The organism is Arthrobacter sp. P1_D12 (assembly GCF_056406175.1).
In genome coordinates, this window is record NZ_JBFUAR010000008.1 from 55,515 (window position 1) to 109,218 (window position 53,704).

The following is a 53,704-nucleotide window of genomic DNA, read 5'->3' on the forward strand; positions in this document are numbered from 1 at the left end:
GCGGCAACCGCGGAGGCCCCGGACCGCTCCGCGCCCCCTGCCGACCTCGCCGACGCTGCCGCCAGCGTCGCCGGCAGCCTCCAGCAGGTGGCAGAGCAGCGGCAGGTGCGCCTGGAATTCCATGCCGCTGCCCGGCCGCTGGCCCGGATCGAGAAGAGTGCGCTGCGGCGTGCCGTGCTGGCCCTGGCGGACAACGCGCTGGCCCACACGCCTCCGGGCGGCCGCGTGTCCATCACGACCTCAATCGAGCAGAAGCGCGCCGTGATCACGGTGGCGGACTCCGGGACCGGAATCACCGGCGTCGATCAGGCCCGGATCTTTGACCGGTTCGTGCGGACCGCCGGCACCGGCACCTCACAGGGACAGCGGAGCTTTGGCATCGGCCTGGCCCTGGTCCGGGAGATTGCCGTCGCGGCCGGGGGCACCGTCGAGGTGGCCGCGACGGGCGGCGAAGGAACCGTCATGAAGTTGACGCTTCCGCTCATGGGCAGCGGGAATCCCTGAGGACCCTGCGCCGGGGAAAGCTATGCCATCGGGATCCCGGACCCCCGAATGCGGAGACAGGAAAGACCGGCGGTCGAGTTGCCCCCAAGGGAACTCGACCGCCGGTCTTTCCGGACTGTCTGGCCCCGGGTCGGGGCCGTGCGGCTTAGGCGCGGACGAACGTCACGCCGCCGGTCGCGGTGAGCCAGGACAGCGGGTGGACCATGGTCTGGTTCTTGCCGTTCATGCCGCCACTGACCACCTGGCCGTTGCCGGCGTAGATGCCGACGTGGCCGGACTGGACCACCATGTCACCGGGCTGCGGCGTCGCTACAACGGTTCCAAGGCCAAGGAACGCGCGGGGACCGATGTCGCCAACGGGCTTACCCGCGGCGCCAAGGGCCTTTTCCACCATGGCAGTGCAGTCCTGGGTGATGCCCACCTGGCTGTAGGCGGCCGAGAGCATGATGGCGTTGCGTCCGCCCGCGGGCGCCGCGGCCGGCGCTGCTGCCGGAGCTGCTGCCGGAGCGGCCTGCACCTGGATGACGGGCTTGGCCGGAGCCTTGGGCGCCGCCGCCGGGGCTGCAGCGGGAGCCGGAGCCGGCGCGACGGGCCGTTCGATGACCGGCGCGGCAACAGAATCCACTGCGGGGCGCTCGAAGCTGATCTTGACGCTTGAATCGGCACTGACGGGGGCACTGACCTGTCCGGTGACGTCGACGTTCGACGCCGGAGCAGAGTCACGCTGCACCGGGGCGGTGGCGGCGTTGGCGGCCATTCCGCTGGTCAGGACCAGGCCGGATGCGGCGGCGAGGACGGCGGCATGGCGCGCAAAAGTATTGACTGAAGTCATGAAAAATGAAGCCTCTCCCAATGCCTGCGAGGTGAGCTGTCGGATTCGGATGGGAGGCACCCGGCCGCACTCCCGGGCCCGTCGTTTGCGGGCACTGTGCGGCTTCACCCCAAGACCTGCATATCAGCAGGTCAAAAGTGGTTTCCCCGTCTCTGCCGGACGTTGATGCGAGTTACCCCCGGGCCGCGGCAGAGTTAGGCAATCGGCTGGGGAGCGCCCGTATCGGAGACAACAGGCACTCATCAACCGTAGCGCGAACCGCACCCGAAAGTCACATTCAGGTAACGGAGCCATGATGCCGGGCCGCAATTTGCCCATAGGGCGGCGCCGTTTCCGAACATAGGATGATGCCATCAGCACCACCGGAAGCGGAGGCCCGAAAATGAACAGCCAGTGTGTCGCCATCTGCCAGTTGAGCACTCAGCCCCAAGAGGATTTCGACGTCAACACCGAGCTGCTGATCCTCGACGGCGGGGACGTCCACGTGAGCACCTGGGACGCGGAACCGCGTGACGGGGGTTTCGACGAGCACATCCTCAATGACCGGGTGGACGCGCTCGGGTACATGGTTGTCAACGACTGGGCCTTCCTGGACGGCAAGGCCTACGCGGTGGTGGAACGGCGGTCAGGCCCGGCGCCGGCCGGCCGCCGAGAACCATGACCTTCCTGTCCCTGGCGCTGATCGCCGTCATCGCCCTGGCCGGCCCCCTGCTGGCCCTGCCGGCGCGCTGGCACTTGCCTGTCATGCTGGGTGAGCTGCTGGCCGGCATCGCGATCGGGCGCTCAGGCCTGGCCCTGGTGGACCCCGCGGACCCGACGTTCACCCTGCTGGCCAATATCGGGTTTGCGCTGATGATGTTCGTGGCAGGCACCCACGTTCCCGTGCGGGATCCGCACATCCGTGGCGCCCTCGGCAAAGGCTCCCGCCGGGCGATGGTGGCCGCAGCGGCAGCGGTGGTGGTCGGAACCGGCATCGGTCTGCTGTTCGGGACTGGACATGCTCCCCTCTACGTCGTGCTGCTGGCGTCCTCGTCGGCCGCCCTGGTGCTTCCAATCGTCGATTCCCTGCGCCTCGGCGGGCCAGATGTCGTCGCTATGACAGCGCAGGTGGCAATTGCCGACACGGCCTGCATTGTGGCGTTGCCGCTCCTGGTGGATCCGCCCCACGCAGTCCAGGCGGCGCTGGGTGTCCTCGTGGTGACCGGGTGCGCGGTAGTGCTCTTTGTCGGCTTGCGCTGGCTGGAGCGCCAGGGAATCCGTCGGCGCGTGCACCGGCTCTCGGAAAGCCGCAAGTTTGCCCTGGAGCTACGGATCCAGCTGGCCGTGCTCTTCACCCTGGCCGGTGTCGCGACGTGGAGCAATGTGTCTGTGATGATGGCAGGCTTTTCTTTCGGCCTGGTGATGGCTGCGGTCGGCGAACCGCGGCGGCTGGCCCGGCAACTGTTCGCGCTCAGCGACGGCTTCCTGGGTCCGCTCTTCTTCGTGTGGCTGGGTGCATCGCTGACGCTAAAGGACCTGGCCGGGCACCCGGACATGATGGCCCTCGGCCTGTTGCTGGGGGCCGGGGCCCTGCTGGCGCACGCCGACCTGGCTTTCCTGGGACTCCCGCTGTCGCTGGGGGTGTTGTCGGCGGCCCAGCTTGGCGTACCGGTGGCTGCGGCGAGCATCGGCACGCAGCTTCAGGTCCTGCTCCCAGGCGAGGCCGCGGCCCTGCTGGTGGGAGCGCTTGTCACCATAGCCGCGAGCGCCGTCGCCGGGTCACGGGCGGCGAGGACTTTCGCGGTCCCGGCAAATGCCGGCGGCAAGTCCGGAAATTCCGGCAGCGCCGTCGGGCAGGGCGATCCGGGGGGTCCGACGGCCTGACAGTCCGAATGTCTACATGCCTGGACCAAAGCCGGGCCGGCGGCGAAGGTTCGGAGGGTTATTATCCAACGGATGTGAATTGCAGCTCCGGCCTCCGCTTTGCCATCTCTGCCAGGACCCGGGAGACGGCATCCCGGACCGCTGTGCCGTCGGCGTCGAACGTCCCGCCCGGCTCGCCGAGCACCGCGTTGGCGTGCCGGACGAACCTGTCCCAGTCCCCCGCGCCCGCGCGCAGCGCCAGCAACGGCGAGAGAAGCGCGGCCCGGCGCAGCCAGGCATCGGGCTCGCGCACCCACCGGTCCAGCACGCTGTCGGCCCGCACCCTGGCCAGAACATCGAGTCCGTCCACCAGAGGTCCGACGACGTCGACGGCGAGCGGATCCACAAGGTCCCGCACCCGCGCCTGCCGGATGAAGCCCTCCAGCCGGGTGAGGTCGGAGTTGGTCAGCAGCTTCACGTTGGCCTGGAGCAGGACCACGGCGGCCAGCCGGCGCTCGAAAACCGGCGCAGGCCCCCGGCCGGAGCCTCCGGGCCCGGAGCCCCACAGTTCGGAACTCAGCAAAGTGACCTCATCGCGGGACAACCCGGGATAGCGGCGGCCGGCATCCCGGACCGTGCCGCGCACGGCGCCCACGGACGTGCCGTAGAACCGGAGGCCGCTGCCCGCCGGCTCCGTTTCCAGCCGCGCCTGAAGCTGCTCAGCGCGGCGCCAGGAAGCTTCGCGCTGCAGCGAGAGGTCGATGAATTCGCCGGCATCACTCACCCGTCCATTCTTTCCCCTCGCGGCTCGCGGCGGAAACGCGGTGCCAAGCCGTCCTGGGCGGTGGGCCCGGACCATCTGCCTAGACTGAACTGGCAAGCCTCCGATCGAAAGCGGTTTACACAACCATGCACACCAAGCTGACACTCGCCATCGCACTTTCCGTCATGACGCTGGGGGTGGCAGGGTGCGCTGCCCCTGCGCCATCTACCGCACCGTCGCCTGAGTCACCTGCGGCATCCGCGGCGCCGGCTCCTGATTTCGCTTTAGACATCACGGGGGCGCCCGGCCGGATCGCCCAGGCCGGCCTCACGGTGCTGACGGCGGAGGGCAACGTGGACCACTATCACGCACATCTGGACGTGCTGAAGGACGGCAAGCCCATCGCGGTGGCGGCCAATATCGGCATCACCGCCGGAGCTGACCACAAGGCCAACGGCATCTCAGCACTGCACACCCACGACACCACGGGCGTGGTCCACATCGAGTCCCCCACCGCCGGTCAGGCCTTCACCCTCGGGCAGCTCCTGACGGAGTGGGGCGTCCTCGGTGGCAACGGCGCCCCCGGCACCGGTGGGGGTTCGCTGGATGGCTGGACCGTTTACGTAAACGGCCGGAAGTTCGACGCCGGGATCCGGGACCTCCCGTTCAAGGCGCACGACGAGATCGTCCTGTCCTACGGCAGCGCGCCGACGACGATCCAGGCCTCCTACGATTTTCCGCCCGGAGAGTGAGGTGGCCGGAGAGTGAGGGGACCGGAGGCGACGGCGGGCGGCATCCCCGTACCTGCACAACTGTGCAGCAGTCTCCCCACGCAACCCCCACTGGCACCACTGCCGTCGAAAAATGCATGCACAAACGTGCATGTCGCAGCGATCCGCGGAGCACCTTCCCTAGCGTGAATTGAGAGACGTGAGTCGGATCACAGCGGGGGCTGATCCCCTACCTCACTTCCATTCCCACAGACCGTCACAGATGACGCGTCCAACCGAAGAGGTAATCCGTGCCATACCCGAAAACGCCCGCAGCACTCGCAACCCTGGCAGCTGCGACCTTCGCGCTGCTTGGCGCATCCCTGATGGGTGTGCCGGCGGCCCAGGCCGACACCATTGACGTTTCGCCGCCCGGCGCGAATGACTGGTCCTGCAAGCCCTCGGCAGCCCACCCCTACCCGGTGGTCCTGGTGCCGGGAACCTTCGAAAACATGGCGAAGAACTGGGCGACGATGTCGCCGGCGCTAAAGAGCCAGGGCTACTGCGTTTTCGCGCTGAACTACGGTGCGACCAACGGCGTCGACGCCACGGGCCCGGTGGCAGAGTCAGCCCGTCAACTCGCCCCGTTTGTCGAGAAGGTACTGGCCTCGACGGGTGCCAGGAAAGTTGATCTCGTGGGCCACAGCCAGGGCGGCATGATGCCGCGCTACTACCTCGGATTCATTGGAGGCGCGGACAAGGTGAACCACCTTGTGGGCATCGCCCCGTCCAACCACGGAACCCGCGGGCTCATCACGCCGACACCGGACGCCGTTCCGCCGGCCACCTCAGTGGGAGGGTCGAATTGCCAGGCCTGCGCCGACCAGCAGGCAGGTTCTCCGTTCCTCACCGAGCTCAACTCCATTGGCGACACGGTTCCTGGTCCGGCCTACACGGTGATCTCCACGACGCACGACGAGGTGGTGACGCCCTACCCCAGCCAGTTCCTCGCCGGGCCGGCCCAGCAGGTCACCAATATCACCATCCAGGACAAGTGCCCGGCAGACGTGATTGACCATGACCAGGCGCCCAACGACCCCGTCACCCAGCGTCTCGTGTCCGACGCTCTTGGTCAGCCGGCCGGCCGCCCGGGCAACCCGGCATATCAGCCCAGCTGCGCGTAGCGCGGCACCCCGGGCGGAGGCGGCGTGCGGAACGTCACGCATCCGGGAGGTTTGCGGGCTGAGGTAACGGTCCGGTAACGTTGGCCGCTGGCCGCGAGGCCCGGCCCGAATGCAGGGCCCCGGACCGCCCCTTTGCAGGGCCCCGTTGCGCCGTTCGGCGTCTGCTCGCCCATGCCTTGCGGCAGGGGCCGGATGAAACTTCCCGCATTATCCGCAGCCCTGGCAGCGTCGGTTGTGCGTGCCAGCCACGAAAGCCCGGAGGGGTCCGTTGTTCAAGAAAACACCGCTGTTCAATAAATCAACGTTCAAAGATGCACGGCCGAAGGCACGCTCCACGGCACCACAGCTGAACAAAGTAGCGATTGCGCTGAGCCTGGGCGCACTGTCCCTGACCGGCTGCAGCGCCGGTCCCACGACGGGCGCCGCAGCCGTTTCACCGGCCACCGGGGCCGCGCATTCTGCTGCGGACTCCACGTCCTCGGCGGCAACCCGGGCCGCGCATCCTGCCGCGAAGGCCCCGGCCCCGGTGGCCGCAGCGCCGAAGCCGACGGTCCCCTCGGCCCCCAAGCCGGCCACCGGTACCGCCGGTGCACCTGCGGCTCCCGGAGCCGATGCGGCACCTGCACGGGCCGCCGCGCCTGTTGCTCCGGCAGCCGGCGCCCAAGCGGCAGCCGCTCCGGCGCCGACGGCGGTAACGGCGCCCGTCGCTGCCCAGGCCGCCGTCGCCGCGACCGGCGACGGTTCCCAGGCCGCCATTGCACGGGGCTGGGGTGCGGTTGTCGCGGGTGACGAGTTCTCCAAGGCCGGCGCCCCCGACTCCACCAAGTGGAGCGTCTTCAAGGGAGCCGGACATGCCGGCAAGGGTGTCAGAAGCCCGCAGGCCTGGTCGGTTGCCAATGGCGTGGCCACGGTCAGCGGCGACTCGGCCGGCACCACGGGCGGCATGTCGGCCAAATTTGCCCAGCAGAAATACGGCAAGTGGGAGACGCGCATGCGGACCAACGCCCGGGACCCGGAGTACCACCCCGTGCTGATCCTGTGGCCCAACAACAACACCTCCCCCAACTGCGCCGAGATCGACTACGCCGAGGGCAGCACCAACACCGCACAGATCAAGTTCTTCCTGCACTATGCCTGTGGCGGCCCGAACTTCCAGACCACGGTGGCCAAGACGATCGACACCACCCAGTGGCACAACTACGCAGTGGAGTGGACCCCGGCCGGCATCACCGGTTACATCGATGGCGCGAAGACCTTCTCCGACACGAACCCCGCGCACCTGCCCTCCGTGGGCATGCACCAGACACTGCAGCTGGACTGGTTCCCCGACGGGTCGGCCACCAAGCCTTCACAGATGCAGGTCGACTGGGTCCGCGTCTACAAGTAGGACCGGCAAATCGCCAGGCAGCCCCGCGCCGTACTGCGGCGCGGGGCTGCCTTGGTGTTGGCCGAGGACTCGCCGCTACTGGCGGCAGGACTCAAACCCCTCGAAGTTCCGGGCGGATACCGCTGAGACCAGCATTGAACCGGCCGCCGTCACGGCGTCGATCACCGGAACCCCGAGCCGGCGGCGGAGCACGTCCGCCATGCCGATGCTGCTCAGGCCCGTGCTGGCCTGGACGATCATGTCGGCGCCGGCGTCAACCAGCATGTGGGCCGCGGCGAGGGCGTCGAAAATCCCGGCAGGCATGAGGAAGGCGTCGGGTGTTTCGGTCCTTCCCTGCCCGTCAATGAGCAGCATGCGTTCGCCCAGTGCATCCGAGATCGGGCCCGGTACGTGTGCGCCGAGTCCCAAAACTCCAATCCGGCCGCCGAAGGTCAGAGCCGCGGCCGCGGCCGCGGAGCCCGCTCCGATGACCGGAATATCCACGGCTGCCCGGGTGGCGGCGAGCCCGGGGTCGGAGGCGCAGCTGATAATCAGGGCGTCAGCATCCCCCGCCATGTCCCTCGCCAGGCGGACAACCTTGGGTGCCGCAGATGCGAGCGACGCTTGGTCGTAGACGCCGGACGGCTGGTCCGGAATACAGCGGGAAGTGACGGTAAACCCGAATGCTTCCTGGAGGAGTTTCCCGTGGGCGTGGAGCAGGCGTCGGTCCGACGTCGTCATCACCCGGATCAGTCCAACACGCATGGCGTACTACCTTTCGAACGGATTCGTTGGTGCGAGGCTACCCGGCGAGTATTTCCGCGTCTTTTCGGGCAGATGACCAACACAAGCGCTGCAGCGGATACGCCCCGTGGCGCCGGCGGCCGTTAGCATTCCGCGGGCGGCGGCACGGTGTCTTGTGCATGAAACTTGGCGAAAACTTCGCTTCCGTGTGGGGTTGGCGGCCCGGCGTCGTTGTAGGTTTGTCACGGTGGCCCGTCTTAGGACCCGGGTACAGTACCCGGGATTGGGGGAAGGCGGCAGGCCGGTTCCGGACTCAGCCGGAACGATGACCAAAGGAACAGCCATGTCGGTGGAGCCGTCGTCCACTCCAGGACGCCTCGAAGAACAGGATCCCGAGAACCTGGTATCCGGTGCGGAACATGCCGCATCTGCCGCCGGAGTCCGACATCAGGCCGCCAGAATCATTGACGCCGTCCTCGACGACAGTGCCCCGGAACAAGCCCGCGCACGGGAACTGCTGCGCCAGCAGCTGGCTGCCCATCCCGGACATCCGGAACGGGCCCTGCTGGAGCACCTTGCGGCGTTGAAGGCTTTGGACGGGCACCGCGAAGGGGCGTCGGAGGCTGGCGGCCCGTTGCTGCCGGAATTTGCCTCGGGCGAGTAGGCGCAACGCTTACTTGTAAACGCGGATCCAGTCGACCTGCATCTGGCTGGGTTTGGTGGGCGTCCCGTTGGGAAACCAGTCCAGTTGCACCGTTTGGTGCATGCCCACGGTGGGCTGATGCGCCGGGTTCGTGTCCACGAACCACAAGGACCCATCGAGGTATCCGGTAATTCCGGTGGGGGTCCACTCGACTGCATAGTTGTGCCATTGTGTGGTGTCGACCGTCTTGGCCGCGGTGGTCTGGAAGTTCGGGCCACCGCAGGCGTAGTGCAGGAAGAACTTGATTTGGGCGGTATTGGCGCTCCCCTCGGCGTAGTCAATCTCGGCGCACGTGGACGAGATGTTGTTGTTCGGCCACAGGATCAGGACAGGGTGATATTGCAGATCCCGCTGGCCAATTTTCATCCTGGCCTCCCAGCGGCCGTACCGCTGTTGGGAAAACCTGGCGGACATGCCGCCGGTGGTGCCCGCGGCGTCGCCGCTGAGGGTCACGACGCCGCCGCCTACTGCAATCGCGTTCGGACTCCGGATCCCCTTGCCCGCGTGCCCCGGTCCTTTGAAGACCCTCCATTTCGCGGGGTCAGGCGACCCCGCGTAGTTGAATTCGTCCCCCGCCACCACTGGGCCCCATCCGCGGACGACGGCGGCCTGCGTCCCGTCGGAGACGGCGGCTTGCGTCCCGGCCGTCACGGCGGCCGCACGGTCTATCGCCGGCGCCCGTTCCCGGGACACTGGTGCGGCACCACACCCGGCAAGGGCCAAGGCGCCTGCAGCGCTCAACGCCGCGGTCCTGCGGTTTGCGAACATCGCGTCTCCATCCGGTCGGGACATGTCCGGGGCAGGCTTCAGACAAACTTGCCTTCACACATACTTGCCAAACCAGGCGAGCGTGTCGTTCCATGCGGCCGTGGCCTGCTCCTGGTTGTAGCGCGGCCCGGTGTCATTGTGGAAGGCGTGGTCCACGCCGGGATAGATCTTGAGTTCGTTCCGGACATCAGTTTTGGCCAAGGCATCCCGGAGCGCCGGCATGGCGCCGGTGATCCGCTGGTCCAGTTCGGCGTAGACGCCGAAGACGGCCGCTTTGATGGCCGGGACCTTGTCCAGGTCAGGCGCGGGTCCGTAGAACGCCGAGGCCGCCAACAGGCCCGGGATCGCCGTCGCCGACTGCCACGTTATGCCGCCACCGAAGCAGAAGCCGTTCATGGCGATCCGCCCGTGATCAACGAAGTCCTGGGCGTTCAAGTAGTTAAAGCCGGCCGTGAAGTCGGAAACGTGACGCTGCGCCCCGGCCTGGGTCAGTGCTCCCGGGACAGCATCCGCGTCAATGCCCGCGGTACCGCCTTCCCTGCTCAGCAGGTCCAGGGCCAGAGCCGCGTATCCGGCTTTGGCGAAGCGGCGCGCCACATCCTGGATATGCGGTGTCAGCCCGCGGTTCTCGTGGCAGACCAGCACGGCCGGCCCGGCGGCCCCGTGGTCGGGCCGTGCGAGATAGCCACTGATGTCGGTGCCGCCCGAGGCGAATTGCACGGTCGCCGTCGTGAGTCCGGCCGCGCCCTCCGGGACCGACAACGGGCTCTTGGCCCCCGGCACCGCGCCCGCGGACGCTGTGCCGGACCTTGGCGCGGACGTCGTCGGCGTCGGCATCGGGTCGGTACTGCGGGGAACCTCCTCGGGCGTGCAGCCCACCAGGAGCATCGCTGCCGAGGCCGCCGCCATGCTGCCGGTGATGAACGCCACCCGGCGCGTGAACGTGTGCTGGCTCATGGCGCCGGAGCGGTAGTCGTCGAAGAATTCCTCAATCAGGTACTTCTCAAACTTGCCAAGCTGGGTCATGGCGGGCCTCCTCAGTGTGCCGATCATCCTCCTCCGAAGTCAGATGTCCGGCAAGGGTCTTGCAATGAAGGCCCCCACGCGGCCGGTGGCACCGCGGCAACATACCAATCGACGACGTCGTCCTGGCGCTGCACTGACGGGCTGTGCCGTCGGAGTTCAACGCTCTTCCGCTCACACTGTGCGTTCGATGCGATACTGCATTGCCGGTGTGCCCGTGGTCCATGAGCAGGCGGGGTCGAATGCGAAGTGGGAGCCGTTCCATCGTCCACCGGCACGTTGGCCGACAGCATGGCGCCGGCAATCGGGCCGCCGCCCTATCATCAATCTTCGCCGCCGCCGTCGCGCGCCTCCGGACCATCAGGTCCCAGCCAAGCGAGTCCAGGCGCCAATAGGGTTTGGGGCTACGGAACGACGCCGGGCGCCGCTATCCTGTAACCTGCCTGGTGGTCGAGTTCCAGGTCAGGCGGCCGCGCTGAAAGTCCGATGCCCGGCCGACGGAAACCGAGTACTCGTCTCTGGTCGGGTAACCCAGCCGGCCTCTCTCCCAGCCTAGCGACCCCCATCTGGCCCGGATCGCGCCGGTGACCCAGTGCGCCCCCGTCTTCGGCGACCAGTAGATCGAGTGCCCAACCGTACCCGAGAAGTGGTTGTACCGACCCACACCGTCCGGCGAGCCCATCTCGTCGGTGGTCGGATAGCCCAGCGGTCCTTGCTCCCAGCCCAGGGCCGCCCACTTGGCCCGAATAGCACCGGCGATCCAGTGCGCCCCCGTCTTCGGCGACCAGTAGATCGAGTGCCCAACCGCACCCGAGAAGTGGTTGTACCGACCCACTCCATACGGCGCCGCCTTCTCGTCGGTGGTCGGATAGCCCAGCGGCCCTGCCTCCCAGCCCAGGGCCGCCCACTTGGCCCGGATAGCACCGGCGATCCAATGCGCCCCCGTCTTTGGCGACCAGTAGATCGAGTGCCCTACCGCACCCGAGAAGTGGTTGTACCGACCCACTCCGTCCGGCGTCGTCTTCTCGTCGGTGGTCGGATAGCCCAGCGGTCCTGCCTCCCAGCCCAGCGACGCCCACTTGGTCCGGATGGCGCCCTGCACGGAGTGCGCCCCGCTCGTAGGCGTCCAGTAAATCGAGGACCCGCCCGAGCCGGAGAAATGGTTGTACCGCCCCACGCCGTCCGGCGTCGTCTTCTCGTCTGTAGTCGGGAAGCCGAGGCCACCGGCGGCACCGCCCACCGCCTTGTATCGCTTGAATATTTCACCGATGACAGAATGGGCCCCGGTCGCCGGTGACCAGCAGATCACGCCCCTGACATAATCCTGGCACTTACCTCCCGCCACGGCGTACTCCAGAGTGAGCGACCGGCCCAGGTCCGACCGGGGGTCGCCCGCGCCAATCGTCCAGGCATAAGAGGCAATCGGGTCGTCGGTGCCTTTGCCAGTCAGCATCACCTTCAGCGCGCCCTGGCCGTCGTCCGTGGTTATCAGATAGTAGGTTTCCGCTGTCCCGGCCTGTCCGACGGCTGTCGGCGTGAAGGTCACGGACTGGTAGGCGGAGTCACCAGCAGGGATCTTCAACCCCTCGGCGATGGGTGTGGTGGTTGCGAAGACTCCCTGCGGAGCTTTCGCCTTCGTGATGGTCATCGGGACGTTGCCGGTGTTCGTGATCTGGAATGCCCGGACGGCTGAGGTCCCGACGGGAACGTCACCAAAGTCCAAGCTGCCCGGCATTTGCAGGTGCGCCGCGCCTGAGACGGCGGTCGCGGCCACTGTGACGGTCACCTGGCCACGGTCGCTGACGACGGCGAGCGAATCGTTTACCGGACCGGCCGAGGTAGGACTGAACGTCATGGACACCGCAACCGATGCGAGGGGCTGGATCGTCTGTCCCACGACCGGCAACGTGGCGGGGTCGACACTGAGCTGCGCGTTGGCTGGCAAGGTCACTCCGGTGATCTTGGCGACGGTCGTACCGGTGTTGATGATATTAACCGTCCCCCGGCTAACCGTTTTTGTTGGGACGTCAGTGAACTGCACCACGGCCGGGATCGCGCCCAGGCCGTCCTTCGTACCGACACCGCGGACGCCAAGAAGGTCGGTCTCGCCGTCGGCCGTTTTGACCGTCAGCGTGCCGTCTGCCTGGCCCGGAGCCGTCGGCGAGAAAGTCACGGGTACCGTCATACTTCCGCCTTGTGCCAGCGTGCGGGGCAACGTCAGCATGGCTCCGAGATCGAATGGGGCATCGGCCGTAATGGAGCTGATGGTGACCGCCCGCGATGCCGTGATCGTCACGCTGCGGGTCACGGTGGAACCCACCTGGACGTTACCGAGGTCGGTGTTCGTTGCCCCTACCGCTGATGTTGTCGGGGCGCCGAAGCCGATGACGTGTCCGTCCCGGGTGCCGACGTACACGCGACCCCTGTCTGTGGCCACCGAGGAGAACTTGGCCCCTATACCCAGTGGGGCGTTGAACACCTCCTTGAGGTTCCCGGTGTTGTCCGGGATTGCGCGGTAGGCGCGCAGCTCCGCACCAGCCCCCGTACCTCCGCTGACGTAGACCACCCAAACCAAGGCCGAGGACCCGTCCGTCCCGGAGGACGTCACCACCGGCGAGCCGGAGCTGAACCCGAGCGTGCCTGCGGAGGTCCCGGCGGCCGCGAGACTGACCCCTCCCGTAGCGCCCTTCACGAGCTTGAACGCCCGAAGGTACCCGTTGCTCTCGACGACGTAGACGTAGCCACCGGCGCTGGTCCCGAGGAACGCGGGCTTTCCCCACACTCCGCTGTACGGACCGGCCATGTCCAGGACGGCGTCGGTTCCGCCCGGTCCCTGCGCCATGCCGCCCAGGTTGTCCCGGTCCAACAGGTACATGCGGCCGTCTTTGCCGATTTGGGCCATTAGGTGCGGGTGCGCGGCGGTGCCATAGCCGTCCGGGATCGCGAGGGGGGCGCCGGAGCCCAGATCTGCGTCGTTTCGGTTCAGTTTCGCGTTGTCGGCCGGGCTGAAGAAATCGGTGGCTGTCAGGTCGCCGTTGGTGCCGACGCGGAGCCGGACCACAGATTCTGCCAGGGTGGTGGGGGGATTCGCGCCCGGGCCGGGATTGGGGGAAATGCCATTCCCCGTGGTGAGCAGGATCTGACCGGAACCGTCGGACACCAGTCCCCCACCGGACTGCCAGATCCCGCCCTCGGCAATGGCGTTGCCTGATTCGGTCGCCCACATCGTCGTCTGCCGGCCGGCCGTCGACACGCCGACAACATAGCCGACGAAGGGGGTGTAGTCGCAGTGGCTGGCAAATCCCGCATAGACTACCCCGTCCATGAGCAGCAGCCCGGGGCGCTGCATCGCGGTCATGGCGTTAAACGGGCGGGTGGGGTCGTTCGTCGGCGCGCCATCGATAACGACGGGGAAGCCCGGCTTCTCAGCCCCCGTGGCCACATCGAGCGAATGCATGTACCAGTGCGGGAGCTGCGCAGTCGCGCCGTCGTCGGTCTTCGCGAGCAGGAAGACGCTCTTCGTCGCCGGGTCGTAGACCGGAGTGGACGTGATTCCGATGTTGGGAGTGAGGTCACCGCACCCCACCGTCGACGCCTGCCACGCCGGCCCGAGTTTGCGCGTCCACGTTGCCGCGCCCGTGGCGCTGTCCAGCCCGTAGACGGCGTTGTTTTCCGTCGCGGCAATCACGGTGGTGCCGACTACGAGCGGCTGGGCGTAGACCTGCCCGTCCACGGTTGCGGAGAACAGTTTGCCGAAATTCGATGATGCCACCGCCGACGGCGAAAGCCCGGGCTCGTCGCGGTCCCACCCGGTCCGCAGGGAATCATGGGCGATGGTCCCCACGTCCGCGACGGCTGCCCCGCCGACAGACAGCCCGGCGAGGGCGAGCGTCGCCGACAGCACGGACGCGCAGGCGCCCAGAAGCCTCGGGCGCCTGTGCGTCCGGGTCGAAGTTGCGGACATCGCGGCCGTCCGCTGCCGGAGGTGCGGCGGCCCACCCGAACGTCCACCGCGCAGACGCCCGTGAAAATAGCCGGACGAAACGCGAGGTTCTGTCTGATCGCGCATGGCTTGAGACCCGTTCTGACCCTACATTGTCTTTATTAACCCAGTGCTTTCGAGCCTAGAAGCGAGGGGTCGGGAGCACGCGAGTGGAGGCTACTCGACTTTTCGGGGGCGATTCCCGTGATCCTCCGGGCGCTACTTGCCTTGCACTTGGMCGGACACGATTGCCTACTTGCCAGAGGCGGAGCCGCCGCAGCGCTCCCGCCCGGGCCGCGGACTGCCCCGGCGTCGCGTTAGGCTCCTCCCATGTCGCCCGATCGAATCCTGGCCGAACTGGCCCACTCCCTGGACCACCTCGGCACGCTCGCCCGGCAGCCGCGGGACACGCTTGCCAGCGCCATTCCGGCGTGCCCCGCCTGGACGCTCGAGCAGCTCTTCGGGCATCTCGGCTCAATCGAGAGGTGGGCAGCCGGGGTGGTCCGGACGGGCACCTTTGTCCAGGAACCTGCACCGCCGGCCGAGGGCGCCGCGGCCTGGTTTCTGGCGGGCACCGCACCCTTCCTCGAGACGATGACGGGCCTTGATCCCGAACGCGAATGCTGGAACTTTGGCCCGCCGCCGCGCACCGCCCGGTTCTGGCTTCGGCGACAGGCCCACGAACATGCCATCCACCTGGTCGACGCCTGCCAGGCGCTTGGCCTGGAGATCCCCGCGCTGGCGGACAACTTCATGCTCGACGGTGTCGACGAGGTCCTGGCGATGTTCACGCCGCGGCAGCTGCGACTGGACCGGATGCCGCCCCCGGACAAAGCTGTGACCTTCCGGGTGCCAGGCGCCGCCAGCTGGACACTGGGACCTGGTGCCGCCGTGGCATTGATTTCCGCCCCGTTGCCAGTGATGTATCTGGGTCTTTGGGGTCGATCCAACCTGGCAGAGAACGCCGTCATTGAAGGTGACGGCACCGCGGCCCTGCGTGTGCTTCGGGGTCCGCTCACACCATGAGTTCCGGCATCGGGATTAGGATACGAACACGTCCCGCGAAGCCGTGGACGCTCCACGAGCCGCCCGATTGCTTTCGTGACCGCATGTTCGAAAGGAACCCAAACGCATGTCAGAGCACGCCACACCCGGCACCGCAGATCTCTCCACGCCCCGGGCCAGATGGGGAATTCTCGGCACCGGGTTCATCGCTGGACTGCAAACGCCGGACCTGATCGACAATGGCTCGGTGGTCCAGGCCGTTGGCTCCAGGACCATGGCATCCGCGACCGAGTTCGCGGCCCGGTTTCAGATCCCCACGTCCCATGGAAGCTACGCGGACCTCGTGGCCGCCCCGGACGTCGACGTTGTCTACGTTTCTACGCCGCACCCGTTCCACCACGAGAATGCGCTATTGGCCCTGGACGCCGGTAAACACGTGCTGATCGAAAAGCCCTTCGCCATGAACGCCTGGCAGGCCCGGGAGATCGTGGAGCTCGCCGAGACGAAGGGGCTGATCGCCCTTGAGGCCATGTGGACCCGCTACCTTCCGCACATGGTCCGCATCCGTGAGCTGATTCGGTCCGGCGCACTGGGCGAGGTCCGCACGGTGATCGCGGACCACAACCAGAATCTGCCCAAGGATCCGGCGCACCGCCTCAACGACCCGGCGCTGGGCGGCGGAGCGCTCCTGGACCTGGGCATCTACCCCGTCTCCTTCGCCTTCGACGTCTTCGGGGCGCCGACCGGGATCCGGGCAGCGGCCAGCATGACTGAAACCGGAGTTGACCGGCAGACCGCGATGATCTTCGAATACGGTGGCGGGCAGCAGGCCGTGCTGCACTGCGCGCTGGACACGGCGGGACCAAACCAGGCCTCGATCATCGGAACCGAAGGCCGGATCGAGATCCCGTCAGTCTGGTACACGCCGTCGGCCTTCACCAGGTACGACGCCGACGGAAACGTCGTCGAGCGATTCGATGAACCTGTCACCGGCCGCGGCATGCAATACCAGGCGCAGGAAATGGAGCGGCTCATTGCGGCCGGCTCCATTGCCAACGACATCCTGCCGCCCCGGCAGAGCGTTCAGGTCATGGAGGCCATGGACGAAGTTCGGCGCCAGATCGGCCTCGCCTACGCCAGCGACGACAAGGACCACGGGCACGCCTAGTACCGGTGCTGCGGCAGCCCCAGTTCCAAGAGAAGCACCGCCGCCGCTCACCCTCGCCCGATCAGCCCGGCCACGCGATCGAGTTCTTCATCCAGATTGTAGAAATGTACCGCCAGCCGGATCCTGCCCTCCCTGACCGATGCCACCACGTTGGCCTGATGGAACCGCGCCAGGACCGCCTCGGTGTCTGCCACCGGCACGGAGAAGATCGTGGAGCGGTGCTGCTCGGCTAACGGCCGGAACGCGGAGCCCTGCGCCGCCAGGGCCTCCTGAAGACGCAGGGCGAGCCGGGCGTTGCGATCGAGCAAGGCCCCGATGCCGAACCTGCGGAAGATGCCGAGCGCCGCCTGCTCGGCCAGGGCGGGAAACCAGGCCAAGGAGGCGTCGAGCTTCGATGCCGTGGGTGAGAGGTCCATAGCCGGTCCGTAGAAGCTCTCGGCCGGGTTGCGCGCGGCCTTCCAGCCGGGACCGACGGGCTGGATCCGGTCAAGGAGCCCGCTCCGGACATAGAGGTAACCCATGCCCCTGGAGCCGAGCAGGAACTTGTGGCTCGCGGCGGCCAGGAAATCCACGCCGTCGCGCACCACATCCAGGGGCACCGCGCCTGCGGCCTGGCAGGCGTCGACGAAGAACCAGGCGCCGGAGCGGGCCGCGACCCGGCTGAGTGCGGCCAGGTCCGCCCGGTAGCCGTTGGCCGAATGGACGGCACTTACGGCGATGAGACGGGTGCCGCCGTCGGCCGCCTGGCCAAATTCCTCGGCCGTCACGCCGTCACCGCCCGGTGCCAGGGCCCGGACCTCGTATCCGCGGTTCCGGAGCAGGAGCCAGGGGTAATAGTTCGAGGAGAATTCATTCCCGGCAACCACGACGTTCTCGCCGCGCCTCGCCGGCGGCAGGTTGGCGGCCACCATCCCGGCGGCGGAGCTCACGGCCGGGACGATCGCGATCTCCCCCGCCGTCGCCCCGACGATCTCCGCGAACATGGTGCGTGCCTCCTCCCCTGCCCGCTCGGCATCCATCCAGTCGAACCTGCCGGCGGACCAGCGCTCGACGGCCAGCTCGTAGGCTTCGCGGGCGGGTGCACAGCCGACGTTCATCGAGGCGGTGTTGAGATAGATCGTGTCCTGTAGTCCGGGGAAGAGTCCGCGAATATCGGCCGCCCGCATGGAAGGGACCGCCTAGCCGTGCCCGCGCGCGGAATCCAGGCCCTTTGCGTAGGCCGCCTGCCCCACGTGCTGGAGGCAGTCGGCAATCGTGCTGACCAGCCGCACCCCGAGGGTGACGGGCGGGTCCCAGCGGGTATCGACGATCCGGTCGAAGTCGTCGTCGCCGAGGTTCTCCAGGAAATTCACGGTCTGCCGGTGGACGGCTTCGTAGTATTCGAGCAACAGTTCCGGCGGTGCCTGCACCGCGTCCACCTGGCCGCTCGTATGGCCGTAGCCGGTGTCCCGTTTGGAGAGCGGCAGGCCGAAGCGGGCGGCAAACCCCTCCGAGGTCCACACCTGGTCCAGGCCCGCGGCGGAGGCGACTTGCGCGTCCTCGACCCTGCTGAGGTGCCAAATGAGCCAGGCCATTGAATTCCCGTTGCCTCCGGGCCGTCGGAGCAGCGTGGCATCATCGACCCCGGCCAGGGCCGCGGCCACCGTCTCACGGATCCGGCCGAAGGCATCCAGCAGCAGTTCATTGGATTTCATCGAGTCCCCTCCCTGTGCATGATCGGAGTGTTGTGCATGATCGGAGTACTGTGCACGATCGGTGATCCCCATGCTTGCATGGAGGCCGCACCGGCGGATAGGGCCGGGCGTCGCCGTGTCAACGGCGCACTTGGAGACGATGCCGGGGAGCAACACGGCCACGCGCAGTTCCGCAGTCCGCCAGGTCTTGGCAGCGGCGGCCCCCGCGCCTACCCTTACGGATTATGAGCAACTTGTTGCCTGTTGCGCAGCCGGTTCGGGCGACGTCCAGTCGCTGGGAACGCCGGGACAAGTTCCATCTGGCAGGCATCACCGGCTTCGTCCTCCTGCTCAACGTGGTCGGCTGGAGTGTGCTGACCCTGGCCGTGGCTCCGCAGAACTTCGCGCTGGGCCGCTCCGGCGTGTACGGGGTGGGGCTGGGCGTTACCGCCTTTCTGCTGGGGGTGCGGCACGCGTTCGACGCCGACCACATCGCCGTCATCGACAACACCACCCGCAAGCTGGTCGGCGAGGGAAAGGCCGCGTTGGGGGTGGGCTTCTGGTTCTCGCTGGGCCACTCCACCGTGGTGTTCGGCGCGGCGCTGCTTCTGGCCCTCGGCGCGAGGGCCATGGCCGGCACCGTGCAGGACGGGGACTCGGCGCTGGTGCAGACGCTGGGACTGGTGGGAAGCGTCGTGGCTGGAACGTTCCTGATCCTGATCGGTCTGATGAACCTCGTCTCGGTGGTCGGCATCGCCCGGGTGTTCCGTGGGATGCGGAACGGGGAACTGGACGAGGCTGAGCTTGAGCACCAGCTCAACAACCGGGGCTTCCTGGCAAGGCTCCTCGGCGGAACCATCCGGCGGATCACCAAGCCATGGCACATCTATCCCGTCGGCCTGCTGATGGGCCTGGGATTCGACACCGCCTCCCAGGTGGCCCTGCTCGTACTCGCCGCCGGTTCCGCGGCCTTCTCCCTGCCCTGGTACGCCATCCTGGTCCTGCCGGTGCTGTTCGCCGCCGGAATGGGCATTTTCGACTCCGCCGACGGCGTGTTCATGTCCCGGGCTTATGGGTGGGCGTTCCTGAAGCCGGTCCGCAAGGTCTTCTACAACCTCACAGTCACGGTGCTCTCGGTGATTGTGGCCCTGGTGGTCGGTGTCACCGTGCTGCTTGGACTCTTGGCGGACAAGTTGGGACTCGAATCGGGGCCGGTGGCCGCCATCGGTTCGCTGGACCTCGAAAACGTCGGGTACATCATCGTCGGCCTCTTCGTCGTCATCTGGCTGATCGCGCTCGCCGTCTGGAAATTTGGCCGGATCGAGCAGCGCTGGAGCCAGGCCGGCCCATGACTCCGGTTGGTTTCCCGGACCATCCGGTTCGGGTGAGGCGCAGGCCCGAGCAGCGGTCCTATGGTCGGGGCATGGGACTATTACGGCGCCGGCCCGACGAACCCATGGGTGAGCGGTTTCAAATGCGTGAGAAACTGCTGTCGGTCGGGGACGACTTCTGGATCGAAGACAGCGAGGGCAGACGCGCCTACAAGGTCAATGGCAAGGCGTTGCGGATGCGGGACACTTTCGTGTTGGAGGACGCCTCCGGCAACGAGGTGGCGCGCATCCAGGAACGCAAGCTCTCGATCCGGGACAAGGTCGCCGTCGAGCGGGGCAGCGACACCGCCGCGACGGTCCACAAGGCCCTGGTAGGGCTCCGGGACCGCTTCTCGATCGACGTAAAAGGCGGACCCGACATGAAGGCGCACGGCAACATCGTCGACCACGAGTACGAGATCGAGCGCGACGGCCATACGGTCGCCACGATCTCCAAGAAGTGGTTCCGCGTGCGCGAGTCCTACGGCGTCGAAATCGCGGGCGGCGAGGACGTCCCGCTCCTCCTGGCGATCACCGTCGCCATCGACTCCTTGACCTAGCCTGTCCAGGCACCATGTCGCCCAGGAAAAGCACCGGATCCCTAGTAGCCGCGACCCTGTGGAGGCTGTTCGGCTTCCTGACGGCGAGCGCGGTTTGCGGCGTCCTGGCCGCCAGCCTTCTGGTCCCCACGGTGGCCGCGACCGGCGTCGCCGTCAGCGACTCGATCAAATTGTTCAACAGCCTCCCCTCGGAACTGACAGTTGATCCGCCGTCGGAATCGACCAGGGTGCTCACCGCCGACGGGAAACCGATCGCCACCTTCTATGCTGAAAACCGCGTGAAGGTCCGGCTCGACCAGATGTCCCCGTACATCAAGGACGCGATCGTCGCGATCGAGGACCGCCGCTTTTACGAACATGCCGGCATTGACCCCCAGGGGATTCTCCGGGCGCTGGTGTCCAACCTGACCAACGGCGGCAGGCAGGGCGCCTCCACCCTGACCCAGCAGTACGTCACCAACGTGCTCAACGAATCCCTAGTGTCGGCGGACAAGGGCGACCAGATTGTCCTCAACGGGCAAAAGAGCATGGCCGACAAGATCCGCGAGATGAGGCTCGCCGTCGAACTGGAGAAGAAATACACCAAGGACCAGATCCTGGAGGGGTACCTGAACATCGTGTTTTTCGCCCGGGACGCCTACGGCATCGAAGCTGCGTCCCGCTACTTCTTCAACACCACTGCCAAGGACCTCACGCTGCCCCAGGCTGCCCTGCTGGCCGGCCTGGTGAACAGCCCCAGCTTCTATAATCCTGACGTTCATCCGGAGAACGCCGTCCAGCGGCGCAACCAGGTTCTCGCCAAGATGATCAGCTATGGCGCCATCACCCAAGCGCAGCATGATGCGGCTGTAGCCGCCCCGGTGGATCTCAAGATCACCCCCGGGAGGCAGGGGTGCGCCGGCGCGGAAATGGCACCGTACTTCTGCGACTACGTTTCCCACCTCATTCTCAACAATCCGGCCTACGGTGCGGATATTGGCGAACGCGAGCGGAAGCTGTTCCGCGGCGGCCTGACCATCACCACCACCCTGGACAGCCGGCTCCAATTGGCCGCGCAGGCGCAGGTCGATGCCACGGCCGGGGCCAACCCGGACAAATGGGGCGCCGCGATGGTCTCCATCGCACCCGGCACCGGCAAGATCCTGGCGATGGCGCAAAACACCGTGTTTCTCCCGGCACCTGGCAAATTCGACACGCAACTGAACTTCAACGTCGATGCCAAGGACGCCAACGGCAACGATCTCAACGGCGCCGGCGGGTTCCAGCCCGGTTCCACCATGAAACCGTTCACGTTTGCCGAATGGCTCAACGAGGGCAAATCCCTGGCCGCCATGGTGGACGCCTCCCGGCGCTCCTATCCCCTCGGGTTTCCATGGAGGTCCAGTTGCGGCAGGGTGCTCGGCGCCTACAGCACCAGCCAGAAACAGCTCGGCGCCGCGGACGACCTCCAGAACAACGATCCCGGTTACTACCGCCGCATGCGCGTGGACTACGGGCTGTACAACTCCATCAACACCGCAACCTTCGCCGAGGCCACCCAGCTCGACTTCTGCGGCATCCAGAAAATGGTGGACGCCGCAGGGATCCACAGCGGCGTGGACAACGCCCGGGTGAACATGCACCAGCTGGGCAACCTGCTGGGCGCCATCGGCGTGGCGCCGCTCCATCTGGCCAACGCGTTTGCCACCTTCGCCAACGACGGAAACTACTGCGCACCGATTGCCATTTCGGCAGTGAACGACGCGGCGGGACAGAAACTGCCGGCCGAGACCAGCGCCTGTCACAGGGCGATCAAGCCCGAGGTCGCCCGCGGCGTGAACGCCGTGCTGCAGGACGTGCTGAAACGCGGGTCCGGCGTTTACATCAAGCCCAAGGTCCAGGAGCGGTTCCCGGTCGCGGCCAAGACGGGCACGTCCAATACCAATGGCGCCACCTGGGTGGTGGGCTACACAAGCGGCCTCGCGACGGCTTCCTTCTTCGGCGACGCCCTGGAGGGCCAGAAGAGGCCCGGGCAGAACATCACCGTCAACGGGAAGTTCTACAAGGCCATTGACGGCTACATGCTCGCCGGCCCGCAGTGGGCGAACTACATGCGACAGGTCGCCCGTTACTACCCCACCGCCCCCTTCCCGGCGCCGCCGGAGTCCATGACCCGGTCGCCCTACCCGAACCGCACGCCCCGTACGACCCGCACGCCGTGCTTCCCCGGTGTTTATGGTGCGTTGTGCCGCTGACACTGGCCCGAAATGCTCCGGATCCAATGCCGCACTCTATGCCAACGGGGCCCGGAGCCTCTATCCTCTTGCCATGGGAGACGGGGCCAAGTTCCGGCGAGGGGAATCGCGCCACCGCGCGGGTGGCTCATGAATCCCGATAGCGCCCAGCCCCACGACAACTACGACGCGTTCCTGTCGAGGCTGGACGCCGCCACCAGCAGCCTGAGCACCCGGGCCGCGTCGCTGGACAAAGCAATGGCAGCCGTTTCCCTCCTCTTGGGACCATCTGAGTCCGCCGTCCGGAAATGGGAACGACGGCGCCATTACGTCGATGAACAGCTCGCCGTTCACTCCGGGTCCCCGCAGTCCTACACAGCGCTGTGCGAGCTCCACGTCGTGGCAGGAAAGATGGAATCAATGCTCCGCGGCCGTGTCCAGCGTGTCACCGAGAAGCTGGCGGTCATGCAAGGGCGCCGTGAGGCCATCGACAAGTCGCTGCTGGAGCTTGAGCTGAGCAGAATTAAGCTGACGTCGTCCCGGATGCTGTCACAGGACCGCGAAAAGTTGAGCAGCATCTTTTCCGAAATCGCCGGCTCCACCGCGGCCACAGGAGCCATTCCCGATATGGGGTTGCTGGGCGATCTCAAGGAAGCACGCGAGGCAATCATCCTGGCCGAAGCGCTCATGGAAGTGAAGGGGTACTAATCATGGAAATTTCACGGCGCGATCAGCCCCGGAAGGACATCGTCGCCCTCGTTCGCTGGTCAAAGAAGCCGGGCGAAAACCCCGTCTTCAAGTTCATCATGTCGAGTATTTTGGGGCTGATCCTGTGCCTGTTCCTGATGATCTTCCTGCCCTTCCTCAGAAGTTTCGGTGCCCTGGTTTTGTTCACCCTCTTCTTCGCCGCGCTTCTGACGGTGCGCACCGTCATGGCCCAGCAGCGCTTTATGCGGGGGTTGACCAAGAGGGTCAATGACGCCCTCGCGGAGGTCACAAGCAGCCCGGGTGACCAATTGTCGGTCAGGCAATTCCGGCACATGACCAAGACCGGCGAGCAGCTTCCGCTCCTTGTCAGCGGCGTACCCGGGCTGAACCTGCATGTTGCCCGGGCGTCAACGCTGGAGAAACATGCCCCCGAGAAATGGGTTGCGGTCTTCACGGTTGTGCCTCCGGAGAACGGAACCGCCAGCTTCGACCGCCTGGTGGCGGCAGCAGTCAACGCGGGCCCCGGTACCACCAGCGCGAAAGCGTCCTAGCGGCGGGAGCTTGCCGCCGTCGTCGTTCCAATTCATTCAGGGCCGCTGGTGGCTGCCTCCTCGGTTACGCAGAACGGGCACGTGGGACGTTCTGCCCTAGTGTCTAAGCCCCCTACGCCCAACAGTGAGGACATGACGACCACGTCGGGTCGCCGGCTGTCTCTGCCCAGCAACTTGTGGGTTGCTGTTTTCTTCCCACCCAGGAGTGCGGAGAATTCAGAGATCTGGTTCCGGGGACCGAAAATGACGCCAAGGCAACATGTTGACCGGGTGAGCGCCGAGGACATGATGTCCCTGGACGCGGACATCGGCTCAGCGCCAATGCAAGTCGGGGCCATCCTCATGCTCAGCACGGAAGGCAGCGGAGATTCGGCACCCCTCCTGGAAGCACTGGCGCGTCGGCTCGGCACTGTCCCCCGGCTGCGCCAGCGGCTGGTCGCTGTCCCCTTCGGCTGCGGGCGGCCCATTTGGGCGGATGATTCCGGCTTTGATCCGGCACACCATGTGGGCGTGATCGCCTGTCCGGCGCCCGGCGGTGAGGAAGCCGTGCTCAACTTTGCAGCCGAAATGCTCGCTGCGCCGCTGTCCCGCGACCGTCCCCTCTGGTCAGCCAAGCTCATCACCGGCGTGAGCCAGGACCGGTCAGCGCTTGTTTTCGTTTTCCATCATGTCCTCACGGACGGGATTGGGGGTCTCGCCGTCCTGGAGGCCCTGGCAGCCGCGGAAACCGGGTGGGACGGTCGCCGGGAGCCAGAGATTCCATACTCGGCGCTGCACCTGGCCGTTGATGCTGCAAGGAGCCGATTTAACGCACTGGCCCGGCTCCCGGCCGCACTGCGGACCGCAGCCGCCGGAGCCTCCGAACTGCGGCAGACGGGCAAACCCCGGGCTGCCCGCACCTCACTCAACCGCCCAACGGGTCCGCAACGGACGCTTGCCGTCCTCCGCTGCGACATGGAGGCAGTCAGAACCGCCGCGCACATGCAGGGAGCGACGGTCAACGATCTCATCCTCACCGCCGTCGCGACAGCCCTGCACCGCCTGCTCCTGGCACGGGGCGAATATGTCGAAGAGTTCGTCATCTCTGTGCTGTTTTCGGCACGCCGCCACACGACAATCACCTATCTCGGGAACCGGAGCGGCATCATCCCGGTGACCGTTCCCGCGGTCGGTCCGGCCAAGGGACGGGTGGCAACTGTTGCCGCAACGATGAGGAGTGTCAAGCAGCGGCCTCCCGGGGCCTCCACTGCAATCATCGGTCCCATATCCCGGGTCGCAGCGCACCTTGGCGCCTACCGCTTCGTCATAGACCACCAACACCTTGTCCACACATTCGTCACGAACCTGCGGGGGCCCGAACGCGCCCTGGCGATCGCGGGCAGGCCGGTAACCGGGATCATTCCACTAGGAGCGATCAGCGGTAACGTAACGGTTGCCTTCGCAGTCCTCTCCTACGCCGGCACGCTCACCATCACCACAATCGCCGATCCCGAGACTTGCCCGGACCTGACAGTACTGCGTGACGAACTTTCCAGCGCCCTTGAAGCTCTGACGGTGACCGGGCCTCCTGAGCCTAGACCCGAGCAACCGCCGCCGGCGCGTTAAATGCCGGGTCCGTGGACGCCGTCAGGCGGTGAATATTTCCCTGGCGACCGTGATGGCGGACATCGCTTTGGGCCAGCCTGCGTAGAAGGCCAGGTGGATGATGGCCTCTTTGAGTTCGGTCTCGGTCAGGCCGTTGGCCTTTGCGCGTGCGAGGTGTCCGCGGAGCTGGTCGGTGCTGCCGCTGGTGACGAGGCTGGCGACCGTGATGAGGCTGCGGTCCCGCGGGGAGAGTTCGCTCCGTTCCCAGATGTCGCCGAAGAGCAGGTTGTCGGTGAGGTCCACCAGCTTGGGGGCGAAGTCACCGATGAGTTGCTGGGCCCGGGTCTGGTTTGAATCGTTCATGATGGAGTCCTTCCGGAGATGTGAGCAGTGGATTGGGATTGACTGCGGGGAGATTACCCTGCAGTGCGTGAACAGTCCTGGAGGAGCCGGGCGCTGCGCAGCCAGGCCTCGACAGCCGGCCCGGCGTCCCGGACTGTCTCGCCCCGCACCGCTATCCCTTCGCCGATGACGGCCCCGGGCCAGGAGCGGGCGTAGTCCCGTTCAGTGGTGCCGAGACCGCTCATGGCGTGGGTGGTGACGGGGTGGACTGTCTTGCCGGTGAAGTCATAGCTCTCGGCGAATGTCGTCATGATCATCGGCGCCCGGACGTTCCAGATCCCGCTGGCCAGCAGCACGGTGTCGTAGTCCTCGATCGAGGGCAGCGGCGAGACGATGGCCGTGTACGTTGCCGTCCTGCTCGCGGACGTTGCGCGCGACGGTCGCGTCGTAGCCGTCGGAGTAGGGGTCGGCGGCCTCGATGCGGTGCACGTCGCACGCAATGAGGGTGCCGATCATGCCGGCCAGTACTTCGGTGTTGCCGACGTCGAGGTTGGTGCGACCGCCGTAGTCATAGTTCTCCCCCGCGCGGGAGAAGTAGGCGAGCAGGACACGCCGGCTCTTCCGGGGTTCCGGCGTGATCTGTGCGGAGGGAGAGTTGGCCGTGACTTGTGGGGGCATGGGGGTGTCCTGTTCTACCGGGCGGCAACCCGAGATTCCGGCCGTGATCATGGCGGCGCCCAGACCGCTGAGGGCCGAGCGCAGGGCTGAGCGCCGGCCAACGGTCTCTGGGCTGGTGTTCATCACGGGTCTCCCGGGTCGTGTTTGCCGCCCCGGGCCGGCGGTGGCCCGGGGCGGAGGGCAAAGGGGTCCGTCCGGGTGACGGGTCGGGCCACCCGGACGGAAGGCGGGTGTGGTTAGGCGACCCGGCGTCCGCCCAGCCAGCTGACCATGGCGGGGTCGCGGTGGTCGAAGAAGAGGCTGGCGCCGGTGTCCAGGGTGGCGATCCGGCTCATCTGCTCATCGGTGAGCTCGAAGTCGAAAACATCGAGGTTCTGGGCCATCCGGTCGGGCCGGACGGATTTGGGGATGACGACGACGTCGCGCTGGATGAGCCAGCGGAGGACGACCTGGGCCACGGACTTGCTGTGCGCCTCGGCGATGGCGCTGAGGAGCGGATCGGTGAACAGGTTGTTCTTTCCCTCGGCGAACGGGCCCCAGGACTCGATCTGGACACCGCGTTCGCGCATCAGTTCCTGGTCGGTGGCGCGCTGGTGGAAGGGGTGGGTTTCAATCTGGTTGACGGCCGGGACGATCTCGTTGTGGTCGATGAGGTCGACCAGGCGGTCGGGGTGGAAGTTGGACACGCCGATCGCGCGGGCCAGGCCTTCCTTGTTGATTTCCTGCATGGCCCGCCACTCGCTGTAGTAGTCCCCGAGCGGCTGGTGGATCAGGTACAGGTCAAGGTAGTCCAGTCCGAGCCGGTCCAGGGAGTTTCCGAAGGCGCGCCTGGTGTCGTCCAGGACGTTGCCGGCGCGTGCGTGCTGGATCCAGAGCTTGGTGGTGATGAAGAGTTCCTCGCGGGCGATCCCGCTGGCCTTGATCGCGGCGCCGACGGCTTGTTCGTTGCCGTAGGAGGCGGCCGTGTCCAGGTGGCGGTAGCCGGCCGCGAGGGCGGCTTCGACTGCGGCTTGGGTTTCGCCGTCGGGGATCTGGAAGACACCGAAGCCGAGGATCGGCATCTGGACGCCGTTGTTGAGGGTCACGTTATTCATGGGATTTCCTTTGTGCGGGTTATCGGTTGGTTTCGGATGGGCTCGTGGCGTGGCCTGAGGTTCTGTCACGTTGAGGGCCGGGATGCTTCCCCATGCCGCAGTCGCAGGGACGCGGCGATGAGGATGAAGAGGAGGCCGGCGGTGGTGCCGAGGCCCAGGCGGAGTCAGTCCATGAAGTTGTGCCCGGCGAGGAGGGCGCCATAGATGACGACGCCGAGGGAGCCGCCGACCTGCCGGGTGGTGTTGATGGCTGCCGCCAGCGATGCTCGCGGCCGGGCCACCATTTTCGAGGGGCTGAGCGTGGATAAAGACATGGTGTCCTTGCAGGATGGGGATACGGGACTCATTCAAGAAAACCAGTCAATTTGTGCGCCCGGGAGTACCTGCCGTGCGGTGTACTGCCAGTTCCTGTTAGGCCGGACGGGGGCGTCGTAGCGTAGAGGCCATGGAGAACAGTAAAGACGTCCGCGAGTTCCTCATGAGCCGGCGCTCGCGCATCACCCCCGCCCAGGCCGGGTTGCCCGCCTACGGCGGCACGAGGCGGGTGGCTGGCCTCAAACGCGAGGAAGTGGCCATGCTCACCGGCGTCAGCACCGAATACTATGCCCGGCTCGAACGGGGAAACCTGCGGGGAGTATCCGAGAGCGTCCTCGAATCCCTCGCCGCCGCGCTCCAGCTCGACGAGGCCGAACGGGCCCACCTGCTCGATCTGGCCAGGGCCGCCGCGCCATCGCGGGAACCTGGGAAGCGCCGGGTACGGGCCGAAGTCCGGCCCAGCATAGAGCGGATACTGGCCGGGATGACCGGCACGCCCGCCTATGTCCGTACCAGCCGCATGGACATCGTGGCTGCCAACAGCCTCTGCTTCGCCCTCTACGAGGGCATCCTCAGCCCCGCGACCCTGCCGTTGAACCTCGCACGGTTCATGTTCCTGGACCCGCGTTCCCGGGATTTCTTTCTCGAATGGAACACCCTCGCAGATGACCTTGCCGCCGCCCTCCGCACTGAAGCAGGCCGCAACCCGCACGACAGAGCCTTGAACAGCCTCATTGGTGACCTCGCCACCGGAAGCACGGAATTCTCGACACGCTGGGCACGGCACAACGTCCGCTTCCACCGCTCGGCCCGCAAGACACTGCACAACCCGCTCATCGGAGACATCGAACTCACCGGTGACGCACTCGAAATCCCCGGAGAGGGCCTGACCCTCATCGCCTACACCGCCGAACCCGGAAGCCAAGCCCGGGAACAGCTCGACTTCCTCACCAGCTGGAGTGCCACCGGAAAACGTCCGGCCGAACCGGCTGCGGCCAACGCAGCGGCCATGCCTCCGGAACGCGAGTCGCAGGACGGACCGTGACGGTGCATGTCGCAAGCGCACACCGGATGCCTGTGGACATCCGGACGTGGCTGTTCCAGAATCGGGAATGTGCCCAGGACCGAGCAGTACGGGCTTGTCTTCGACGGTGAACTGCCGCCGATGCGTTCCCTGCGCACGGCGTGGCTGCTGGCATTGTTCCTGGGCTTCAGCGGCGCGGACAGGTTCTACCTCCACAAGCCGGTTACCGGCACCCTGAAGCTGTTGACGCTCGGCGGCGCCGGCATCTGGTGGCTCATTGACCTATTCCGGATCACCAATGAGTACGCCGCCGACGGGGCATCCATGCCGTTGGCCGGGACCAACTCCCTGCGGCGCGGCCTGCGCCTGGCCTCGACTGTCCTGGTCGTCACCCTCGCCGGTGCGGTGGTCTGCGTCAGCGCCGCCCCCGTCACCGGGACTGTCACCGCCACAGTTGCCGCGATAAACGCAGTGCTGCATCCGGTCCCGCCGCCCCCGGTGAAAGAATGGGTCACCGTCGCGGAGGCCTCCGGCACGAAACCCCCGGGCCCACTCGTAACCATCACCGGCAGGCTTCACATCGAGTACACCTTCACCGGGGCCGCCATTGCCTATCTCCAACCCGTGAATGGACCGGCCCTCACCGTGCTGTCCCTGGCCAAGGCCGGCGCCGGGGCGATCGGCATCAGCCTGGCTCCGGGGACATACGCGCTGATCGTCAGCACTACCGGAGCCGTCTGGCACCTTACGGCCCAGGAATACCGGCCCTCCGGGTAGCGTCACGGTGCGCCGTCACACACCGGGCCGACCGCAGGGAAGGACTGGGACCTGACCGTTCCCTATTGAAGAGACGCGGTCAGGCGCGCCAGATTGTCGAATACTTTTTGGGCTACGGGCCGCCGGATCCAGTCTTCGAGCTGCAGCTCGCGGCTTTCCACGCGGTACCCGTCTTCGATCCCGCGAATGGCGTCCACAAAATCGCGCCCGTGCACAAGTACCGATACCTCCATGTTGAGGCTGAAGGAACGCACATCCATGTTGCTGGACCCAATCACCGCAACTTCCTCATCAATAGTGAAGTGCTTGGAGTGCAGCACCTTCGGTGCCCGGTAAAGGTAAATCCTGACGCCCGCGCGGAGCAGTGCTTCGTAGTACGAACGCTGCGCGTGATAGACCATGCTCTGGTCACCGACTTCGGAAACAAAGAGCTCGACGCTTAGCCCCCGCGCAGCTGCCGTGACAATAGCCATCAGGATGGATTCGTCCGGGACAAAGTATGGACTGGTGATGCTGACGCGGCGCTCAGCTTTGTGGATAAGCGTCGCGTAGAGCTTCAAATTGTTATCGTTGTCGAAGCTGGGGCCACTGGGCAGGACTTGCGCGTCGACGAGCGCAGAATGATGGCTGACGCCGATGGCGCCGGAATCCAGTGGCAGTATCACACCCGCTTCGCTGTACCAGTCCGTCGCGAAGACCGCATCCAGCTCCCGGACCACTGGTCCCTCAACGCGCATCATCAGTTCGTGCCACTGAAGCCCGCGCTTCAGGTTGCCCTTCGTGTCGTAGCTCGCGTCGATGAGGTTCTGGGACCCCGTGAATCCCACGCGGCCATCGACGACGCAGATCTTCCGGTGATTGCGCAGGTCCGGCCTCTGCCATTCGCCACGCCACGGCCGCACCGGCAGCATGGGGCGATATTCCGCCCCTATCTCCTGGAGGAACTCCAAGGTTTCTTTCCGGCCGGGGAACTTCAGGCCAGCCAGGTGATCGGACAGAACCCGCACGTCAACGCCACGCCGTCGTGCCCGGGCCAGCGACTGAAAATACGGCTCTGTCGTTGCGTCCAGCACGAGGATGTAAAACTCCACGTGCACATAACTTGTGGCCGAATCAATATCAGCGATCATGGCATCGAAAGCTCCGTTGTAGTCGCCCAACAGGGTCGCACTGTTGCCCGCGACCATAGGGAGCGCCCCAAGGTTGCTGTTCAACACCACCGCCGAATGCAGCCATTCCGGCCAATCAAGGCCGCGGCTTATGAACGGGCTGCCTTCAGTCCGGGCCAGGACCAGAGCGTTGACTTCGCGCTGCTTGTCCCTGCGCGCCTTGGGCAGTTTCGAGTAACCAACAAAGAAATATGCGACGGCACCAAGGATCGGTATGAAAATTATGGCGAGCACCCAGGCAATAGCAGAGGATGGACGGCGGTTCATCGACACCAGGACAGCTGCGACGGTCACGAGTAGTATGTGGGCCGCCAGCAGGAGCAAGGCAAAAGTTTCAGCGTCCTGGAAGGATCCGCGCACGGCTGCCTAAACGTACTTCAAGGCACGAACGCCGTCAGACCAGCACCCGGCTCTTGGTTCCGTCAAAATATCCCAATAGTCTTCCCGGAAACTCATTTGCTTTTCCTGCTCTCAAAGATGCGTTCTCGTTTCCGGGACGGCATGTCCCTCAGCCCTGCCTTTGGAGGGTATGACCATTGTTTGCATTAGGTCCGGCATGGGCCTCACCCGCTGCGGGTGAAATTCCGGAAATGCATGGCGCGAGCTCCGAGTCGTGTTCGACCAGCTGGGCCGGCAGGCGACTGCCATGGCCCGTGGTGGCTGCGCGCCCGCGCTCAAGCAAACGGGCCGGCCCCGTCCGCCTTCACGGCAAGGACGGGCCGGTCGGCCTGCATGAGGATGCGCTGGGCGTGGCTGCCCAGGATGAATTTGCCGACCTGTGAGCGGTGCCGCAGGCCAATGACAATCAGGGATGCGTTGACCTCGCGGGCGACGTCCAGGAATTCATCGGCGAGGTCGTCACGGTACGGCGGCTGGATCACCGTTGCCCTGATTCCGGCCTCTGTGGCCCGGCGGCCGGCCTGCTCCAGGATGTCGGAGCCGGCAACGGCTTTGTCTACCAGGGCGCCTTCGCGGGCGGAGTTGACGATCACCAGGTCTTCGTTCCTGAGCATGGCTTCGGCAATGCCGGCAGTCAGCGCGGCCTCCCCTGCCGGTGTGGGGACGAATCCGACGATGATGCTCATACCTTCTCCTTGATTTTCGTGGTGATGGGCTGTTCGCTTGGCGCCGTCGTCCTCTTCGCCAGGAGAGTCCGGATGCCCGGGAGCACGGCTACCAGGACGAACACGATGAGCAGCGTCGCGGAGATGGGGCGGGTGAAGAAGCCCGTGGGATCGCCGCCGAACACGAGAAGTGAACGGCGCAGTGAGCTCTCCAGCAGGGACCCGAGGACGAACGCCAAGACCAGCGGACCGGGTTCAAAGCCGAACTTCTTCATCAGGTATCCCACGATCCCAAACACCACGACGAGCGTCACATCGAACATGCTGTTGTTGATGGTGTAGGCACCGAGCAGCGTGATGAGGGCGGTGACCGGGGCCAGGATCGCGGCGCGGACGCGGAGGATTTTCACGAAGATTCCGACGAGGGGCAGGCTCATGATCAGCAACAGGATGTTGCCGATGTACATGGAGTTGACCACGCCCCAGAACAGCCCGGGGTCCTGCTCCACCAACTGCGGGCCCGGCGTCACACCCTGGATCAGCAGGGCACCGAACATCAGGGCCATGGTGGCGTTAGCCGGGATTCCGAGGGTCAGCAGCGGGATGAACGACGACGTTGCTGCGGCGTTGTTGGCGGTTTCCGGTCCAGCGACGCCCTCCGGGGCCCCTTTACCGAATCGTTCCGGCTGCTTGGCGCGCTTCTTCTCCATCGCATAGGAGGCCATCGATGCGATGGTGGCGCCGCCACCGGGCAAAATGCCGAGGAAGAACCCGAGGACAGAACCGCGGGCGATCGCGCCGGAGGCCTGCGTGAGATCGGTCCGTGATGGCCAGACGTTCGTGACCTTGGACGGCGCCTTGGCGGCGCGGTGCCGCTCTTCGAGGTTGTAGAGGATTTCGCCCAGGCCGAAGATGCCCATGGCGATCGGCACGAAATCAATTCCGTCGGCCAGTTCCAGGTTGCCGAAGGTGAAGCGGCTTTCGCCGGTAAAGATGTCCCGGCCGACCGTTGCCAGCAGCAAGCCGACGGCGGCGGCGATGAGTGCCTTGGTCTTGGCACCGTTGCTGATGGTGGCCACCAACAGGATGCCGAGCAGTGCGAGCGCCGAGTATTCGGCCGGGCCGAAGTCGAGGGCAAAGCTCGCCACGACGGGCGCCAAGAAGGTCAAGCCAACGATTGAGGCGGTTCCACCGATGAACGAGCCGATGGACGCCAGGCCGAGTGCGGTACCGGCCTTCCCCTGTTTGGCCATCTGGTAGCCGTCGAAGACGGTCACCACGGACGAGGCTTCGCCGGGAAGCCGCAGGAGCACGGAGGTGATGGTGCCGCCGTACTGTGCGCCGTAAAAGATGCCCGCGAGCATGATGATGGCGGTGACGGGTTCGACGTTGTAGGTCAGCGGCAGCAGGATGGCGATGGTTGCCGCGGGCCCCAGACCGGGCAGGACACCGATCAACATGCCGATGACGACGCCGATCAGGCAGTAGAGGAGGTTGCTCGGCTCCAGGACAACGGCGAATCCGTTGATCACGGGATTTAGAAAATCCACGGGGTTCTCCTAGAAGAGGTGGGGAATGGAGGTGTTGAGCGCAAGGACGAAGATTCCGTAGAACGCCGCCACGACGATCGCGCTTACCAGCAGAGTGGAGCGCCACGTTTCGCCGCCGAGGAAGCGCATCCAGATGATGCACAGGACGAGGGCGGGCAATTCAAAACCGATGGCCGGCATCAGCGCGACCATGGCGGCGAGGGTGACGAGCCCTGTCAGGGGTGCGGAGGACATGCGGGTGAACTTCTCCGCGTCCCGGTTGTGCCGCCCGACGGTCAACTGGAAGAGGCCCAGGACCACCATGACGCCGCTGATCATGAACGGCCACAGCCCGGGCTCCGGCGCTGCCGGAGTCCCGAGGCCCATGGCAACGGACAGGACCAAGGCGCCGGTGCCGACGCCGAGAACCACCAACGAGGATGCCGCATTTGCCAGCGCTCCGGCGGCGGGCGGCTTCTCTTCCTCCCACTGCGCGGCGAGTTGCTCCGGCGTGAGGTCCTCCAGAACGTCGTCCCCGGGAGCTTCGGGGGCGTTCCCGCCGGAGGGTGCCGCGGGGCGGCTGCCCCCTCCGGCGGGCACTGAAGAAGGTGTGGCCGTCACTTGGATCACTTCGTTCCGCTGAGGCTGATGTCGTACTTCTCCACCAGCGACTTGTACTTGGCGGCGTAGTCCTTCCACTGGGTGACGACTTCCTCGCCGGAGATTTCCTTCGGGGTCAGCATGTTCTTCTTGTTGAATTCCTTGTAGGAATCGGACTTGAGGGTCTCCTTGATGGCAGCGAGCAGCTTGTCCTTCACGTCCTTGGGCGTTCCTTTGGGAGCGGCGACGGCGCGATACTGCGCCACGGGAACGTCGTAACCGGATTCCTTGGCCGTAGGCACATCCGGGAGGAAGGAGTTCCGATCCTCCGAAAAGACGAGCAGCGGTGTGACCTTTCCGGCCTTGATCTGCGGCATGGCTTCGCCGAGCTGGATGGTGGACACTTCTACCTGGTTGCCGAGGACCGCGGTGAGGGCTGGCTTGCCGCTGTCGAACGGTACATCGGTGCCCTTGACGCCGGCCTGCTTGAACAGGACGGTCTGTGCCAGCTGGCTGCCGGTGCCCACGCCGGTGGTGCCGAACGTGATATTGCGCCCTGCTCCGGTCAGGTCCTTGATGCTGTTGAAGCCAGAGGCCTTGCTGGCGACCAGCACGTAGTCGTCCTGCGACAGGCCGGCAATGATGTCCAGGTCGTCGATGCTGACGGCCTCATCCGCGGTGACCGCAAGCGGGGTGATCGTGATCAGGGACGCGGTGACCAGAAGGAGGTTCTGGCCGTCGGCGGGCTTGCCGGCAACTTCCTTTGTGGCCAAGGCGCCGTTGGCCCCTGGCTTGTTCACCACAGGCATCGGGGCGCCGAGGGTTTTGGAAGCGCCCTCGGAGATGGCGCGGGCAATCAAGTCGGTGCTGCCGCCGGCGGCCTGGCCCACGGTGAGGCTTACGGGCCCGTTCGGATATTTTGAAGAATCGGTACTGCCGCCGGCAACATTGCCGCAGGCCGTCAGCGCCAAGAGCGTGACGGCGGAGGCCGCTCCAAGTACGGTGCGGCGCGAAGGGAAGTGCATCATTGAAACTCCTCATTGATGGTCAGGGCCAGCGCCCCGGAAGCATGTGAACCGCGTCACTGCCGGTTCGCTGTGTCGAGTGTAGGGAGCGGCTATGATGCATGTCTAAGCCCAAATATGCATCGAGTGATACCGGGAAGGCATCATGTTTACCTTTGACCAGCTGGCCGGATTCATCGCGGTGGCAGAAGAGCTTCACTTCGGCCGCGCGGCGGAACGCCTGAACATGACCCAGCCTCCGCTGAGCCGGCAGATCCAAAAGCTGGAGAAGGCCGTCGGCGCCGAGCTGCTGGAACGGGACAACCGGAAGGTCCAGCTGACCCCGGCGGGAACCGCCTTCCTGGAGGAAGCCAGGCGGTTGCTGGCCCTCGCCGAACGCGCCCCTGTCACCGCCCGCCGGATCGCCTCGGGCCGCTCCGGCCTTCTGCGAATCGGTTTCACCGCGGCCAGCGGGTTCAGTATCTTGGGGCCCCTGCTGGAGGAGATCTCGGCGATCCTTCCCGACGTCGACGTCGACCTGCAGGAAATGGTGACCGGTGAACAGATCCAGGCCCTGGAAACGGGAGAACTGGACCTGGGGCTGGCACGTCCGCCCTTCGACAAAGACGTTTTTGATTCGCGGCTTCTGTACCGCGAATCCATGATGGTGGCCGTTCCGGCCGGCCATCCCCTGGCCCGCCGCGGCGGCATTGTCGGGAACGAGGACCTCAAGGACGAGGCCCTCATCATGCATTCGCCGCTGCAGGCCCGGTACTTCTACGACCTCGTGATCCGCATGCTGCCGGTGCAGCACGGCAACGTGGTCCACACGGTCAGCCAGATCCTCACCATGGTCTCGCTCGTGGCGGCCAAACGCGGAGTCGCCTTTGTGCCCCGGTCCGCCACAGCGCTGGGCATCCAGGGGGTCGAATTCCTCCCGCTGGCCAGCAGCCACGGCGAACCCGTGGAGCTCCATGCCATCTGGAGCCGTAAAGTGAGCAATCCCGCCCTGTCGCGGCTGCTCGGCGCCCTGGACTTCCAGCTGGACTAAGGTCGCCACAATGCACTGAAGGTATCAATGCATTCAATAATGCACTTGGACAGGCATGAGGCAGCAAACCTAGTCTGAAGGGGAACCGCACTTCCCCGCCGACTCGGCGCATACCCGGAGGACCCCACCGTGGCAAAATACGCACCCCAGGAACTGGCCAACGTCCTCAAGGACGGCCTGCTCTCCTTCCCCGTCACCTCGTTCGACGAACAGCTCCAGTTCGACGAAGAGAACTACCGCAAACACCTCGCCTGGCAGGCCAGCTTCCCGGTCGCCGGACTCTTCGCGGCCGGCGGAACCGGGGAAGGCTTCTCACTGACTCCGGCCGAGTCCGAGCGCGTCGTCCGCGCCGCCGTCGGGGAAGTCGGCAGCATCGTCCCGGTCCTGGCCTCCGCCGGCGGCTCCACCGCCCAGGCCATCGAAAACGCCCGCGCCGCCGAGGCCGCCGGCGCCGACGGCATCCTGCTGCTCCCGCCCTACCTCACCGAGGCGGACCAGGGCGGCCTGATCGACCACGTCAGCGCCATCTGCCGGTCCACCTCCCTCGGTGTCATCATCTACAACCGTGCGAACGCGATCTACAAGGACACCACCGTCGCCACGCTGGCCGACCGCCACCAGAACCTGATCGGCTTCAAGGATGGAGTCGGAGACCTCGAACACGACGCCCGGGTCTACGCCAAGCTCGGCGACCGCCTGTTCTACCTCGGCGGCCTCCCCACGGCCGAGACGTTCGCCCTCCCGCTGCTGCAGCTGGGCATGAGCACCTATTCCAGCGCCATGTACAACTTCGTGCCGCAGTTTGCGCTGGACTTCTACCAGGATGTCCGCAACCACGACCGGGTGGCCGTGTACAAGAAGCTGAACGAGTTCGTGATCCCCTACCTGGACATCCGCGACCGGGTGAAGGGCTACTCCGTCTCGATCGTCAAGGGCGGACTGGCCGCGATTGGCCGCTCCGCCGGCGGGGTCCGCCCGCCGCTGCAGAACCTGGCGCCCCAGGACCTCGCAGACCTCAAGTCCCTTATCGCCACCGTTTCCTAGGAGGACGCACCGTGACACTCACCGGACGCTCACTCATTGCCGGCCAGGCCGTCGCCGGGGACGGCGCGACGGCGTACGCCTTCAATCCCGCCACGAACGAACGGCTCGAACCCGGCTACACGCTGCTCACGGGGGAACAGCTGAAGGACGCCACCGCAGCGGCCGCCGCGGCCTACCCCTCCTTCAGCACGCTCGACCCGGAAACCCACGCCCGGTTCCTTGAGGCCATTGCCGGGAACATCGAGGCGATTGGCGAGGAACTCATCACCCGAGCGGGCCTCGAGACCGGACTACCGGCCGCCAGGCTCCAGGGCGAGCGGGCGCGCACCACCGGCCAGCTCCGGCTCTTCGCCGGCGTCGTACGCCAAGGGGATTACCGCGGGGTCCGGATCGACCCGGCGCTGCCGGACCGCGCTCCGCTGCCGCGAGCGGACATCCGGCAGCGCCAGATCCCGCTGGGTCCCGTCGCCGTTTTTGGTGCGAGCAACTTCCCGCTGGCCTTCTCGACGGCGGGCGGCGACACCGCCTCCGCCCTCGCCGCCGGCTGCCCCGTGGTCTTCAAGGCCCACAATGCGCATCCGGGCACCGGCGAACTCGTCGGCCAGGCCATCGCCAAGGCCGTCCGCGACACCGGGCTGCACCCGGGCGTGTTCTCGCTGATCTACGGTCCGGGCAGCAGCATCGGCCAGGCGCTCGTCGCCGATCCAGCCATCAAGGCCGTCGGCTTCACCGGATCGCAGTCCGCCGGCATCGCCCTGATGCGCACCGCCGCCGCCCGGCCCGAACCCATTCCCGTCTATGCGGAAATGTCCTCGCTCAACCCGGTGTTCGTCTTCCCCGGCGCCCTCGACGGCAACGCCGAAGAAATTAGCGTTCTCGCCCGGCAGTACGTTGCCGCCGTCACCGGCAGCTCCGGGCAGCTGTGCACCTCCCCCGGCCTCCTGTTCGCCCCCGCCGGCGCGGCCGGCGACGCCTTTGGCGCCGCCGTCGGCCGGGCCGTGTCTTCATGCGCCGGGCAGACCATGCTGACCGAAGGCATCGCCGGGTCCTGGCACGCCGGAGCCGATGCACTGGGTTCCGCCGGGAACGTCAGCGTCGTCGGCCAGGGCGCCGACGGGGCGACGAAGAACGCCCCGGCTCCGGCCATCTTCGGCACGTCTGTCGCCGAGTTCGTGTCCAACCCCGTCCTGCACCAGGAAATCTTCGGCGCCGCCAGCCTGATGATCCGCTACTCCACCACCGAGGAGCTCGTTGACGCCGCCCAGCGGCTCGAAGGCCAGCTCACGGCCTCCCTGCAACTGACCGAGTCGGACTACCGCGCCGCTGCCCACCTCATCCCGGTGTTGGAGCAAAAGGTCGGCCGGATCATCGTCAACGGCTGGCCGACCGGCGTCGAAGTTGGCCACGCCATGGTGCACGGCGGCCCGTTCCCCGCCACATCCGACACCCGGACCACGTCCGTGGGCACATTGGCAATCTGCCGGTTCCTGCGCCCCGTCGCCTACCAGAACCTGCCACAGGAACTGCTCCCGGCGCCGCTGCAGGACCCCAACCCGTGGCGGCTGAACCGCCGGATCGACGGCGTCGTTCAAGCCTCCGCAGCAGAAGAGGCAGCAACAGAGAAAGCAGAGGTCAACGCGTGAGCACGCAGCCCACCATTGCCCACGTTGAAGTGGTCCCCGTTGCGGGGCACGACAGCATGCTGATGAACCTCAGCGGCGCGCACGGCCCGTTCTTCACCCGCAACATCGTTCTTATCACGGATTCGAATGGCCGCACCGGACTCGGCGAAGTGCCGGGCGGGGAAAAGATCCGCGCCACCATCGAGGAGGCCGGCATCTTCCTGGCCGGCCAGCCGGTGGCCCGCTACCGCTCCCTGCTCCGGGACGTCGCGGCGAAGTTCGCCGACCGCGACGCCGGCGGCCGCGGCCTGCAGACCTTTGACCTGCGCACCACCGTCCATGCCGTCACCGCGATCGAATCCGCCCTCCTTGACCTGCACGGTCAGTTCCTCGGCGTCCCCGTCGCGGAACTGCTCGGCGACGGCCAGCAGCGCAACTCGGTGCCCATGCTCGGTTATCTGTTCTTCATCGGCGACCCCGGCCGAACGGATTTGCCGTACCTGATGGAGGACGCGCCGGCGGACCGGTGGGAAAAGCTCCGCCGGCAGGAGGCCATGACACCGGAGGCCGTGGTGGCCCTGGCCGAGGCCGCCCAGGAACGCTACGGATTCAGCGACTTCAAGCTCAAGGGCGGCGTGCTCTCCGGCGACGCCGAGGTGGATGTGGTGACGGCCTTGGCTAGGCGTTTCCCGGAGGCCAGGATCACCCTTGATCCCAACGGCGCCTGGCTCCTGGAGGAGGCCATCCGGCTGGGCCAACGCATGCAGGGCATTGTGGCCTACGCCGAGGACCCCTGCGGCGCGGAAGGCCGCTTCTCCGGACGCGAGGTCATGGCCGAATTCCGCCGCGCCACCGGGCTGAAGACCGCGACGAACATGATCGCGACGGACTGGCGCGAAATGTCCCATGCCATCCGCAGCAACGCCGTGGACATCCCACTCGCGGACCCGCATTTCTGGACCATGCACGGTTCCGTCCGGGTGGCCCAGATGTGCGCCGAATTCGGCCTGACCTGGGGATCGCACTCGAACAACCACTTCGACATCTCGCTCGCCATGTTCACCCACACCGGGGCGGCCGCCCCGGGAGAAATCACGGCGCTGGACACGCATTGGATCTGGCAGGACGGCCAGGGGCTCACCAAGGAACCACTGCAGATCAAGGACGGTGCGATCAGGGTTCCGGACGCTCCGGGCCTCGGAATCGAGCTGGACCGCGCCGCTCTGGACAAGGCACACCAGCTGTACCTGGAACACGGCCTCGACGCCCGCGACGACAGCATCGGCATGCAGTACTACATTGACGGCTGGTCCTTCGACCCCAAACGGCCCTGCCTGATTCGATAGAGACTGCTCGATAGGGACTGCTCACTAGGGTCTGTTCGCTAGGGACTGTCCGCCGGGCAGCATCCCTGAGGCGGATCCCCACCGCTGCCGCACGGCCGGCCCTTCTGGCGCAGGAGAGGCTTCGGCCGTGCGGCATCCCGCTTCCGGCTCCCCTGGCCGCAGGCACCCGACACGAAGGACCAATCTTGGGCGGCGTTCTCACCGGCATACTGATCGTCGCCTCCGTCATCGCCGTCGGATATCTCTCGGCCCGGCTGCGGATCCTCGGACCGGAAGTCCAGGGCGCCCTGACCCGCACGGCGTATTACATCACCAACCCGGCACTGCTGTTCACGGTGGTGGCCGGCAGCGATATCCGGGCCGCGCTCGGAACTGATGCCCCGCTGGCGCTGCTTTCCGCGGCGGCCGTGGGGCTGCTCTATTCCCTGCTGAGTGTCCTGTTCTTCCGCCGGCCGGTGGCAGAGACAGCCGTCGGCGCGATGGCCAGCAGCTACGCGAACGCCAACAACATCGGGATCCCCGTCTCTCTCTACGCCGTGGGAACGGCCCAGCACGTGGCTCCCGTCCTGTTGGCACAGATCCTCGTCCTGGCGCCGGTCTATTTGACCCTGCTGGGTGTCGCATCGGGGTCCAGGATCTCTTGGCGGAAAATGCTGCTGCAGCCCTTAGCCAACCCCATGATCATCGCCTCCGGCCTGGGCGCGGCGGTCGCACTGACCGGCTGGACAGTTCCGGAACTGCTGCTGAAACCCGTCGACATGCTCGCCGGCGGCGCCGTCCCCATGGTGCTGCTGGCCTTCGGACTTTCCCTGGCCGGCAAGGCCCCGCTGCAAAAGGGCGACGGGCGCACTGAATCGCTCGTCGCCACCCTCCTGAAGATCGCAGGCATGCCCGTGATCGTCTGGGCGCTGGGCCGCTTCGTCTTCGGCCTCGAGGGGCAGCACCTGTTGGCCATCGTGATCATGGGCGCGCTGCCCACGGCCCAGAATGTCTTCCTCTTCGCCTCCCCGTACCAGCGCGGCGTGATCGTGGCCCGGGACGTCATCCTGTGCACCACCCTGCTCTGCGCCGGCTCTTTGCTGGTCATCGCCTGGCTGCTTGGCTGACTGCTGCGAAACACTCTTCCAGAACTTGTTATACAAGTAACTTGTTATACAAGTAACTCACTTGTAGCATAAGTTGAGCGGGGCGGAGTTGCCTCGCAGGAACTTTCAGGGAGAACCATGACCAGCGTTGATCTCATCCGCCATGTAAAGCTGTCCACGGCCAGGCTTCCACTCGCCGTTCCGATCAGTGACGCGAAAGTGTTCACCGGACGCCAGAAGCCGATGACCGAGGTCGTGTTCCTTTTCGCCGAAATCACCACCGAACAGGGCCACAGCGGAATCGGTTTCAGCTACTCCAAGCGCGCGGGCGGGCCGGCCCAGTACGCCCACGCCAGGGAAGTCGCCGAAGGCATCATCGGCGAGGACCCGAACGACATCGGCCGGCTCTACACCAGACTTCTCTGGGCCGGGGCGTCCGTGGGCCGCTCCGGAGTGGCCACCCAGGCGCTGGCCGCAATCGACATCGCGCTCTACGACCTCAAGGCCAAGCGCGCCGGCCTGCCGCTGGCCAAGTTCCTGGGCGCCTACCGTGACTCCGTGCAGACCTACAACACGTCAGGCGGCTTCCTCAACGCCTCCCTGGCCGAGGTCAAGGCCCGCGCCACCGTCCTGCTGGACGAAGGCATCGGCGGCATCAAGATCAAGGTCGGCCTTCCGGACACCGCCGAGGACCTGCGCCGCGTTGCCGGCATCCGCGAGCACATTGGCTGGGACGTCCCACTCATGGTGGACGCCAACCAGCAGTGGGACCGCGCCACAGCACTGCGGATGGGCCGCCGGCTGGAAGAATTCAACCTCGTCTGGATCGAGGAACCGCTTGACGCGTACGACTTCGAAGGCCACGCGGACCTCGCACGCGCCCTGGACACCCCCATCGCCACGGGCGAGATGCTGGCCTCGGTCGCGGAGCACAAGGGCCTGATCAGCGCCAACGGCTGTGACATCATCCAGCCTGATGCCCCGCGCGTCGGCGGCATCACCCAATTCCTGCGTCTGGCCGCCCTGGCCGACGAGCGCGGACTCGGCCTCGCCCCGCATTTCGCTATGGAAATCCACCTCCACCTCGCCGCAGCCTACCCGCGCGAGCCCTGGGTGGAACACTTCGACTGGCTCGATCCGCTGTTCAACGAGCGCCTCGAAACCAAGAACGGCCGCATGCTGGTCCCGGACCGCCCCGGGCTGGGCATCTCCCTCAGCGGGCAGGCGCGCGCCTGGACCACAGAATCTGTGGAATTCGGCAAGTAACCTTGAAGCCATGAGCCGGAACCTGACCGCGGACCTCGCGAGCGATCTTCGACGCCGCATCGTCGACGGCGTCATTGCGCCGGGCGCGAAGCTGCCCAGCGAAAACACCCTGATCAGCGAATTCGGCGTCAGCCGGACCGTGGTCCGTTCGGCGCTGACCCGGCTGCAGGCTGAGGGGCTCGTGGAAACCGAACGCGGGCGGGGCAGCTTCGCGCTGACCCCGCCGCCGGACGGCCCGCAGCAGTCGGCCGGCAGCCGCCCCGTGGCCAGCCTGGAAGACCGCCTGTGGCAGCTGGAGTTCCGCATCGCGGTGGAGTCCGAGGCTGCGGCCCTCGCCGCCCGGAACCACACAGACCGGCAGCTGAACGCTGTCCGGAAGGCTTTTGAGGACTTCGTGGACAGCGCGGCCCACCCGGGACACGCCATGAAGGCTGATTACGAGTTCCACCGGGCCATTGCCGCAGCCTCCGGAAACCCCTTTTACTCCGACTGCCTCGCATCCCTGGGGCCGACCATGATCGCGATGCCCCGCGGCCGGCTCGTGGGCAGCGGCGAGCCTGATGCGCGCGGGCATTTCGACCAAGTGGTGCAGGAACACGAATCAATCGTCGCCGCCATCGCGGAGGGCGACGGACCGTCGTCGTCAGCGGCGATGCGGAGCCATCTGGCAAATTCCCGACGGCGGCTGCGCGCTGCCGCTCCCGGCCACGGCTGACCCCAGGGCCCGGACATCGGGCGGGGACTTCCAGTCCCTCAAGGTATCCATCGATGCAATTAATGTGTTGGACGGGCATTACCGCCGCCGAATAAAGTGAAGAATCGCTGTGGCGAGGGCCACAATCAACTGCCCGCCCCGGCCGACCAGCTTCGCCAATTCAAAGGAAATCTCCATGCAGTCTGTCGACAACGCTGTCACGGACGTGGCCTTGGCCACGAAAAAGTTCTTCAAGCGGGTGCTGCCCATCATGCTCGTCATGTTGGTCTGCAACCAGCTCAACCGGTCCAACATCGGCTATGCCCAGGAGCATCTGCACGCGGATGTCGGCATCGGCGCCGCCGCCTACGGGTTCGGGGCCGGGCTGTTCTTCATCGCCTACGCAATCTTCGAACTGCCCAGCAACGTGATGATGGAGAGGTACGGCGCCAAGGTCTGGCTGGCCAGGATCATGATCAGCTGGGGCATCGTCTCTTTTCTGATGGTGTTCGTGCAGAACGAGACCATGTTCTACGCCCTGCGGTTCCTCCTCGGCGCAGCGGAAGCCGGTTTCTTCCCCGCCGTCATCTTCTACTTCGCCCGCTGGGTGCCGGCAGGCCAGCGGGGCAAAGCAACAGCGATCTTCATCGCCGGCTCCTCGGTCGCCGCGGCGCTCTCCGGCCCGACCGCCGGAATGCTGCTCAGCCTCCACGACGTCCTGGGATTCCGCGGCTGGCAGTGGCTGTTCGGCTTCGAGGGGTTGCTTTCCGTGGTTGTCGGCATTGCGGTGTTCTTCGTCCTTGACGCCAAGATCGCGGACGCCACATGGCTGACAGCGGGCGAGAAGTTTGCCCTCACCGCGGCGATTGCGGACGAGGACGCCCAGCACGCCCCCGCCTCAGGCGGGAATCCCAGCGGGAAGATCAACCGCTGGAAGATGCTCCTGAACCCCCAGATCCTCCTCCTTTGCGGCATCTATTTCTCCGTGCAGCTCTCCATCTACGCCAACACGTTCTGGCTGCCCAGCATCGTCAAGCAGATCCCGGGGACCACGGACCTGAGCGTCGGATTCCTCTCCGCCATCCCTTGGGTCTGCGCCGTGATTGCCATGTACTTCGCCGCCAAGTGGCAGGACAAGGCCAAGTCCAAGCGGCCCCTCCTCGTCGCTGCGCTCCTGGTCGCCGCCGTCGGAACGCTCGCAGCCGCCGTCGCCTCCCCGGTCCTGGCCCTCGTGTTCCTGGCCATCGCCGCCATGGGATTCAAGAGCGCGTCACCATTGTTCTGGACCATCCCCCAGTCAGGCCTGCACCCCCTCATCCTCGCGCCGGCCATTGCCATCATCAACTCCCTGGGCAACCTCGGTGGCTTCGTGGCGCCGTTTGGTTTCGGCATCATCAAGGAGCAGACCGGCAGCGTCATCCCGGGGCTCTTCGCCCTCGCAGCGGCATCGACAATCGCCGCCGGCCTTGTCTACTTCCTCAAGGAGCGCAAGTCCGAGGCCGCGGCAGGGCCCGTGGCTGCGCCCGAGGAGGCGCCGGCGTTCGCCGTGGCCGCCAAGTAGACGGCACGGAAAGGATAGGCAGGCGCCCGACGGGCGCCTGCATTTCCCATCGCCCATGCCGCGCTCAGTGGCTCTTGCGTGCGTCCTGCAGGTGCCGGTCGAGCTTTTCTTCGGCTTCGCGGCGCCGCTGACCGATGATGCGCAGCTGCTGCGTGATCGGATTTCCGTAGCCATCAACGTCGCGGTGATGCGTGCCCTTCAGGCGCTCGGGGCTGGAGGGCAAGGTCACCCGCGGTTCAGTATTTTCGCCCATACCGGGATGATCCCACACTGCCCGCCTGCTGAAAAGGACGGCTATTGCCTCGAAGAACCGGCCGGCACGCCGGGTTCACTCCGGCCGCGTGTCCCGGTGCAGGTCCGTGTCGAGGGCATGGGCGCTCGCCAACCTGGCCAGCAGGATCCCCAGCTGCGCAGACTGTTCGCTGGTGAGCGGGGCCAGGAGTTCGGCCTCGTGCCGTTCGGCGATTCCGCGCAGTGCTCCGAGAACCTTCGTGCCCTCGGCCGTCAGCCGGAGCTCGTAGTTCCGCCGGTCGGCACTGCTGCGCTCGCGGGCAACCAGCCCTCGCGTTTCCAGCGAGTCGATGAGGGGAACCACGCGGCTCGGCACCGCCCCGAGGCGGTCGGCCAGGGACCGCTGGCTCAGTCCGGGGCTGCGGCCGAGCAGGCGGAGCACGCCCGCGTCGCTTGGGGTCAGGCCGAGTTCGCGCGTGCGCTCGGCGAAGCGTGCCGATGCCAGCGCCCCGAGCTGGGACAGCAGGAAAGCGGTTCGCTTCGGCCGCGGCGGATCCGGTGAGTCCATGCCCCAATATTACGCCATTGACAGAATCATTCAACAGATGAATCATTTTAGCTGTGACGTAATTATCGGAAAGAAGCCATCATGACTGACCTGTCCTCCCACCACACTGCTCCCTCGACCCGATCCGGCGGCCCCAACCCGGGCATCCTGGCGGCCGTGAGTCTGGGACTCATGATCGCGGCCCTGCTCAGCAGCGCGATCCTCACCAACGGGCAGGCCTACGTCTCGCCCTTCTCCCCCGCCGGCCTAGTCGCGGCATATTTTCACGGGAACACCGACGCCGTGCGGCTCGCCAGCCTGTTCCAATTCGGCTCAGCGGTCCCGCTCGGCATCTTTGCGGCCACCGTTTACGCCCGGCAGCTCCGGCTTGGCGTGCGCGTCCCTGGGCCCGCAATCGGCTTCTTTGGCGGCATTGCCGCTTCGGTGTTCCTCATGCTCTCGGCCGCCGTGGGGTGGGTCCTGAGCCGCCCGGAAATCACCACCGATGTGCCACTGACCCATGCATTGTCGTTTCTCGCATTCATCACGGGCGGCGTCGCCTATGTGGTCGGCTTGGGACTCCTCGTTGCCGGAATCGCCGTCCCCGCCCTCATCCTGCGCTTCGTGCCGCGCTGGCTGGCCTGGGCCGGCCTGGTCATCGCCGCGCTGTCCGAGCTGAGTTTCCTCTCCATGGTGATCGAGCCGCTCCAGTTCCTGCTGCCCGTCGGGCGGTTCGGCGGCCTGCTCTGGCTTGTTGCCGTCGGATTCCTGTTGCCGCGGAGCCGGGCTGCCGCGAATCGACGCGAACCCTGAGCCTGTCGAGCTGGCCGCCCGGCCTAGGCTCCCTCCCCGGAAAGGCCTCCGAGCACGCCCGCATCCGCGCGGCCGTAGCGCACGCGCTCGATGGGACGATGATGCAGCAGGGGTTGGCGGGCGGCTGAACGGCGCCCGGGCGACCGTCCGGCGCCTGATGTCGAGGGCTGTGCGGGCGTTTCCGCCGCCCCTTCGTCCTTGACGAGTGTCAGGTCGGTTCGGCGGTCCCGGGCAGTTTCTTCCCGGAGGCGATCAGGTGTTCCGCCAGCGCTACTTCCGGCCGGCCCGGGTTGGCCTGCAGCAAACGGCACAGCTGCTCCCGTGCACGGGCGTGCCCCGGCGAAGAATCAGACAGCACTTCGGCGATGATCTCGGTGGCCTGCAGGCGTATCCCCCGCGCCCAGTTGCCCTCCGGCCCGTTGACCAACGCGTCCGTGGTGGTGTGTCCGTGTGAGGGTTCCGCACGGGACGTCAACTCAATGGACATTGGCTATTCCTTTGTTCCCGTTCCGGTAGAGCCCGGAACCGGCCACGATCCCGAGGGCATACATTCCTGGAGCCAGCGGGGCGGAAGACCGTGAAGACACTTTACAACGGGAAAGACCGGTCTGTCTCGGATCGCGAGCAGAACTGAATGCGGTGCCAGGCCCTGCGGCAATTCCTAATCGCGGCTCTGGATGACTTCCTTCAGCCATGCGATTGCGTCGGTCCTGGACATAAAGAACTCGTGCGGGTACTTGGTCTCCCGGCTCGTGGCGGAAGCGATCACCCTGTCGACTGTGCTGGATCCGAGGACCGCGATGGCCACCACGCCCCTGCTCTGTGCGAATTGGTATCTGGCCGCCGCGCTGAACACCACGTCGGTCATCTCGGAGAGCATTGGCATCGGCGTCCCGCCACTGATCCGGTCCACGGCAAGCATGGCGTCCCTGGCATCTTCGGCGTCCACCAAGGAACCCGGGCGCCAGACGCTCTCGAGTATCCCAGCATCGACGCTGAGCGAGTTCTTCCCGTCGGCGGCGTCGATTGGTCCCTGCATCATGCCGTTGATCCTAGGCCCGAACTGCGGCGGCGCCCGGCACCGCGCCCATGGTGTGGCCGGCGAACGCCGCACGGCGTGGATTCTGGCCTCGCCTTCGGAACAACCGCGGGGTGCCATACGTTGCACTTAGCCTAGTTAAGACTCGAGAAAGAGAACAAGCCACGTGGCAACCGATTACGACGAAGTCCGCTCGGACGTTAAGGAAACCCAGGAAAACTCCCTGGAAGCACTCCAGTCCGCCAACGCACCGGACGCCCGCAGCGTCGTCCAAGAACTGGACGAGGCCGACGGGCTGGACGGGGCCGGAGTCCCCGGCGGCGAGTTCATCGCCGAAGAGCTGATTGTCCAGGTCATCCCGCAGGCCGACGACGAGTTCACCTGCAGCTCCTGTTTCCTGGTCCGGCACCGTTCCCAGATCGCCCGGCAGTCCGGCACCGATATCTACTGCACGGACTGCGAGGGCTAAAAGCGAGAAAGGCCCAAAGCCAGGTCCGTGGTCTTACTCAAATCGGGTGGCCGGGATAGCGATGCTGGAACGGACCATGCGGCTGGCGGCGATGACCGAGGCTGCGCCGCGCACCTGGTGCAGGCCGATGGTGCTGGCCATCCGGGTCAGCCACGGGCCGATGGTGACGATGCCGAGGGCGGTCAGCGCGAAGCCGCCGAGCAGCAGCGGAGAAGTCCACGGGTTGCCGTCCGTGTCGATCCTGGCCAACACGGCGCCTGTGGCCATGCCCGCCAGGCCGGCCAGCAACGGCACGGCCCGCCACAGCGTGGGCGCTTTCTCATGCACGGCCCGTGTAACACCGCGATTCCGCCGACCAGCAGCGCCGTGCGGTACAGGCTGGCGCTCTCGCCGTAGGGATTGGTGGTGAAGTCCGTGACGACGATTGCCACCGACCCCTGGCGGAGCCGGGCCTCCGTAACGCCGGTGATGACCACCGAGGCATCGGGGCCCGGGGGGCGTCGTCGATGACGCCCGCAAACTGACCGTTCCGGTCCCCCAGCTCCTCAGCCGGAGTCGATTCGATCAGTCGTTGCAGGGCGGGCGAGACGTAGTATTCTCCCGGGCAACGAAGGGTGCCGCGTCAGTCCCATCCCAAAGCGGGGCGGAGGTCGCGGGAAATTGACTCGAGCTGTCTCATGTAGAAGTCCACGCCGAGCTGGTTGGGGACGGTGACCAGCAACGTGTCCGCCGCGGCCACGGCCGCGTCCATGGAGAGCTCCGCAACCAGGCGCTCGGATTCACCGATGCAGCTGCGTCCGAAGCGGGCCAGCCCACCGTCGAGGTAGCCCACCTGATCCCGGGCGTCGGCCTGCGCACGGTGTCGCTGCTACTGCCGGCAGCCGGAAGGCCAGTCCGCTGGAGTCATGCTGTTGCATGGTCATTTCATTCATAACATCAGAGCCAGGGGCGATCAGCGGCTAGGGCGGAGTTGCCCGCGTAGGTGTCAGAGCAAGGCAGGGATCCACGATTAGGATGAGCCGCACTACCTCAAAAAATCCAGGATGGCCATGATGGCAGGGCGATCCCCGCCATCCGGGCCTCATAGGAATCCATCAGGCGGGGCCGGCGTTAGTTGTAGACCCGCACCCAGTCGACCTGCATCTGGCTCGGCTTCGTGGCGGTCCCGTCCGGGAACCAGTCAAGCTGGATGGTTTGGTGCATCCCGACCGTGGGCTGGTGCGCCGGGTCCGTGTCTGTGAACCATTGCACACCGTCGATGTATCCGGTGATCCCGGAGGGGGTCCATTGGATCGCGTAGTTATGCCACTGGGTGGTATCGATCGGTTGTGCTGACTGCGTCTGGAAGTTCGAGCCGCTGCAGGCGTAGTGCAGGAAGAACTTGATCCTGGACGTATCGGACGTTCCTTCGGCGTAATCAATTTCGGCACAGTTGGGGGACGTGTTGTTGTTCGGCCACAGGATCAGGACCGGATGGTATTTCGGATCCCGGTCACTGGTTCTCATTCGGGCTTCCCAGCGGCCGTACCGTTGCTGGGCAAACTTGGCGGACATCCCGCCGGTAGTGCCGGCCGAGTCACCACTGACGGTGACAACGCTGCCGTCCACGGACCAAGCGTTCGGACTCCGGATCCCGTTGCCCGCATGTCCCGGGCTGTTGTAGACGCCCCATTTCAACGGATTCGGCGCTCCCGTATAGGAAAATTCGTCCCCGGTAACCACCTGGCCCCAACCGAAGACGACGGCGGCCTGGGTACCGTCGGCCGACTGGGCGGGGTTGACGGTGATCGTGCGGACGGGCGTGACCGCGTCGGGGCTGACCCCGTTGGCCGCGGCGACCGTGAACGTTGCCGCACCGGCCGCCGTCGGCGTCCCGGAGAGGACTCCGGTGGTGGTGTTCAGGCTTAGCCCGGCCGGCAGGGCACCGGAGGCGACACTGAAGGTCGGGGCCGGGTCACCGCTAGCGGCGAACGTGTACGTGTACGCAGCTCCGACCGTGGCCGTCGCCGGGGGCGTGGACGCCGTGAACACCGGGGCCGCGGGCGCGGCCGGGGCGGGCCGAATCTCGATCAAGGACAGATTCCACTTGTCCGTGGTGGGAGCGGTGTCAAAAATTCTCACGGAAGAGGGCGCCGTCGCTGTGCCGGGCGCAGTTTCGCGTTGTGTCCAGAATGTGTCACTGGCGCTGGAAAGGAACTCATCGACCTTGGTTTGACCACTTCCGACAGTGCGGGGGGTGGCCCTGCTCCAGTCATTTCCCACACCCCAGACCCAGGATCCGGTGCGGGTTGTCGTCAGAGAAGTGCTGGGCGCTCCAGTGGGCCCGTTGGCTCCCCCGACCGCTCCGTCGGTGGCAGTGTCCGCGCCAGTGAAGGTGGCGACCGTTATGGAAGCCTGGTAGGACCCGTTGTGTGTGGCAGTCACTCTCGCGTTCGTGAGGATGCCGTTCGACACGGCCTGCCAAATTTCAGCCGTTCCATACTGCACGTTGGTCCGCTTACGCAGGCGCCAGGTGAGGCCGCCACCGGTCACTGACGTGAATTGCTGTGACCCGGTAGTTGCCGGTCCATCAGCGCTCACAAATGCAACCAACAGTTCATTGGATTGGCTGGTTGTGAAGGCGGGCGAAACGACGGTCCGAGAAAACGCGGACTGGTGCGTGCTGACAACCTTGTCTGTCGCCAATCCGCCAGCTGCCTTGGCAGGAAGGGGCACCACACTGAATCCGACAATTGAAGCGATAAGGACTAAACGTGCAAATATTGGTCGCCGCATGAATTCCTCGCAAAGTCTTCATTGAAGTGAAAGATGCCCTCACCACCATGGATTCGATGATGGCGCCTATGAATTGGAGCTATCAGCGACGGCGGCACGCTGCTGGAACCTGGGCGCGGCGGCCATGCGTCTAAATCATCCGGGACAAATGCCCTGACTGCGGCGTGATTGAAATGTGCCGCCGAATCCGGGAATCACCGGCCCGGGAGACCCATCCTAACGAGCAGGGAGCCGGGACACCCTGAGTGGCGGCTACCTGTTTAAGCACGGTTCATACTCGTTAAAGCCTTCGCCTTACTCGCTGGTAGCACTAAAGATATCGTTTGGCTTCGGTCCACTGTGTAGGCATGGAACCCGTCCGGATTGACATGCAGTTCCTCGGCTACGGCCAACACCTGAGTGTGGGCCGTCAGGTAACGTGCCGACGACATGTGGTTCCGTCGCCGGTTCAGGTCCAAGTACAAGTACATATTGTCCAGATCGAGAGCCGCATCTGTTAGGGCTCCTTCGTCAAAATCCAGCAATCCGAGCGGGGATCGGTCGCTCACTGCGATGATCCGATTGCCGTTCAGGTCTCCGTGGGACCACGTCAGCCGATCCGGAGCCGTCCGAAGCAAATTCTTCGTCACTGCCTCTGCCGCGGCCCGCAAGGCACTGCATTGAAGCGACATCTCCGGCACGTTTTCAAAATGACGCAGCAATTCAGGATTGTCCAGCGGTTCCAGCTCAAAGCGACCGTGGCGCAGATAGGCTCCGCGGACGGCGGGGGTTCGGCCTCGGCTCATGACCTCCAGCACGTACTCTCCTGGCCTCCTATCGGACCATGCTCGGCAGACGCTCCAAGATCCGCCTGTAGCTTCGTCGGCGTATTGCCGAACGAGCAGGCACCAGCTCATGGAGTCAGCTCCAGGGTGCGGTGTGAAGTGCCGCTTCAGACTGTTAGACGCAGCATGAAGGAAGACCATGAGGTCCAAATGAAAGACGGGTTGAACCCTCATGAACCAATTCGACGGCGGCCGCCGTCGCTGCGGTCTGCGGCGGCTAGGAACCGATACTGCGCGGCCTACATCCGCGTCGCTCTAACAGCCATCGCGGATCCGCCGCCGCGCCTCACGGGCTCGGCGGCGGCGACCATGCCGCCGTGGGGCAGGAACTCAATGGCGGTCGCGGCGCCGATCTCCGCTGCCGAGGTGAACGCATCCCCGGACGGCGTGAGCTGATGGCCAAACGGTGCCAGCTGGCTGCCGTACTTGGCGATGAAATCGGGTTCGGCCGTGACCTTGGCCGTATTCCGTTGCGAGGCACGCGGTGCAGCGATCGCCTCGGAGATGGTCATGCCAAGATCCACCCGGTTCAGGATGGTCTGAAGGACGGTTGTGATGATGGTCGATCCACCGGGCGAGCCGAGAGCGAGGAACGGCTTGCCCTCCTTGAGGATGATGGTCGGCGACATGGACGAGCGCGGGCGCTTCCCCGGCTCGATCCGGTTCGGGTCGGCCGGGTCGTAGACGGTCGAGAAGTCGGTCAGCTCGTTGTTGAGCAGGAAGCCGCGGCCGGGGACCACCATGCCGGACCCTCCGGTCTGCTCGATCGTGAGCGTGTCGTCGACCACGTTCCCCCACTTGTCCGCGACGGTCAGGTTGGTCGTCGAGACGTTCTCGGTGTCCTTCTCGTCGACGGGCGCGACGGCGGCGGCCGGGCACTCGCCGTCGTACGAGGACACGTTCCCCGGCGCAACCGGCTTCGCTGCCGCGTGCAGCGGGTTAATCTGGCAGGCACGCTCCTTGCCGAACACCGGGTCCGTAAGCGCGGCGGTGGGAACGCTCACGAACGCGGGGTCCCCCACGTACTTGCCACGGTCCGCGAAGGCAAGCGCGCTGGCCTCGAGGTAGTGGTGCAGGGCGCCCGGCGTGGACATCCCGGACAGGTTGGAGGGCGCCAGGATGTTCAGCGCCTCGCCCACCGTGGTGCCGCCGCTGCTGGAGGGCGCCATGCCGTAGACGTCCAGGTCGCGGTAGTCCACGTGCGTGGGCGCCTGATCCACGGCGCGGTACGCGGCGAGATCCGCCGTCGTCAGGTGCCCTGCCGGAACGGGCAGCTTTGTGTTGGAAGTCTTGGGCGGAGCCTGCACCGTGGCCGCGATCTCCGCCGCAAGCGGCCCGCCGTAGAAGCCGTCCGTGCCCTTTTTCGCGAGGAGCCGGTATGTCTCGGCGAGGTCGTGGTTCTGGAAGACACTGCCGACGGCGGGGGCGTCACCGCCTGGGAGGTAGAGGCTGCTGGTCGAGGGAAACGCCTCGAACCGGGCCTTGTTGTCGAGGGTCTGCTGGCGGAACGTCTCATCGACCACGAATCCACGGGTGGCCACGTTGATGGCAGGCTTGAGGGCATCGCCGAGGCTCAACGTGCCCCACCGGTCCAGGGCACGCGCCCAGGTAGCCGGGGTGCCGGGGACGCCAACGGAGACGCCGCTTGTGACGAGCTCGGGCGTGAAATTGAAGGGCTTGCCGGTCGCTGGGTCGATGAACGCGTTGTGCGGCATTCCTGCCGGTGCGGTCTCGCGGCCGTCGATCGTGCCCACCTTGCCGGTCTTCGCTTCGTAGTACACGAAGTAGCCTCCGCCGCCAATCCCGGCACTGTATGGCTCAGTCACGCCAAGGGTCGCGGCTGCGGCGACGGCGGCGTCCGCTGCGTTGCCGCCCTTGCGGAGGACCTCGATCGCCGCAGCGGATGCCTCCGGATCCACGGTGCTCACCGCTCCGCCGTACCCAGTGGCGGTTGACGTCTTTGCGGTCTCCCGCGGATCGGCCTGCGCTGGGGCAGCGACGGCGACACCCGTCACGCTCAATGCCAGGGCCGCCGTGACAGCCACCAGCCCCTGTGTCATATATGCCATGATCACTCCCGAGTCCTTGTTATACGTATTGACATTTCTTGTCACGCTACTACGCAGGCGTGCGACACTCAACACTCGCGTCGATGCCATTGGATGCTCTATCGGCAGCTGTCAGAAGTGGACTGCCGGGTGCTCGGTCACTTCAGCTTCATCAAAAATTGTCGGTGGCTCCTGAGATGATCTGAGTGTGGAGAGCAGGACAGTGTTGAGTGCGGAGAGCGGGGCGGCCGTGGAGGCCGTCGCCGCGTCGGTTGCCGCGCTGGCTGCCTTGGCCGGTGCCGGCGCTGGCGACGCCGATGCGCCTGCTGCCGACCCGGTGGGAGACGGCGATCCGTTGCGGCGGCTGGCGGACGGTTGCTTGGACGGGCTCGCCGAGGTCGCCCGGATGGAGGCCCGGACCGCGGCGCTGAGGGTGCGGC

The 53,704-nt window shown here is 66.1% G+C and carries 54 protein-coding genes, 1 pseudogene and 1 riboswitch (1 of these 56 running past the window's edge); of the genes and pseudogenes, 28 read left to right on the forward strand and 27 right to left on the reverse strand.

The window, feature by feature from the left end; all coding sequences use genetic code 11:
* Positions 1 to 504, forward strand: the 3' end of a protein-coding gene (locus AC1DZV_RS07765) for a sensor histidine kinase (RefSeq protein ID WP_476949343.1). Its footprint begins 504 nt before the window's first position; 504 of the gene's 1,008 nt are visible here — the last part of the coding sequence; its start codon lies off the left edge, out of view; its stop codon occupies positions 502 to 504.
* Between the two features lie 145 nt (positions 505 to 649).
* On the opposite strand, the gene AC1DZV_RS07770 is transcribed toward AC1DZV_RS07765, so the two are convergent.
* Positions 650 to 1,336 (reverse strand): hypothetical protein, encoded by a 687-nt coding sequence (locus AC1DZV_RS07770; RefSeq protein ID WP_476953378.1) that lies wholly within the window; start codon positions 1,334 to 1,336, stop codon positions 650 to 652.
* A 7-nt stretch (positions 1,337 to 1,343) separates the two neighbouring features.
* Positions 1,344 to 1,547, reverse strand: a riboswitch (cyclic di-AMP (ydaO/yuaA leader).
* Between the two features lie 171 nt (positions 1,548 to 1,718).
* Here AC1DZV_RS07770 and AC1DZV_RS07775 point away from each other — a divergent pair.
* Positions 1,719 to 1,997 carry a hypothetical protein gene (locus AC1DZV_RS07775; RefSeq protein WP_079554306.1) on the forward strand — a complete coding sequence of 93 codons (279 nt, stop codon included), beginning with the start codon at positions 1,719 to 1,721 and terminating at the stop codon, positions 1,995 to 1,997.
* A complete protein-coding gene (locus AC1DZV_RS07780; RefSeq protein ID WP_028276162.1) occupies positions 1,994 to 3,199 on the forward strand; it encodes a cation:proton antiporter in 1,206 nt (401 codons plus the stop codon). The genes AC1DZV_RS07775 and AC1DZV_RS07780 overlap by 4 nt, the downstream gene beginning before the upstream one ends.
* Before the next feature lie 61 nt (positions 3,200 to 3,260).
* On the opposite strand, the gene AC1DZV_RS07785 is transcribed toward AC1DZV_RS07780, so the two are convergent.
* Positions 3,261 to 3,962 (reverse strand): DNA alkylation repair protein, encoded by a 702-nt coding sequence (locus AC1DZV_RS07785; RefSeq protein ID WP_476953379.1) that lies wholly within the window; start codon positions 3,960 to 3,962, stop codon positions 3,261 to 3,263.
* Positions 3,963 to 4,087: 125 nt separating this feature from the next.
* On the opposite strand from AC1DZV_RS07785, the gene AC1DZV_RS07790 reads away from it, so the two are divergent.
* The 3 genes from AC1DZV_RS07790 to AC1DZV_RS07800 all read left to right on the forward strand — a co-directional run bounded on the left by AC1DZV_RS07790 (position 4,088) and on the right by AC1DZV_RS07800 (position 7,222).
* Positions 4,088 to 4,693, forward strand: a complete 606-nt coding sequence (locus AC1DZV_RS07790) for a hypothetical protein (protein WP_476953380.1) — start codon at positions 4,088 to 4,090, stop codon at positions 4,691 to 4,693.
* A 344-nt stretch (positions 4,694 to 5,037) separates the two neighbouring features.
* Positions 5,038 to 5,835 carry an esterase/lipase family protein gene (locus AC1DZV_RS07795; RefSeq protein WP_476953413.1) on the forward strand — a complete coding sequence of 266 codons (798 nt, stop codon included), beginning with the start codon at positions 5,038 to 5,040 and terminating at the stop codon, positions 5,833 to 5,835.
* A 268-nt stretch (positions 5,836 to 6,103) separates the two neighbouring features.
* A complete protein-coding gene (locus tag AC1DZV_RS07800) occupies positions 6,104 to 7,222 on the forward strand; it encodes a glycoside hydrolase family 16 protein (RefSeq protein WP_476953381.1) in 1,119 nt (372 codons plus the stop codon).
* 75 nt (positions 7,223 to 7,297) lie between these two features.
* Here AC1DZV_RS07800 and AC1DZV_RS07805 read toward each other — a convergent pair whose 3' ends face one another.
* The gene (locus tag AC1DZV_RS07805) at positions 7,298 to 7,966 is read right to left on the reverse strand and encodes an aspartate/glutamate racemase family protein (RefSeq protein ID WP_476953382.1); all 669 of its coding nucleotides are present in this window, start codon (positions 7,964 to 7,966) and stop codon (positions 7,298 to 7,300) included.
* A gap of 304 nt (positions 7,967 to 8,270) precedes the next feature.
* On the opposite strand from AC1DZV_RS07805, the gene AC1DZV_RS07810 reads away from it, so the two are divergent.
* Positions 8,271 to 8,609, forward strand: coding sequence for a hypothetical protein (locus AC1DZV_RS07810; RefSeq protein WP_476953383.1), 339 nt, complete (start codon positions 8,271 to 8,273; stop codon positions 8,607 to 8,609).
* Positions 8,610 to 8,618: 9 nt separating this feature from the next.
* Here AC1DZV_RS07810 and AC1DZV_RS07815 read toward each other — a convergent pair whose 3' ends face one another.
* The 3 genes from AC1DZV_RS07815 to AC1DZV_RS07825 form a co-directional block, all read right to left on the reverse strand.
* The gene (locus AC1DZV_RS07815; protein ID WP_476949336.1) at positions 8,619 to 9,416 is read right to left on the reverse strand and encodes a glycoside hydrolase family 16 protein; all 798 of its coding nucleotides are present in this window, start codon (positions 9,414 to 9,416) and stop codon (positions 8,619 to 8,621) included.
* Between the two features lie 54 nt (positions 9,417 to 9,470).
* Complete coding sequence (locus AC1DZV_RS07820; RefSeq protein ID WP_476953384.1) at positions 9,471 to 10,442, reverse strand: dienelactone hydrolase family protein; 972 nt, start codon at positions 10,440 to 10,442, stop codon at positions 9,471 to 9,473.
* Positions 10,443 to 10,866: 424 nt separating this feature from the next.
* Positions 10,867 to 14,403: a choice-of-anchor D domain-containing protein gene (locus AC1DZV_RS07825; RefSeq protein WP_476953385.1), complete on the reverse strand. Its 3,537-nt coding sequence runs from the start codon at positions 14,401 to 14,403 to the stop codon at positions 10,867 to 10,869.
* Between the two features lie 348 nt (positions 14,404 to 14,751).
* Between AC1DZV_RS07825 and AC1DZV_RS07830 the strand changes: the two genes are divergently transcribed.
* Both AC1DZV_RS07830 and AC1DZV_RS07835 read left to right on the forward strand, forming a co-directional pair.
* Complete coding sequence (locus tag AC1DZV_RS07830; protein WP_476953386.1) at positions 14,752 to 15,447, forward strand: maleylpyruvate isomerase family mycothiol-dependent enzyme; 696 nt, start codon at positions 14,752 to 14,754, stop codon at positions 15,445 to 15,447.
* Positions 15,448 to 15,553: 106 nt separating this feature from the next.
* Positions 15,554 to 16,594, forward strand: coding sequence for a Gfo/Idh/MocA family protein (locus AC1DZV_RS07835; protein ID WP_476949332.1), 1,041 nt, complete (start codon positions 15,554 to 15,556; stop codon positions 16,592 to 16,594).
* Positions 16,595 to 16,641: 47 nt separating this feature from the next.
* On the opposite strand, the gene AC1DZV_RS07840 is transcribed toward AC1DZV_RS07835, so the two are convergent.
* Together AC1DZV_RS07840 and AC1DZV_RS07845 are read right to left on the reverse strand one after the other, a co-directional pair.
* Positions 16,642 to 17,760, reverse strand: coding sequence for an aminotransferase class V-fold PLP-dependent enzyme (locus AC1DZV_RS07840; RefSeq protein ID WP_476949331.1), 1,119 nt, complete (start codon positions 17,758 to 17,760; stop codon positions 16,642 to 16,644).
* A gap of 12 nt (positions 17,761 to 17,772) precedes the next feature.
* On the reverse strand, positions 17,773 to 18,288 hold the full coding sequence (locus AC1DZV_RS07845; RefSeq protein WP_476949330.1) for a mycothiol transferase: 516 nt from the start codon (positions 18,286 to 18,288) through the stop codon (positions 17,773 to 17,775).
* A gap of 224 nt (positions 18,289 to 18,512) precedes the next feature.
* Between AC1DZV_RS07845 and nicT the strand changes: the two genes are divergently transcribed.
* The 6 genes from nicT to AC1DZV_RS07875 all read left to right on the forward strand — a co-directional run bounded on the left by nicT (position 18,513) and on the right by AC1DZV_RS07875 (position 25,274).
* A complete protein-coding gene (nicT, locus tag AC1DZV_RS07850; protein ID WP_476949329.1) occupies positions 18,513 to 19,619 on the forward strand; it encodes a Nickel transporter NicT in 1,107 nt (368 codons plus the stop codon).
* Between the two features lie 122 nt (positions 19,620 to 19,741).
* Positions 19,742 to 20,197 carry an LURP-one-related/scramblase family protein gene (locus AC1DZV_RS07855; protein ID WP_476949328.1) on the forward strand — a complete coding sequence of 152 codons (456 nt, stop codon included), beginning with the start codon at positions 19,742 to 19,744 and terminating at the stop codon, positions 20,195 to 20,197.
* 14 nt (positions 20,198 to 20,211) lie between these two features.
* Entirely contained in the window at positions 20,212 to 22,431 is a 2,220-nt protein-coding gene (locus tag AC1DZV_RS07860; protein WP_476953387.1) for a transglycosylase domain-containing protein, read from the forward strand.
* A gap of 129 nt (positions 22,432 to 22,560) precedes the next feature.
* Positions 22,561 to 23,118: a hypothetical protein gene (locus tag AC1DZV_RS07865; protein ID WP_476953388.1), complete on the forward strand. Its 558-nt coding sequence runs from the start codon at positions 22,561 to 22,563 to the stop codon at positions 23,116 to 23,118.
* Between the two features lie 2 nt (positions 23,119 to 23,120).
* Complete coding sequence (locus AC1DZV_RS07870; RefSeq protein ID WP_476949325.1) at positions 23,121 to 23,669, forward strand: hypothetical protein; 549 nt, start codon at positions 23,121 to 23,123, stop codon at positions 23,667 to 23,669.
* Between the two features lie 270 nt (positions 23,670 to 23,939).
* Entirely contained in the window at positions 23,940 to 25,274 is a 1,335-nt protein-coding gene (locus AC1DZV_RS07875; protein ID WP_476953389.1) for a wax ester/triacylglycerol synthase domain-containing protein, read from the forward strand.
* 21 nt (positions 25,275 to 25,295) lie between these two features.
* Here the strand turns inward: AC1DZV_RS07875 and AC1DZV_RS07880 are convergent, their stop codons facing one another.
* The 5 genes from AC1DZV_RS07880 to AC1DZV_RS07900 all read right to left on the reverse strand — a co-directional run bounded on the left by AC1DZV_RS07880 (position 25,296) and on the right by AC1DZV_RS07900 (position 27,681).
* A complete protein-coding gene (locus AC1DZV_RS07880; RefSeq protein WP_476949323.1) occupies positions 25,296 to 25,616 on the reverse strand; it encodes a carboxymuconolactone decarboxylase family protein in 321 nt (106 codons plus the stop codon).
* A 53-nt stretch (positions 25,617 to 25,669) separates the two neighbouring features.
* On the reverse strand, positions 25,670 to 25,951 hold the full coding sequence (locus AC1DZV_RS07885; protein ID WP_476953390.1) for a flavodoxin: 282 nt from the start codon (positions 25,949 to 25,951) through the stop codon (positions 25,670 to 25,672).
* Complete coding sequence (locus AC1DZV_RS07890; protein WP_476953391.1) at positions 25,881 to 26,396, reverse strand: hypothetical protein; 516 nt, start codon at positions 26,394 to 26,396, stop codon at positions 25,881 to 25,883. The genes AC1DZV_RS07885 and AC1DZV_RS07890 overlap by 71 nt, the downstream gene beginning before the upstream one ends.
* A gap of 113 nt (positions 26,397 to 26,509) precedes the next feature.
* Positions 26,510 to 27,367 carry an aldo/keto reductase gene (locus AC1DZV_RS07895; protein ID WP_476953392.1) on the reverse strand — a complete coding sequence of 286 codons (858 nt, stop codon included), beginning with the start codon at positions 27,365 to 27,367 and terminating at the stop codon, positions 26,510 to 26,512.
* A gap of 164 nt (positions 27,368 to 27,531) precedes the next feature.
* Entirely contained in the window at positions 27,532 to 27,681 is a 150-nt protein-coding gene (locus tag AC1DZV_RS07900) for a hypothetical protein (protein ID WP_476949320.1), read from the reverse strand.
* A gap of 131 nt (positions 27,682 to 27,812) precedes the next feature.
* Here AC1DZV_RS07900 and AC1DZV_RS07905 point away from each other — a divergent pair, with 131 nt between their 5' ends.
* Together AC1DZV_RS07905 and AC1DZV_RS07910 are read left to right on the forward strand one after the other, a co-directional pair.
* Positions 27,813 to 28,727 (forward strand): helix-turn-helix transcriptional regulator, encoded by a 915-nt coding sequence (locus tag AC1DZV_RS07905; protein WP_459385015.1) that lies wholly within the window; start codon positions 27,813 to 27,815, stop codon positions 28,725 to 28,727.
* Positions 28,728 to 28,796: 69 nt separating this feature from the next.
* Entirely contained in the window at positions 28,797 to 29,483 is a 687-nt protein-coding gene (locus AC1DZV_RS07910) for a TM2 domain-containing protein (protein WP_476953393.1), read from the forward strand.
* Between the two features lie 62 nt (positions 29,484 to 29,545).
* Here the strand turns inward: AC1DZV_RS07910 and cls are convergent, their stop codons facing one another.
* The 5 genes from cls to AC1DZV_RS07935 all read right to left on the reverse strand — a co-directional run bounded on the left by cls (position 29,546) and on the right by AC1DZV_RS07935 (position 34,873).
* Complete coding sequence (cls, locus tag AC1DZV_RS07915; RefSeq protein ID WP_476952245.1) at positions 29,546 to 31,012, reverse strand: cardiolipin synthase; 1,467 nt, start codon at positions 31,010 to 31,012, stop codon at positions 29,546 to 29,548.
* Positions 31,013 to 31,326: 314 nt separating this feature from the next.
* Positions 31,327 to 31,737, reverse strand: a complete 411-nt coding sequence (locus AC1DZV_RS07920) for a universal stress protein (protein ID WP_476953394.1) — start codon at positions 31,735 to 31,737, stop codon at positions 31,327 to 31,329.
* Positions 31,734 to 33,266: a tripartite tricarboxylate transporter permease gene (locus tag AC1DZV_RS07925; protein WP_459385018.1), complete on the reverse strand. Its 1,533-nt coding sequence runs from the start codon at positions 33,264 to 33,266 to the stop codon at positions 31,734 to 31,736. The genes AC1DZV_RS07920 and AC1DZV_RS07925 overlap by 4 nt, the downstream gene beginning before the upstream one ends.
* Before the next feature lie 9 nt (positions 33,267 to 33,275).
* Complete coding sequence (locus AC1DZV_RS07930) at positions 33,276 to 33,845, reverse strand: tripartite tricarboxylate transporter TctB family protein (RefSeq protein WP_476953395.1); 570 nt, start codon at positions 33,843 to 33,845, stop codon at positions 33,276 to 33,278.
* 26 nt (positions 33,846 to 33,871) lie between these two features.
* Positions 33,872 to 34,873: a Bug family tripartite tricarboxylate transporter substrate binding protein gene (locus AC1DZV_RS07935; RefSeq protein WP_476953396.1), complete on the reverse strand. Its 1,002-nt coding sequence runs from the start codon at positions 34,871 to 34,873 to the stop codon at positions 33,872 to 33,874.
* A 142-nt stretch (positions 34,874 to 35,015) separates the two neighbouring features.
* Between AC1DZV_RS07935 and AC1DZV_RS07940 the strand changes: the two genes are divergently transcribed.
* The 8 genes from AC1DZV_RS07940 to AC1DZV_RS07975 all read left to right on the forward strand — a co-directional run bounded on the left by AC1DZV_RS07940 (position 35,016) and on the right by AC1DZV_RS07975 (position 44,518).
* Positions 35,016 to 35,900, forward strand: coding sequence for a LysR family transcriptional regulator (locus AC1DZV_RS07940; RefSeq protein ID WP_028277910.1), 885 nt, complete (start codon positions 35,016 to 35,018; stop codon positions 35,898 to 35,900).
* A gap of 129 nt (positions 35,901 to 36,029) precedes the next feature.
* Positions 36,030 to 36,944, forward strand: coding sequence for a 5-dehydro-4-deoxyglucarate dehydratase (gene kdgD / locus AC1DZV_RS07945; RefSeq protein ID WP_476952248.1), 915 nt, complete (start codon positions 36,030 to 36,032; stop codon positions 36,942 to 36,944).
* An 11-nt stretch (positions 36,945 to 36,955) separates the two neighbouring features.
* Positions 36,956 to 38,587, forward strand: coding sequence for an aldehyde dehydrogenase (NADP(+)) (locus AC1DZV_RS07950; RefSeq protein ID WP_476952249.1), 1,632 nt, complete (start codon positions 36,956 to 36,958; stop codon positions 38,585 to 38,587).
* The gene (locus tag AC1DZV_RS07955; RefSeq protein WP_476953397.1) at positions 38,584 to 39,912 is read left to right on the forward strand and encodes an enolase C-terminal domain-like protein; all 1,329 of its coding nucleotides are present in this window, start codon (positions 38,584 to 38,586) and stop codon (positions 39,910 to 39,912) included. The genes AC1DZV_RS07950 and AC1DZV_RS07955 overlap by 4 nt, the downstream gene beginning before the upstream one ends.
* Before the next feature lie 185 nt (positions 39,913 to 40,097).
* Positions 40,098 to 41,018 (forward strand): AEC family transporter, encoded by a 921-nt coding sequence (locus AC1DZV_RS07960; RefSeq protein WP_476953398.1) that lies wholly within the window; start codon positions 40,098 to 40,100, stop codon positions 41,016 to 41,018.
* A 117-nt stretch (positions 41,019 to 41,135) separates the two neighbouring features.
* Positions 41,136 to 42,263 carry an L-talarate/galactarate dehydratase gene (locus AC1DZV_RS07965; protein WP_476953399.1) on the forward strand — a complete coding sequence of 376 codons (1,128 nt, stop codon included), beginning with the start codon at positions 41,136 to 41,138 and terminating at the stop codon, positions 42,261 to 42,263.
* A 10-nt stretch (positions 42,264 to 42,273) separates the two neighbouring features.
* Positions 42,274 to 42,978 (forward strand): FadR/GntR family transcriptional regulator, encoded by a 705-nt coding sequence (locus AC1DZV_RS07970; RefSeq protein WP_476953400.1) that lies wholly within the window; start codon positions 42,274 to 42,276, stop codon positions 42,976 to 42,978.
* A 175-nt stretch (positions 42,979 to 43,153) separates the two neighbouring features.
* On the forward strand, positions 43,154 to 44,518 hold the full coding sequence (locus AC1DZV_RS07975; RefSeq protein ID WP_476953401.1) for an MFS transporter: 1,365 nt from the start codon (positions 43,154 to 43,156) through the stop codon (positions 44,516 to 44,518).
* A 64-nt stretch (positions 44,519 to 44,582) separates the two neighbouring features.
* Here the strand turns inward: AC1DZV_RS07975 and AC1DZV_RS07980 are convergent, their stop codons facing one another.
* Together AC1DZV_RS07980 and AC1DZV_RS07985 are read right to left on the reverse strand one after the other, a co-directional pair.
* Entirely contained in the window at positions 44,583 to 44,771 is a 189-nt protein-coding gene (locus AC1DZV_RS07980) for a hypothetical protein (RefSeq protein WP_476953402.1), read from the reverse strand.
* Positions 44,772 to 44,846: 75 nt separating this feature from the next.
* Positions 44,847 to 45,317: a MarR family winged helix-turn-helix transcriptional regulator gene (locus AC1DZV_RS07985; protein WP_476953403.1), complete on the reverse strand. Its 471-nt coding sequence runs from the start codon at positions 45,315 to 45,317 to the stop codon at positions 44,847 to 44,849.
* 81 nt (positions 45,318 to 45,398) lie between these two features.
* Here AC1DZV_RS07985 and AC1DZV_RS07990 point away from each other — a divergent pair, with 81 nt between their 5' ends.
* Positions 45,399 to 46,109: a hypothetical protein gene (locus AC1DZV_RS07990; RefSeq protein ID WP_476953404.1), complete on the forward strand. Its 711-nt coding sequence runs from the start codon at positions 45,399 to 45,401 to the stop codon at positions 46,107 to 46,109.
* 208 nt (positions 46,110 to 46,317) lie between these two features.
* Here the strand turns inward: AC1DZV_RS07990 and AC1DZV_RS07995 are convergent, their stop codons facing one another.
* On the reverse strand, positions 46,318 to 46,596 hold the full coding sequence (locus AC1DZV_RS07995; RefSeq protein WP_476953405.1) for a hypothetical protein: 279 nt from the start codon (positions 46,594 to 46,596) through the stop codon (positions 46,318 to 46,320).
* 174 nt (positions 46,597 to 46,770) lie between these two features.
* Positions 46,771 to 47,151, reverse strand: a complete 381-nt coding sequence (locus AC1DZV_RS08000; RefSeq protein ID WP_476953406.1) for a DUF7793 family protein — start codon at positions 47,149 to 47,151, stop codon at positions 46,771 to 46,773.
* A gap of 163 nt (positions 47,152 to 47,314) precedes the next feature.
* Here AC1DZV_RS08000 and AC1DZV_RS08005 point away from each other — a divergent pair, with 163 nt between their 5' ends.
* A complete protein-coding gene (locus AC1DZV_RS08005; protein ID WP_028277900.1) occupies positions 47,315 to 47,617 on the forward strand; it encodes a DUF4193 domain-containing protein in 303 nt (100 codons plus the stop codon).
* 33 nt (positions 47,618 to 47,650) lie between these two features.
* On the opposite strand, the gene AC1DZV_RS08010 is transcribed toward AC1DZV_RS08005, so the two are convergent.
* The 5 genes from AC1DZV_RS08010 to ggt all read right to left on the reverse strand — a co-directional run bounded on the left by AC1DZV_RS08010 (position 47,651) and on the right by ggt (position 53,285).
* Positions 47,651 to 47,944 (reverse strand): hypothetical protein, encoded by a 294-nt coding sequence (locus AC1DZV_RS08010; protein WP_476953407.1) that lies wholly within the window; start codon positions 47,942 to 47,944, stop codon positions 47,651 to 47,653.
* 295 nt (positions 47,945 to 48,239) lie between these two features.
* Positions 48,240 to 48,449 (reverse strand): hypothetical protein, encoded by a 210-nt coding sequence (locus AC1DZV_RS08015; RefSeq protein WP_476952260.1) that lies wholly within the window; start codon positions 48,447 to 48,449, stop codon positions 48,240 to 48,242.
* Between the two features lie 278 nt (positions 48,450 to 48,727).
* Positions 48,728 to 49,738, reverse strand: coding sequence for a family 16 glycosylhydrolase (locus AC1DZV_RS08020; RefSeq protein WP_476952446.1), 1,011 nt, complete (start codon positions 49,736 to 49,738; stop codon positions 48,728 to 48,730).
* A 914-nt stretch (positions 49,739 to 50,652) separates the two neighbouring features.
* Positions 50,653 to 51,189: a phosphotransferase gene (locus AC1DZV_RS08025; protein WP_476953408.1), complete on the reverse strand. Its 537-nt coding sequence runs from the start codon at positions 51,187 to 51,189 to the stop codon at positions 50,653 to 50,655.
* Between the two features lie 266 nt (positions 51,190 to 51,455).
* On the reverse strand, positions 51,456 to 53,285 hold the full coding sequence (gene ggt, locus AC1DZV_RS08030; protein ID WP_476953409.1) for a gamma-glutamyltransferase: 1,830 nt from the start codon (positions 53,283 to 53,285) through the stop codon (positions 51,456 to 51,458).
* A 187-nt stretch (positions 53,286 to 53,472) separates the two neighbouring features.
* On the opposite strand from ggt, the pseudogene AC1DZV_RS08035 reads away from it, so the two are divergent.
* Positions 53,473 to 53,704: pseudogene (locus AC1DZV_RS08035) on the forward strand (HNH endonuclease signature motif containing protein); the annotation flags it as partial.

Bases quoted from the DNA above. Each gene is read 5' to 3' on its own strand.
- AC1DZV_RS07770 (WP_476953378.1), bottom strand. From the start codon at position 1,336: ATGACTTCAGTCAATACTTTTGCGCGCCATGCCGCCGTCCTCGCCGCC.
- AC1DZV_RS07775 (WP_079554306.1), top strand. From the start codon at position 1,719: ATGAACAGCCAGTGTGTCGCCATCTGCCAGTTGAGCACTCAGCCCCAA.
- AC1DZV_RS07780 (WP_028276162.1), top strand. From the start codon at position 1,994: ATGACCTTCCTGTCCCTGGCGCTGATCGCCGTCATCGCCCTGGCCGGC.
- AC1DZV_RS07790 (WP_476953380.1), top strand. From the start codon at position 4,088: ATGCACACCAAGCTGACACTCGCCATCGCACTTTCCGTCATGACGCTG.
- AC1DZV_RS07795 (WP_476953413.1), top strand. From the start codon at position 5,038: ATGGGTGTGCCGGCGGCCCAGGCCGACACCATTGACGTTTCGCCGCCC.
- AC1DZV_RS07805 (WP_476953382.1), bottom strand. From the start codon at position 7,966: ATGCGTGTTGGACTGATCCGGGTGATGACGACGTCGGACCGACGCCTG.
- AC1DZV_RS07810 (WP_476953383.1), top strand. From the start codon at position 8,271: ATGACCAAAGGAACAGCCATGTCGGTGGAGCCGTCGTCCACTCCAGGA.
- AC1DZV_RS07815 (WP_476949336.1), bottom strand. From the start codon at position 9,416: ATGTTCGCAAACCGCAGGACCGCGGCGTTGAGCGCTGCAGGCGCCTTG.
- AC1DZV_RS07820 (WP_476953384.1), bottom strand. From the start codon at position 10,442: ATGACCCAGCTTGGCAAGTTTGAGAAGTACCTGATTGAGGAATTCTTC.
- AC1DZV_RS07825 (WP_476953385.1), bottom strand. From the start codon at position 14,403: ATGTCCGCAACTTCGACCCGGACGCACAGGCGCCCGAGGCTTCTGGGC.
- AC1DZV_RS07830 (WP_476953386.1), top strand. From the start codon at position 14,752: ATGTCGCCCGATCGAATCCTGGCCGAACTGGCCCACTCCCTGGACCAC.
- AC1DZV_RS07835 (WP_476949332.1), top strand. From the start codon at position 15,554: ATGTCAGAGCACGCCACACCCGGCACCGCAGATCTCTCCACGCCCCGG.
- AC1DZV_RS07840 (WP_476949331.1), bottom strand. From the start codon at position 17,760: ATGCGGGCGGCCGATATTCGCGGACTCTTCCCCGGACTACAGGACACG.
- AC1DZV_RS07845 (WP_476949330.1), bottom strand. From the start codon at position 18,288: ATGAAATCCAATGAACTGCTGCTGGATGCCTTCGGCCGGATCCGTGAG.
- nicT (WP_476949329.1), top strand. From the start codon at position 18,513: ATGAGCAACTTGTTGCCTGTTGCGCAGCCGGTTCGGGCGACGTCCAGT.
- AC1DZV_RS07855 (WP_476949328.1), top strand. From the start codon at position 19,742: ATGCGTGAGAAACTGCTGTCGGTCGGGGACGACTTCTGGATCGAAGAC.
- AC1DZV_RS07860 (WP_476953387.1), top strand. From the start codon at position 20,212: ATGTCGCCCAGGAAAAGCACCGGATCCCTAGTAGCCGCGACCCTGTGG.
- AC1DZV_RS07865 (WP_476953388.1), top strand. From the start codon at position 22,561: ATGAATCCCGATAGCGCCCAGCCCCACGACAACTACGACGCGTTCCTG.
- AC1DZV_RS07870 (WP_476949325.1), top strand. From the start codon at position 23,121: ATGGAAATTTCACGGCGCGATCAGCCCCGGAAGGACATCGTCGCCCTC.
- AC1DZV_RS07880 (WP_476949323.1), bottom strand. From the start codon at position 25,616: ATGAACGATTCAAACCAGACCCGGGCCCAGCAACTCATCGGTGACTTC.
- AC1DZV_RS07890 (WP_476953391.1), bottom strand. From the start codon at position 26,396: ATGAACACCAGCCCAGAGACCGTTGGCCGGCGCTCAGCCCTGCGCTCG.
- AC1DZV_RS07895 (WP_476953392.1), bottom strand. From the start codon at position 27,367: ATGAATAACGTGACCCTCAACAACGGCGTCCAGATGCCGATCCTCGGC.
- AC1DZV_RS07900 (WP_476949320.1), bottom strand. From the start codon at position 27,681: ATGTCTTTATCCACGCTCAGCCCCTCGAAAATGGTGGCCCGGCCGCGA.
- AC1DZV_RS07905 (WP_459385015.1), top strand. From the start codon at position 27,813: ATGGAGAACAGTAAAGACGTCCGCGAGTTCCTCATGAGCCGGCGCTCG.
- AC1DZV_RS07920 (WP_476953394.1), bottom strand. From the start codon at position 31,737: ATGAGCATCATCGTCGGATTCGTCCCCACACCGGCAGGGGAGGCCGCG.
- AC1DZV_RS07935 (WP_476953396.1), bottom strand. From the start codon at position 34,873: ATGATGCACTTCCCTTCGCGCCGCACCGTACTTGGAGCGGCCTCCGCC.
- AC1DZV_RS07940 (WP_028277910.1), top strand. From the start codon at position 35,016: ATGTTTACCTTTGACCAGCTGGCCGGATTCATCGCGGTGGCAGAAGAG.
- AC1DZV_RS07965 (WP_476953399.1), top strand. From the start codon at position 41,136: ATGACCAGCGTTGATCTCATCCGCCATGTAAAGCTGTCCACGGCCAGG.
- AC1DZV_RS07970 (WP_476953400.1), top strand. From the start codon at position 42,274: ATGAGCCGGAACCTGACCGCGGACCTCGCGAGCGATCTTCGACGCCGC.
- AC1DZV_RS07975 (WP_476953401.1), top strand. From the start codon at position 43,154: ATGCAGTCTGTCGACAACGCTGTCACGGACGTGGCCTTGGCCACGAAA.
- AC1DZV_RS07980 (WP_476953402.1), bottom strand. From the start codon at position 44,771: ATGGGCGAAAATACTGAACCGCGGGTGACCTTGCCCTCCAGCCCCGAG.
- AC1DZV_RS07985 (WP_476953403.1), bottom strand. From the start codon at position 45,317: ATGGACTCACCGGATCCGCCGCGGCCGAAGCGAACCGCTTTCCTGCTG.
- AC1DZV_RS07990 (WP_476953404.1), top strand. From the start codon at position 45,399: ATGACTGACCTGTCCTCCCACCACACTGCTCCCTCGACCCGATCCGGC.
- AC1DZV_RS07995 (WP_476953405.1), bottom strand. From the start codon at position 46,596: ATGTCCATTGAGTTGACGTCCCGTGCGGAACCCTCACACGGACACACC.
- AC1DZV_RS08000 (WP_476953406.1), bottom strand. From the start codon at position 47,151: ATGATGCAGGGACCAATCGACGCCGCCGACGGGAAGAACTCGCTCAGC.
- ggt (WP_476953409.1), bottom strand. From the start codon at position 53,285: ATGGCATATATGACACAGGGGCTGGTGGCTGTCACGGCGGCCCTGGCA.